The sequence below is a fragment of the Pseudomonas quasicaspiana genome, from assembly GCF_021147825.1.
GTDB lineage: Bacteria > Pseudomonadota > Gammaproteobacteria > Pseudomonadales > Pseudomonadaceae > Aquipseudomonas > Aquipseudomonas quasicaspiana.
The window spans coordinates 1-46014 of sequence record NZ_JAGTPI010000047.1 but is presented as its reverse complement, the minus strand read 5'-3'; the positions used below and the strand labels follow the sequence as shown (position 1 = coordinate 46014).

Here is a 46014-nt window from a genome sequence, read left to right as displayed (position 1 = left end):
TTCGGTCTGTCAGTCGATGAATATATTGCCTGTGCTGACGCGATCGCGGGCAAGCGCGCTCCTACAGATGAAAAAGTTCTCCAAATCAAATAGTTGTAGTTTGTTTGATAGGAGCGAGGCTTGCCCGCGATGTAGACGCCTCGGATTTCAGGTCTAACGCGTCCAGCCTTATTGCGGGCTAGTTGGAGCGCCACTCCGGTCGCTCCAACAGGATCCGGCGTTTGCTCGGGATTGGGCTCAAACATCAGATTCATCTTTTTTCCTTCCCGCAACCTCATCCACCGCCGCCTGATGCTTCGGGTCCTGCTCATCAAAAAGAATGCTATGGGCGGGGCCTTCCATGTCGTCGTACTGGCCGCTGTCCACTGCCCAGAAAAAGATGTAAATCGCCACGCCGACCAGCAGCAAGGCCGCCGGGATCATGATGTAGAGCGCTGGCATAAAGCCTCCGGGGAACACTGCCGATTATCGTCTGTGACGGACGGCGCGCGAGTCAGGCGCAGGGCGTTGAGTACCACCGTCAACGAACTGATGGACATGCCTACCGCAGCCCATATCGGTGTAATCCAGCCCAGCGCCGCGAACGGCAGCATGAGGCCATTGTAAAGCCCGGCCCAGAGCAGGTTTTCGATGATTACCCGGCGAGTCCGGCGCGCCAGAGCAAAGGCCTGAACCAGCGCCTGCAAGCGATTGGATAGCAACACCGCATCGGCGCTGGTTTTCGCCAGGTCCGTGGCCGAGCCCATGGCGACACTGATATCGGCAGCCGCCAGCACCGGCACGTCATTCACGCCGTCGCCGAGCATCAAAACCTTGCGACCCTGACGATGCAACGCTTGCAGCACCGCCAGCTTGTCGTCAGGGCGCAGGCCGCCACGGGCCTCGTCGATGCCCAGTTCGGCGGCGACCTGGGCAACCATTGGCGAACTGTCACCGGACAGCAGCAGGGTTTTCCAGCCGCGCGCCTTGCAGGCTTGCAGCAGTTCGTGGGCGTCTTCACGCAGGCGATCATCAAGAATGAACCAGGCCAGCGGCCCATTGCGGTCGCCCAGTAACAGATGTTGCCCAGTCTGATCGGGCGCTGCCGGGATATCGCTGGCGCTCAGGGCGCTGACAAAAGCTGGTTGCCCGATCCGTAACGTCTGACCGTTGACGATGCCCTCAAGGCCCAGCCCGGTTCGGTTGAAGACTTCCCCGGCTGCAATGGGGGCGCGGCCGAACGCTTTTGCGATGGGATGCTCCGAACGGTTTTCCAGCGCGGCGGCCAGGCTCAGGCAAGCGTCGGCGTCCAGCTCACCCAGCGGCTGGATGCTGCGCAGCGCCAGTTTTCCTTCGGTCAGGGTGCCGGTCTTGTCGAAAATCACCGTGTCGATCTGGTTGAGTCCCTCAAGGACATGGCCGCGGGTTAGCAACAGACCGAATTTGTGCAGCGTGCCGGTGGCGGCGGTGAGCGCTGTCGGGGTCGCGAGAGATAGGGCGCACGGGCAGGTGGCGACCAGCATCGCGAGGACGATCCAGAATGCTCGCGACGAATCGATCTGCCACCAGATGACGCCTATAACCGCTGCTGCAACCAGTGAAAGCAACAGGAACCACTGCGCCGCCCGATCGGCAATTTCCGCCAGTCGGGGTTTTTCTGTCTGTGCCCGGTCGAGCAGGCGAACAATGGCTGACAAGCGCGTCTCGTGGCCCAGCGCCAGGACTTCCACTGTGAGCACGCTTTCAACGTTCAAGGTGCCCGCCGTGACTGCATCGCCGGAACTTCGCGGCTGGGGCAGGTATTCGCCTGTCAGCAGCGATTCATCAATACTTGAGCGGCCTTCGATGATTTTGCCGTCGGCAGGCAGCACGGTGCCGGGCTGCACCAGCACCTGATCACCCAGGCGCAGTTCGCTGAGCAGAATCCGCTCTGTCTGACCCTGGTCATCGAGACGCAGGCAGGACGCGGGTAGCAGATTGACCAGTTGGGCGGTGGCCGCCGCAGTGCGTTCCCGGGCGCGGCGTTCCAGATAGCGCCCGGCCAGCAGGAACAGGGCGAACATGCCCACGGCGTCGAAATACAGCTCGCCGTTGCCGGTGATGGCGGTCCAGATGCCCGCGACGTAAGCCCCGCCAATCGCCAGGGATACGGAAACGTCCATGGTCAGGTGGCGGGTGCGCAGGTCGCGCACAGCACCACGAAAGAATGGCGCGCAACTGTAGAAGACGATGGGCGTCGTCAGAAACATCGCGACCCAGCGCAGGATGGTGTGCATGTCCGGGCTGAGGTCGATGTTGAATTCCGGCCATGTGGCCATGGTTGCCATCATCGCCTGGAACCACAGCAAACCGGCCACGCCAAGCTGTCGCAACGCCAGGCGGTTTTCTTCAGCGAGTTTTACTGTGGCCCGGTCGGCCTCATAAGGGTGGGCAACATAGCCGATGCTGCGTAATTGACCGAGCAGCTCACTCAAGGGCATCTGGCTGTCTGACCAACTGACATGCAATCGGTGGCTGGACAGGTTCAGGCGTGCTTCAGCCACCGCAGGCAGAGCACGCAAGTGACGCTCGATGAGCCAGCCACAGGCCGCGCAACTGATGCCTTCCATCAGCAGCGTCGTTTCTGCGAGTTCGCCCTGATGCCGAACAAACGGAGCCTGCACATCGGCGCGGTCGTACAGTGCCAGTTCATCCGGCAATTGCAGGGGCAAGGTGTCAGGGTTGGCCGATGCCTTGTCGCGATGGCTGTAATAACTTTCCAGCCCGCCAGCGACGATAGACTCAGCCACGGCCTGACACCCCGGGCAGCACATCGCCCGGGTTTCTCCGAGCACGACGGCGGTAAAGCGACTGCCCGTCGGGACGGGCAGGGCGCAGTGGTAGCAGGGGGTGGGTGTGGTCATGGTCTTTGGGTCGCAGCAGAACAACGGTAGGAGCCAACTTGTTGGCGAGAGGGCATGACGCGGTTATTCAGGCACACCGCCTCGCGAACAAGTTCGCCCTCATCAAACAACAGCAAAATACTGGATTGAAATGCATTTTCTGTAGGAGTTGCCGAAGGCTGCGATGCATTTCTCCTGATACACCGCGATCGCAGCCTTCGGCAGCTCCTACGGGTCCTGTGTTTGCTGCGCGACAGCGCGGTGCCATGGACGCCGGGGCAGTTCCCGCCGCAATTGTGCGGTGCGCTCACTTACTCAAATCTTCCGCACCCTGAATCGCTTCATCGCCCAGTGCAAGGTCTTTGTCGTGGCTGATCTGTTCTTCCTCGAACAGGCGCCAGGTCTGACCGTTTTCAACTCCCAGTAATTCGACAAACCGACGGCCCTCGACTTTATCGGTCAATTGCCCGATGTAGCGGTCAGGTTCGGAGCTGCTCTGCATCAAAACCATTTTCCGGTCTTTTTGCGGCTGGGTCGGGGAAATCAGGTTCAGTTCCAGGGTCTTCGGCCTGCTTTTGCCTGTCAGGCGCACGTCTGCTTCGCCTGTCAGTTCATCCAGATGAACACTGGCACGCAGCATGAGCGTCTGGGCCAGCAGTTCGCGGTCCAGTGAACGGTTGATGCCTTTGCCCGCTTCGTAATAATTGTCGTTGACCAGATTGTCAGGATTATTCACCGCGATAGTCACCATGGTCAGAGACAGCGTCACCGAGCAGGTCAGAATGCTAATCAGGATCCAGGGCCAGATGTGCTTGTACCAAGGGCTTTGCGCAGTTGCGACGGACATGGGCAGCTCTCTTTAACGAACTTGCGGGCCGATAAAACGGCTCCTGGTTTCTGCGTGAGCATCGCCGTCGGCATCCTTGAGGATGAAAATCACCTCGTTGGTGCTGGATGGCAGTTTTTCGGGCGCGATGGACAGCTCAACCGGCATGCTGAAAATATCCCCGGCAACCACTTTGAATTCACGCCGCCCCTGCAATTTCAGGTCTGGCAGACCAGTGACGTCAAGCACATACGTGTGATCCACCTGGTCCTTGTTCATGACCTTCAGGCTGTAGACATTCTCGATCCGGCCTTCGGCGTTTTCTCGATACAGCACGCGGTCCTTGCTGACGTCGAAGCCGACCAGCGAGCGCATCAAGAACGCCGAGACCAGCAGGCCGATCATTAACAGCAACACTGCCGCATAGCCGATCAGACGCGGCCGTAGCGTGTGAGTGACCTGACCGGAAAGATTATGCTCGGTGGTGTAGCTGATCAGCCCGCGCGGGTAGTTCATCTTGTCCATGATGCTGTCGCAGGCATCGATGCAGGCAGCGCAGCCTATGCACTCCACTTGCAGGCCGTCACGGATGTCGATGCCGGTAGGGCAGACCTGCACGCACATTGTGCAATCGATGCAGTCGCCCAGACCTTGCGTCTTGTAGTCCTGATCCTTTTTACGCGGGCCACGTAGCTCGCCACGGCGTGGGTCATAGGACACGATCAGGGTGTCCTTGTCGAACATCACACTCTGAAACCGCGCATAGGGGCACATGTAAATACACACTTGCTCACGCAGCCAGCCCGCATTGCCGTAAGTCGCGAGGGTGAAGAAGCCAACCCAGAAATACGCCCAGCTGTCCGCCTGACCGGTGAAAAACTCGGTGATCAGGTCGCGAATGGGCGAGAAGTAGCCGACAAAGGTGAGCCCGGTGAGGAAACCAATCAACAGCCAGAGGCTGTGTTTAGCAAATTTACGCACGAACTTGTTGGCGCTCATGGGCGCTTTATCGAGCTTGATGCGTTGGTTGCGGTCGCCTTCGGTGACCTTTTCGCACCACATGAAAATCCAGGTCCAGACACTTTGCGGGCAGGTGTAGCCGCACCAGACCCGACCGGCGTACACAGTGATGAAAAACAGGCCAAACGCGCTGACGATGAGAATGCCGGAGAGCAGGATGAAATCCTGTGGCCAGAAAGTCGCGCCAAAGATGTAGAACTTGCGCTCCGGCAGGTTCCACCACACGGCCTGATGCCCATCCCGGTTCAACCAGACCGTACCGAAGTAAATCAGGAACAGCAGAGCGCCGCCGAGCATGCGCAGATTACGGAACAGGCCGGTGAACGCGCGGGTGTAGATTTTTTCCCGCGAGGCGTAGAGGTCGACCGTCTGGTTACCGCTTTCAGGCGGTGGCGTGACGTTGACGACCGGAATGTTATTGCTCATCGGTGTGTCCCACGGCGGTGGAAAAATGCCTCTGTGGTCAGGAGCGTGCTTTGATGAAGGCCATGATACGCCTGCAGTCTTCGTGAGTGGCTCGCGGCGAATCCTGGTGCAAACAGGTGTAGAGCGTGCTGATTCGGGTCAATTGATTTGCAGTTTTTTTGCCGTATGTGATTTCCCTGTGGGAGCCGAGCTTGGTCGCGATAAACGATAACGCGGTGTGTCGTCTGGCTGCGTCTCATGTATCGCGGGCAAGCCCAGCTCCCACAGGAGATTGCATTTCAATTCGGGATCATGTTTGCAAATAAACTGACCTTATTCAGCCTTTTCCCCCCGCGACAAGCTATACACATACGCCGCCAGAATATGCACCCGGTCATTGCCCTGAATCGCTGCCTGTGCAGGCATGTGACCCTGACGGCCGTAGCGGATGGTCTGTTGCAATTGCGCGTAACTGGATCCGTAGATGTACGACCCTGGATGGGTCAGGTCTGGAGCACCCAGCACTTGCATGCCTTTGCCTTGCGGGCCGTGGCAGGCGACGCAAGTGGTGGCGAATATCTTCTGCCCGGCCACCGGGTCAGCCTTGGCGTCTTCCGGTAATTTGCGGCCGCTGAGCGCGGTCAGCACGTACGCCGATACATCGCGCACGCCTTGTTCCTGGAGGGCATCCCCCCATGCGGGCATCACCGCGTGGCGGCCGCCCATGATCGTGGCTTTGATGGTTTCCGGTTCGCCGCCCCAGCGCCAGTCGGCATCGGTCAGGTTCGGAAAGCCATAAGCGCCTTTGGCGTCGGAGCCATGGCACACCGAGCAGTTGGACGCGAACAGGCGGCCGCCCATCTTCAGGGCCTGCGGATCCTTGGCGACTTCCTCGATGGGCATCGACGCAAATTTAGCGTAGATCGGACCGAAACGCGCCTCGGCCCGCGCCATTTCCTTTTCCCATTCATGCACGGCCGTCCAGCCGGTCTGACCGTCGGAGAACTCGATTTTCTTGTCGGTATTCATGTAACCGTAGCCCGGCCAGAGGCCTTTCCAGTTACCCAGGCCGGGATACAGCACCAGATAGCCCAGCGCAAAAATAATCGTGCCGATAAACAGCATGAACCACCACTTGGGCAGCGGGTTGTCGTACTCCTCGATGCCGTCAAAGGCGTGGCCGACGGTTTCTTCGGTGGTGTCATCACGCTGGCCCTTGCGGGTGGAAAGCAGTAGCCACGTCAGAGCGAAAACAGTGCCCAACGTCAGAACGGTGACGTACAGACTCCAGAAAGTGCTCATTGCTTGCTCCTGAATGCTTTTTCCTGCTCGACCTTTTTGATCGCTTCGGGATCGTCCGCGAAGGGCAACAGGGTTGCATCATCAAACTCTGTCTTGCGCCGGGGGCTGAACACCCAGAGCGCCAGACCGATGAAGGCCACCATCACCACCAGGGTGCCAAGACCCCGAATCATCCCGATATCCATCCAGATCACCGCTTGCTTTTAATGACGGTGCCGAGGCCTTGCAGATAGGCCACCAGTGCATCCATTTCGGTTTTGCCTTTCACTGCGGCCTGAGCTCCAGCGATGTCTGCGTCGGTATAAGGCGTACCCAACGTGCGCAGGACTTCCATTTTCTTCGCGGTGTCCTCGCCATCCAGGTGCTTCTCGACCAGCCACGGATAGGCCGGCATTTTCGATTCCGGGACCACGTTGCGCGGGTTGTACAAATGCGCCCGATGCCAGTCGTCCGAGTAGCGGCCGCCGACTCGCGCCAGGTCCGGCCCGGTGCGTTTGGAGCCCCACAGAAACGGATGATCCCAGACGCTTTCGCCCGCCACCGAGTAGTGACCATAGCGTTCGGTTTCGGCGCGGAACGGGCGAATCATCTGCGAGTGACAACCGACACAGCCGTTGGCGATGTACACGTCGCGGCCTTCGACTTCCAGCGCAGTACGCGGCTTCATGCCTTCCACCGGCTTGTTGGTCACGTCCTGAAAAAACAGCGGGACGATTTGCGTCAGGCCGCCGATGCTGACGGCGATGACCATGCAGAGGGCCAGAAGGCCAATGTTCTTTTCGAGGAGTTCGTGCTTCATCGGTGAGCCCCCACCACGGCGATTTGTGCTGCGGCTTCTGCTTCTTCGGGGTTGGAAGCACGCACGGTGCGCCAGACGTTATAAGCCATGAGCAGCATGCCGCTGGCGAAGGTTGCGCCGCCAACCATTCGCACGATGTAACCCGGGTGGCTGGCTTGCAGTGCCTCGACGAAGGAGTAAGTCAGCGTGCCGTCGTCGTTGATCGCTCGCCACATCAGGCCCTGGGTGATGCCGTTGACCCACATCGACGCGATGTACAGCACGGTGCCAATGGTCGCCAGCCAGAAGTGCACGTTGATCAGGCCGATGCTGTGCATCTGCGGTCGACCAAACACTTTGGGGATCATGTGATACGTCGCGCCTATAGTGATCATCGCTACCCAGCCCAATGCGCCTGCATGCACATGGCCGATGGTCCAGTCGGTGTAGTGGGAAAGGGCGTTGACCGTCTTGATCGCCATCATCGGACCTTCGAAAGTCGACATGCCGTAGAACGCCAGGGACACCACCAGAAACCGCAGGATCGGGTCCGTGCGCAATTTATGCCACGCGCCCGAGAGGGTCATCATGCCGTTGATCATCCCGCCCCAGCTTGGCGCGAGGAGAATGATCGACATCACCATGCCCAACGACTGCGCCCAGTCGGGCAGGGCTGTGTAATGCAGGTGGTGCGGACCGGCCCAGATGTACAGGGTGATCAGCGCCCAGAAGTGCACGATGGACAGGCGATACGAATAGATTGGCCGCTCAGCCTGCTTGGGCACGAAGTAATACATCATGCCGAGGAAGCCGGTGGTCAGGAAGAAACCCACTGCGTTGTGGCCGTACCACCATTGAATCATCGCGTCGGTGGCGCCCGCGTAGGCTGAGTAGGATTTGAACAGGCTGACTGGCAACGAGATGTGGTTAACGATGTGCAGCATGGCGGTGACAACAATAAATGCACCGTAGAACCAGTTGGCGACATAGATGTGTCGGGTCTTGCGCTTGACGATGGTGCCGAAAAACACCGCGCCATACACCACCCAGACAATGGTCAGCAGAATCGCTATCGGCCATTCCAGTTCAGCGTATTCCTTGGTGGTGGTGTAGCCCATCGGCAGGGTGATGATGGCGCTGACGATCACCGCTTGCCAGCCCCAGAACGAGAACGCCGCCATGCCATCGGAAATCAACCGGGTCTGACACGTGCGTTGCACCACGTAATAAGAGGTGCCGAAGAGCGCGCAGCCGCCGAACGCGAAGATCACCAGATTGGTATGCAAAGGTCGCAGGCGTCCGAAACTGGTCCACTCCAGCCCCAGGTTCAGTTCCGGCCAGACCAGCTGTGCGGCGATGAAAACGCCAAGCCCCATGCCCAGGATGCCCCAGACCACCGTCATGACGGCGAACTGGCGGACCACCTTATAGTTATAAGCAGTCGGACTGTTTGCTGTGCTCATTATCAGGTTCCACGGTTCGACTATTTATCAGAGTGTGAACGTTATTAACCCATGAAACCCGGCGCAGGCATGCTCAGCGGCCGTTTCAGGCATATTCCGACGCGGAGCGTAAAGGAAAAACCTGTCCCGGTGGACAGAAATTTTCTGGAGGGTGTAGCACGGGTAAAATCCGGGGTGGGAGTAACGGACATTAGCAGCATGCCAAGAGTAAGCGAACAGCCCTGGTTCGTCAGGCCGTTGAGCGTTTGCATGGCACGAATGTCGTGCACGTTTCTTTCACTTGACCTTTGGGTCCCGAAACGCTGGGCTCCCGGTTCTGTAGGAGTGAGCTTGCTCGCGATAGCGCCAGTTCAGTCGATAAATTCCTGGACCAGGAAATCGAATCGCGAGCAAGCTCACTCCTACAGTTCCTATGTTTGATCCGCGACAGCGCGGTGCCAGGAACACTGGGAATCCATCTCAAATCAGATTTTCATTTTTTGTTTGCTGCGAGCTGCTCCAGTATCCATAACACCGCGCTGTCTGGCACCAAACGAGGGATCTGTAGGAGCGCACGAGCACCGCGAAGCCGCGATAGCGATGTACCACGCTGTCTCGCGGCAAACAAACATAGGACCTGTAGGAGCTGCCGAAGGCTGCGATCGCGGTGTATCGGGAGAAATGCATCGCAGCCTTCGGCAGCTCCTACAGAAAATGTATTTCAATCCAGTAGTTTGCATGTTGTTTGATGGGAGAACATCTGCGAATAAAAGGGACCACCGCACCCTGTTGCAGGGTGCGGTGTTGAAGGGGTCCACAGTGTTGCTCTTTTTGCTACCGCGCCGCTTTACCTTTGTCGATGAGTTGATCAGGACCCTTCGACAGGCTGTAAACATAAGCGGCCAGCAGCTGTACTTTGTCATTGCCCAATAAATCGGCCTGAGCAGGCATATGACCTTGGCGACCAAGACGAATGGTCTGCTGCAACTGCGCCAGGCTGGTGCCGTAGATGAAACCGCCCGGCTGTGTGAGGTTTGGGGCGCCCATGACTTCGGTGCCTTTGCCTGTTGCGCCATGACAGGCTACACACGTGGAGCTGAACACTTGCTGTCCGGCGGCCAGATCCGCCTTGTCATCAGCGGGCAGTGGCAGCCCTGCCAGTGAGTGGCGCACATACGCCGCAACGTTTTTCACACCGTCTTCGCCGATGATCGTGCCCCAGGCCGGCATGGCCGCGACCCGGCCCGCCATGATGGTGGTCTTGATCGTGTCAGCGGAGCCGCCCCAGCGCCAGTCGTTGTCGGTCAGGTTCGGGAAGCCGTAAGCGCCTCTGGCGTCAGAGCCATGGCAAACCGAGCAATTGGAAGCAAACAGGCGGCCACCCATTTTCAGCGCTTGAGGATCCTGGGCGACTTCCTCTACTGGCATGGCCGCAAATCTGGCGAAGATCGGCCCGAAACGGGCATCGGCCTTGTCCATTTCCTTCTGCCATTCGTTGACGCCGGTCCAGCCGTCTTCATAGCCGGGTGCGATGCCTTTCCAGTTGCCCAGCCCCGGATACACGATCAGATAACCGATCGCGAACACCAGCGTCCCGGCGAACAACATGAACCACCACTTGGGCAGCGGATTGTCATATTCCTCGATGCCATCGAAGCTGTGGCCCATGGTCTGATCGGTACTGCCCTTGGTTTCGCCCTTGCGGGTGCCGATCAACAACCAGGTCAGGCCGATCAGGCTGCCAATGGTCAGCACGCAGATATAGGTGCTCCAGAACGCGGTCATGGCTGGTTACTCCGTACAACAGGCTGCTCTTTTGAAAGTTGCTCGATTACCGGTGGCGGCAAAGGCTCGTCCGCAAACGGTGCCAGACGGGCTTCGGCGAAGTCAGCGTTGCGTCGGCTGCTGAACACCCACAGCGACATACCGATGAATGCAATGGCCACGATCAGCGTGCCAAGCCCGCGTAGATCCTGAATATCCATGGCTTACCTCTTGCTCTTGATGGCAGTGCCAAGCACTTGCAGGTAGGCAACCAGCGCGTCCATCTCGGTCTTGCCTTTGAGGGAGGCAACGGCGCCACTGATGTCCTCATCGGTATAAGGCACGCCCAGGGTGCGCATCGCCTTGATCTTGGCTTCGGTGTAGCGGCTTTCTACCTGCTGAGTCACCAGCCAGGGATACGCAGGCATTTTCGACTCAGGCACGACGTTGCGCGGGTTGTACAAATGCGCGCGGTGCCAGTCGTCCGAATAGCGTGCGCCGACGCGAGCGAGGTCTGGTCCGGTGCGCTTGGAACCCCACAAGAACGGGTGATCCCAGACACTTTCACCGGCTACCGAATAGTGCCCATAGCGTTCGGTCTCGGCGCGGAACGGACGGATCATCTGCGAGTGGCAGCCCACACAGCCTTCGCGAATATAGATATCGCGGCCTTCCAGTTGCAGCGCGTTATAAGGCTTCATGCCCTCAACGGGTTTGTTGGTCACGTCCTGAAAGAACAGCGGGACGATTTGCGTCAGGCCGCCAATGCTGACGGCCAGCACCATCAGGATCATCAGCAGGGCGACGTTTTTCTCGATCGTTTCATGTCTCATGGCGATCTCCTCAGGCCATCTGCGCAGCAGCGGCAGCTTCGACAGGGTTGGAGGCCCTTACGGTGCGCCAGGTGTTGTAGGCCATCAGCAACATACCCAGCAGGAAGATCGCGCCGCCTGCCAGGCGCACGATGAATCCGGGATGGCTGGCCACCAGTGTTTCGACGAAGGAGTAGGTCAACGTGCCGTCTTCGTTGACCGCGCGCCACATCAGGCCTTGAGTGATGCCGTTGACCCACATCGATGCGATGTAGAGCACGGTGCCAATAGTGGCCAGCCAGAAGTGCGCGTTGATCAGGCCAATGCTGTGCATCTGCGGGCGGCCGAAGACTTTCGGGATCATGTGGTACAGCGCGCCGATGGAGATCATGGCGACCCAGCCCAGGGCTCCGGCGTGAACGTGGCCGATAGTCCAGTCGGTGTAATGGGAGAGGGCGTTGACGGTCTTGATCGCCATCATTGGACCCTCGAAGGTCGACATGCCGTAGAACGCCAGGGATACCACCAGAAAGCGCAGAATCGGGTCGCTGCGCAACTTATGCCAGGCACCCGAAAGGGTCATCATGCCGTTGATCATTCCGCCCCAGCTCGGGGCCAACAGAATCAGCGACATCACCATACCCAGCGACTGCGCCCAGTCGGGCAGGGCGGTGTAGTGCAAATGGTGCGGACCGGCCCAGATGTACAGGGTGATCAGCGCCCAGAAATGCACGATGGACAGGCGATAGGAGTACACCGGACGTTCGGCCTGTTTCGGCACGAAGTAGTACATCATCCCCAGGAAGCCCGCGGTCAGGAAAAAGCCCACCGCGTTGTGCCCGTACCACCATTGCACCATGGCATCGGTGGCGCCGGAGTACAGCGAGTAGGACTTGGTCAGGCTGACCGGCAGTTCCAGATTATTGACGATGTGCAACACAGCAACCGTGAGGATGAACGCACCGAAGAACCAGTTACCGACATAAATATGTTTGGTCGTGCGTGTGGCGAGGGTGCCGAAGAACACGATGGCGTAAGCCACCCAGACAATCGTAATAAGAATGTCGATAGGCCATTCCAGCTCTGCGTATTCCTTGGAACTGGTGTAACCCAGCGGCAGGCTGATGGCCGCTAGCAGGATCACCAATTGCCAGCCCCAGAACGTGAACGCCGCCAGTTTCGGCAGGAACAATGTTGTCTGGCAGGTGCGCTGCACCGAGTAATAAGAGCTGGCAAACAGGGCGCAGCCGCCGAACGCAAAAATCACCGCACTGGTGTGCAGCGGGCGCAAGCGACCAAAGCTTGTCCAGGGAAGATCGAAGTTGAGTTCAGGCCAGACCAGTTGGGCGGCGAGAAAGACCCCAAGTCCCATCCCGACAATCCCCCAGATCACCGTCATAATGACGAACTGGCGGACCACCTGATAGTTGTAGGCGGTACTGTTAGTGGTGTTCATTTATTTATATTTCCCATCGAGGCCAGGTCGGGTGCGCTACGCACAGGTTTAGCTCCGGGTTATTGGCAGACTCATCAAAAGCGAGGCAAGCATGAGCATTGGGCAAAGTGCCGGTATTGACGAAGATCAATGTGCACAACTGGCAAAAGACCACGGCTGGTTATGGAATCAGGCGGTCACAGACCCACGAAGCAAGCCCTTGGCGACTCTTGTTCTGGCTCACGGCGCGGGTGCGCCGATGGACAGCGACTTCATGAACGACATGGCTGCGCGCCTTGCCGGACAAGGCGTCAACGTGTTGCGTTTCGAATTTCCCTACATGGCGCAGCGCCGGGTCGATGGACGCCGTCGGCCGCCGAATCCGCAAGCACAATTACTCGACTGCTGGCGTGAGGTGTATGCCAGTGTGCGACCCCATGTCACTGGGAGTCTGGCCATTGGCGGCAAGTCCATGGGCGGGCGTATGGCCAGCCTGATCGCAGATGAACTGCACGTGGATGCGTTGGTGTGTCTGGGTTATCCGTTCTATGCGGCAGGCAAACCGGAAAAACCTCGGGTGGCGCACCTCGCAGATCTGCAAGCGCGGACGTTGATCGTGCAGGGTGAGCGGGATGCCTTGGGCAACAAGGAAAGCGTCGAAGCCTACACGCTGTCCCCTGCGATTGAGGTGCTGTGGATTCCCGCCGCCAATCACGACCTCAAGCCCTTGAAGTCGGCAGGCATCAGCTATGAAGACTGCCTGGCGAACACCGCGAAGCGTATCGCGGACATGCTGGGTTAAGTCGGCAGGCAGTGCAGATCGAACTCACCTTCGGTCACTGCGAAGTCCAGGGCGGAAATACTGAAGCCGAACTCACCCCTCAGACGCTGCGCGGACAGGTCGGCCTCAAACAGCGTCAGTTGCCCGGCCTGAATATGCCCTGAGTGATAGATGATGTTCTGGCTGTTCGGCGTCTGGTGATAGACGACTTTGATGTACTCACTGGCCACCAGGTCGTGAGTGCCCAAAGGTAAATCCCGATCGAAGAAAAGGCCGATACTGGCGCGTTTACGGCCGACCTTGCCTTGAGCGATAACCTTCCAGATCCACTGCCGAGGCGTCGGTGACAACTCCGGTCGTAGGGTCAGACTCGCCGACAGCAACGACACTACCAAAGGGGATTGATTGACCACCGCCTGAAAACTGCCTTGGCAGGTCGGCGGGCTGACCCGCGATTTACGAGGCATTGCGGACGCGCTCATGTACGTGCTCCTTGCTGAGCAGTGTGTGATTTGGGGGATGCAGAGAAGGGCGTCGCACTTGACAGGTAGTGCGACGCCCGGAAGTCCGGTTTTCGGTCTGAACCCGCTGCATCAACCGTCAGCGAATACCTACGCCAAGGCTGATGCTGTGCTCCAGCACCTTGAAGTTAGCGCCGGTTACCAGATTTTTGATGAGGTACCACTTCATGCCCACCAGGTTCTGCGCTGCTACCGTGGACGACCAGTACAGCCCGTTACCCATTGGCCAGCGATTGCCATAAGCATTGAAGATCTGATTCAGTTCATCAATCGCCGGGATACGCGCGCCTTGACCTGCGGCGGCGGCAGTCATCTGCGCATACTTGCCAGAGCCCAGTCCTAAGCAGTGAATAACGCCACTGACCGTGACCGTATAGCTCTTGGTTTCACCCAGTGCATCCGTCACCGAAATCCTTGCTGTACCGTTGCCCCGAACCGAGGTCAGGCCATGCTCATCCACGTGAGCAATACGGGTGTCGCTGGACACATAGGCATAAGGCGCCTGCCCGCCACTGGCAATGCGCCGCACCGTCGTACCTTCTGGAAAGGACGGGAGGATATCCGGCCTGCCGGGAATCAGGTAAACCTTGCCGCCCAGGCTCACAGGCGACGTGTCGAAGTTCATACCCTGCTGAACCCGCAACCACAGCGGCGCAGAAACCAACGCCGTGCCCGCCCGCGTCACGGTATACGTCACACTCGCAGAGCTGCCGATGTTCTGGTTAATGAAGGCTTTCGGGATATTGAACAGCAACTGTGCATCGCCGCCGATCACCTGCGCAGGCGTGTCGTAACGGGCTGTGCCTTCCCAGGTCACGACCACACTGTCGCCAGTGCTCATGTCCGCATAACCCACCCGCACCGTGGCACCGGATTCTGGGATTTTTGAAGGGGTCAGCAGGCCGTCGGGGCCGACGGTGTCCATGGTTGGGGCGGGGAGGCGGGTAACCCCTGCCTGAATTTTCAGCTGCAACGTTCCGGAAGCCTGCGCGCTGCCATTGGCGCGAAGGACGTCATAAGTGATCGACACCGTCTGGCCCTTGTTCGCCTCTACCAGGGTCGCCGAGAACAGCATCTCCAGGTCCTTGCCTGCGTCGGCATCGGTAATCGTCTTTTCCTTGTTGTCGCTTGCGTTGGGTCCGCGCCACTGCACCTCTACACGATCACCACGCGCAAGTTGCGCCAAGGCACCTACGACCACTGTAGCGCCCCGCGTTGCGTTCACCGGATCAAGCGTATCGCCATTGGCTTCCTTCACCGCCGGCAACGGCAGTTCAGGCAATACCCGAAGCTGTAGATTGATCTGTACCGCCTGAGCATTCACCGAAAGATTGCCCGCCAGATCGGTAACGGTGTAGAAGACCGGTGCTTCGATATCACCAATGTTCTCCAGAAATTCCCGGGAGAAATCCACCATGACTCGCTGCAGGCCCATGTCATCCCGGCCGACGATTGCCACAGGCCCTTCGACAGAGCCCCAGTAAGTGCGGATCACATCGCCTTCTTTCATATCGCTATAACCTGCGATCTTGCCAGGCAATTTGTTCCCCAAGGCCTCCAGCTCCGCTGAAGTCAGGCCGTTCTGGATGGCGACCGGGAAGATGATTGGGGCGAGCAGGGGATTGCCGGGGGCGGTGCGGTCGATTTCGATTCGAGTGGTGAATGAATCGTCAGTGAGTTCGCTAAACGGATTTTTGGTTCTATAGCCGACGTAATGCAGGCCTTCATTCATGAGTGCAATAGGGATTTCAAGCGTCACGCGCTCTCCTGGCTGCTCATCATCGATTGTTTTTTCCGGGCCTATGAGCATGTCATCAAACAGAAGTTGATAAGTAAATTGAGGGCGCGCCGCGCTCCACACATCTAACTCTACCATTAGCGGTTTATTTAAATACTCGATAGGGATGATTCCATTATCAAGTGCGCTTGGCACGGAGGGTGCGTCAAGTTCTGGCGAGGGAATATTTTTTTGATTAAGCATGATTTTTCCTAGTTATACCTGCAGGATGCAGCGGGCCCTTTGGCCGGCTGTGTCTATGTTTATCGAAATGTACAAGTCAGCTCGGCTGAGTCCAGCATATGAACAGGTGCGCGCGTCACAGTAGAGTTCACGGCACTTTGGTTACTGCCTGGTGGTGGCTCAACTTTGATACTCACCTCTGCGAATCCGGTGCAGATCATTCTTAAATTTCGATATGGCACGGTGAATGTGTAGCCATCAACGATGTCAAACTCATCCAGCTCCCGTGCAGCCGTATAATTCGACGCTTCAATGGGGGTGTTGTCATCGTCAAAGCCTTTGAAAGTCAATGTTACTTTCTGATCTTTGGCAATGTTGATATAAGGTACTATCAGCAAGTCGGCGCCATTTGGATTCAGTACAGGAGCGATGTAGCCTCCGGAGTTAAGCTTGAATTGAGGCCCCTCCAGTCCGTCTGGACCTCCAGGTAACTCTTCTCTGGATCGAACAACTACTGACTGTATCGGAGCTTTCGCAGGGTTGGGGTTACCGTTTCGCACCAGAGTGAAATACACCGGAATTTCAGCGCCCGTGCCTTGAAGTTTCAGAATTCCGTTGTCAATCGGGATCATCAGATCCTTCTCCGCACTTACATCGGTAGCTTTAATCTGATACCACTGAAGTTTTTGTTGATCACCCCAATAAAGATTCAGATCATCGCTAACCTGGAAGTCCCGGTTCCAGGCCACGATGCCACGCCCATTCAGTTCGTAATCATCCTCGTCAATAAAGTTATCCGTGGTATTTGGATTCTCAATACTGGTTCCTTGTACCGTCAGGGCTGTCAGAGGACTCGTCACAGGAAGCGTCAGGAACACATCGACAGTGCTGATGAGCGAGGTGCCGACGACTTCATTTTGTCGGGATACCTCATAAGAGACCTTGACCTCTCCGGGAGGTAGCGCATTGATGGTTTCAAACGGCACGCGCAGAGAAAGAACAATATCTTCGTCTTCATTGCCCGGCGGTAAGGACACGGGGAGCATAGGGTTGCTCTCTCCCCAGAAAAGTCGAATCTGATCCAGTGCATTCGCATTGTCGTAGTGAGGAATGTCTACCGTTACACCAACCAGAGCCTCTGCATGGTCAATCAGGTTACCCAGATCCGGGTCAATGATTGGGGCGGGATAGTCCGATGGAATTTCCTGCAGCCTCAAGAAAACCGGTACCGGATTCGACTCAATTGAAAGGTTTCCAGCCCGGTCATTTACCTTGTAAGTGACCAGTTGCTCCTGCTCACCCAGACTCTCCAGAAAGCTCTTGGTGAATGTCACCGAAACCTGATTGAGCCCCATGTCATCTTCATCGACGTTTGCGCTCGGTCCTGGGGTGTTACCCCACATTGTCTGAATATGGTCGTGTTTAGCCATGCCGGTATAGCCGGCAATATGAGCTTCCAGTCTGCCCCCCAGTTGTGCGAGTTCGGCAGCCGTGAGGCCGTTCTGCACTTCAGGAGGAAATTGAATCTGGCTCAACTCCGGGGAGCCTGGTGGTGTTTTATCAATAACCACCATATAGGGGAACGAGCGATTTGCTACCTCACTCAACGGGTTGTAAGTTCGGTATTGCAGCATGTGGACACCTTCATCCAACAGGCTGACCGGGATCTGTAGCATGAGAGGGTCGCCCGGTTGCTCATCTTCGCTAATGAACTCTGCGTCGCCGTAAGGCACGTTGTTCCAGACTAGTTGATAGGTATACCCGGGGCGTGCACCCGGCCAGACTTTTAGTGTGACGGTTACGGGACGTTCCAGTGCAGAGATCGGCAGCAGGCCTGGTGTGTCGTCGTCATGGAAGGCGACCGGTACATCTGGCTTCTCGTGAACAACTGTTTCCTGTTTTTCTTTTCGATACTGCGGGACAATGAGAGGTTTTCTCGGTGTAGCTTTCATTGTTTAATTCCTTTTTTGATATTATTTACGATTCGTATAGAGGTCCGCTTATAGCGTGCACCTCTGAAGTAATAACCTGGAAAATTCACAGCGACCTTTGTGTCGTTGCTTGATTTCAAGTTAGGGCGGAAGTAATCGTTTTTTTCTCAGGACGTCAACCGAAGGTGGTAGATAAATCTTACCTTTCTGGGATTTTCAGAAGTTTCCTACAAGATCCCTGTGTATGTAGGAAATAAGCTCATTGTTCTAGGAGTTTTCCTACTATTCTCTGCTAGCGTCAGGTAGTAGTCCCGTGATTAAGTCGAGAAGAATGCGTCTTCTGTCAAATAGGGAGACGAATTTGTGTCGCACGAAATGCGTTATTTGCAAACTGGTGTGGGGCGTATCGCAGTCGCTTGTTTTATTGGAGCGGCGCCTGGTATGGATGCTTGGGCGAGCCACTCGAATTTGCCTCAAGAGCAACATATAACTGCTAATGAGCAGGGCTTTTTTATCGGGGGTGAATTGACACAAGTGGTTCCGGTAGAGGGTGTTGTAAAGACGGTTGACGCTTCTGCCCCGGTCGATTCGTATCATGTTACTAAGGGGGGGGTTCTCAATATAATTAATGGCGGCGTAGTCAATTCGGTATTGGTTATGGAGTCGGCTATCAATGTAAGTGATGGCGTAGTGAATGGAGGGATCAGGGTTGATCACGGTGAGGCGACTATTGAACGATCGGTCATTCGTAATGAGACAGGATATGCATTGCGCTTGGGTGGTAGTGGCTCCGAGGCAATCGTGCGCTCCAGTGATTTATCAGGGTTAGGCAAGGCGATAAATTTAGGTGTAAACCGCTCTTTAAAAATTGCTGACAGCCGCGTCTACGGTGCTGAGTCGGCGGAGAACAGAGGCCTTGGTATCAATGTTGTGGGGGCAACCTTGTCGGTGTCCGAAAACAGTCATGTACGCGGTCAGTACAACGGAATAAATGTGGCGCTTGCCTTGGATTCCTCAGCCATTCCACTTCAACATCTGAGTACGATAGTCATTGACAGCTCCGTTGTGGAGGGCGTCGAAGGCCCGGCCATCAGTGTTGGTCCGGGGGAGGCAGGCAGCGATGGCGCGATTGCCGATATCACCATTCAAAATAGATCCACGTTGCTGTCAGGTAATGGCAACTTGCTGGAAGCCGATAATCTGAGCACTGTAAATTTAATCGTCGACAACAGCACCCTCAACGGCAACCTCGTTGCCGACACCACCAGCACCCTGAACGTTACCCTGCAACGCAACGCCCAACTGACCGGCAACATAATCAACAGCGATAAGTTGGCGATCAACTCCGGTGCGAGCTGGACACTGGCGGATAGCAATCAGGTGAATTCGCTGGCGATGAGGGGCGGGCGAGTGAGTTTCGGCGAGGGAGCGCACAAGACGCTGACCTTGGGCGAACTCTCCGGTCGCGGAACCTTTGATATGCGGGTCAATCTGGATGAACGCCAGGGCGATTTACTGCGGGTCGAGGGCCAGGCGAGCGGTAATCACGATTTGCGCGTGAAAAATACAGGTGTTGAGGTGGTCGACCCCTACATGCAGCGGTTGCTGCTCGTGGACACCGACGGGGGCGATGCGCAGTTCAGTCTTTTGGGCGGGCGTGCGGATCTGGGCGTCTATTCCTACGAGCTGGAGCAGCAGGGCGATGACTGGTTTATCGTCGGCTCGGGCCGGGGCATCAGTCCTTCAACTCAAAGTGTGCTGGCGCTGTTCAACGCAGCCCCGAACATCTGGAACAGTGAGTTGAACACGTTACGTAGCCGCATAGGCGAGGTGCGTGGCCATGAAAAGGGTGGCGGCTGGATGCGGGCGTATGGCAGCCGATTCAATGCCAGCACCGGTGATGGGGTTGATTATCGAAATAATCAGAGCGGCCTTACATTAGGGGCCGATGCACCGCTGCCAGTGAGCGTCGGGCAGTTGTCATTGGGCTTGATGGCGGGTTACAGCAAAAACGATCTGGCAATCGGGCAAGGTACCAGCGGCAAGATCGGCAGTTACTATGTGGGCGGTTACGGTACCTGGCTGCTGGACGACGGCTATTACCTGGACGCGATTCTCAAGCTCAACCGGTTTCGCAATGAATCCAGAGTCGCCATGAGCGATGGTGCGAAAGCCAAGGGGAATTATGAGAGTACCGGTCTTGGTGGATCGCTGGAGTTCGGCAGAAACATCCGCTTTGCCGATGGCTACTTCCTCGAACCCTATGCGCAGTTTTCCAGCGTTTGGGTGAAAGGCGACAGCTATGCGCTGGATAACGGTATGCAGGCACGCAATAACCAGACTCAATCGGTATTGGCCAAGGTCGGAGCATCGGCAGGGCGCAGCATTGCCCTCAAGGATGGCGGCGTGGTGCGCCCCTATCTGCGACTGGCAGCGGCTCAGGAGTTCTCACGTGATAACGAGGTCAAGGTCAACTCCACCCGTTTCGACAATGATCTGTTCGGCTCTCGAGCTGAAGTGGGGGCCGGGGTTTCGGTGTCCTTGTCGGAGCGTCTGCAACTGCATGCCGATTTCGATTACATGAAAGGCAAGCAGGTCGAGCAGCCATGGGGCGCGAATGTGGGGTTGAAGTTCGCTTTTTGATCCACCTGAGGGCTGCCTAAACAGGGCTTGAGCCTGCAAAAAAAATCACAGAGGTGAATGACCCCCGGCGAGCAATCGTCGGGGGTTTTTACTTTTATGGACTGTCAGGCATTGACTGCCGGGCTACTCGTGCCATTACCCCGTTGAGGTCTTTGCCTGGCAGGCGCTGGATCACGATTGACCGTGACACGTATCGCAGGAGAAGTACCGATCAGATACTCGCCGCGATGCACCTCATAGTAAACATCCACCAGACCATACTGCGCCTGTGCGATCAGGTCGTAGCTGACACACAGAACTCGTACCGTACTGTCCTTGCTGATGTCGCGTAGGCGAATCAGGGTCGAGGACTTGTTCTGACCCCAATAAAATACCAGTGTATCGCCGAGGCGCATTTTCTCAGAGCCGGGAATATTGATGTGGACCCCGGCGTTGGCCTGTTCATAGCTGACGGTGTTGGGCTTGACGTTCGCCAGCCTGGGTGCCTTCAAATAGCGGGATATATTCAAGTCGGGGTGCTGTACTGACACAGTGGAGTCCGCGCCTTCTGGCAGTGGGTTAATAGTGACAAGCGTTAATTCCGGGGCATGCTCTTGGTTAAGCGGTGAGGGCTGTTCGCTGGCTTGGTCGACGATGGATTTTATATTGGTGGGTGCGTCGGGTGTGAACTCTTCGTTCATCTTTTCGTCCTGAATGACAGATAGATTTTAAATGTGTTGTTTAACTTGTCGCGTTGCGTCCATGGCTTGTGTTGGGTGTATTAGAAGATGTCGTGTTTGCGAGGTCAAGTCAGACGCTTCCGATAAATGGCTCATACCATTCGGTGTGGTGAAGAATAGTTTTATTTTGTGAAGTGCAAACATGTGCGCGGATTTTTCCCGCATGCATATAATAAAAATCCCGCACGCAAACGCGTACAGGATTTTTGTTTTGCTATTCAAATGAGTGGCTGCGATGTTAGCGCTGCATTGTGATCTCAACTGACTGCGCAAGAATCGAGCGGTTACCCGCACGGTCGGTTACGTGGTAAGTAATATTTACCCGGTCACTGAACAGGCCTTCAAGAAACTCCTGAGTGAAGGAAATTTCGATGGGGCTGGTTGTGAGGTTTTCCGGTTGAACGCGGTAGGTTGGACCTTGAATCCCGTTGCAGACCGTCTGGATCAAGTCGCCGGGTTCCATGCCTGCGTAGCTTGGGATTTTTGCATTCAGGAAGTCCCCAAAGCTGACGCTTGCGAACATGGCAGGCGCCAGCAGAGCAGCGCCTGGGGAGGTTCGATCAACGATCAGCGAGGTGGTTGCAGAATCACTACTCACGCCATTTTCATTGTTGGTGGCCCTAAGTCCCAACCTGTAAATACCGTCATTCAGCAAATGTTCGGGATCGAGAACCATCGAAATAATATCCCCTGAGGTGTCGCTATCGGACATGGTCCAGATTGCGCCGACCAACTCACCATTTAGCATCAGCTGTACGTAATAACCTGGGTGCATAAATTCCCAGAGGCGGAACTCAACATCAATAGGGTTGTTTAAAGTACTTACCCGTAGCAGTCCGTCAACGGGATCGGCGGCGGGTACGAACGGGACTGGAAGTCCGCTTTTGGTAATGTGTTTGCTCATTTCTTTTACTCTCCAGATAACGCCTCTAATTCAGCGTAACCATCAATTAATTAAAATACTCAGAACCCACCCCTAAAAAATATCCACTTAGGCAGTAGTTATCTATGTGAGGTGAACTCTGAAAATCAACTAATCGGAACCCGCTCTGCCTGTCAACGCCACGCACACCAAAAATCAACCAAACACACCCTATCTATTTACTTTCAGAAGTTGCCTACAATCTACTTCATTAATTGTGTAGTCCTGGGGGATCGCTTTACGCTTCAATAGCCAATAAAAAACCCCGACAGAACATGTCTGTCGGGGTTTTTTGATAACGCTCAATAATCAGCGGTTGAAGCGTTCCACCAGTGAGTACTGAGAGTTGGCGGTGTCAGTCAGTTCGCCGCTGAGGATGGCCGAGCGTTGCGCTTCGCCGGAGGTCTGGTCGGCAAGGTGCGCGATGGTGGCGATGTTGCGGCTGATCTCTTCGGCGACCGAGCTTTGCTCTTCGGTAGCCGCGGCGATCTGGGTGGTCATGTCGGTGATGTTGGCGACGGCTTCGCTGATGCCGACCAGCGCTTCATCGGCTTCCAGCACTTTGGCGACCCCTTCTTCCGCCTGACGATGGCCGGTGTTCATGGTCTGCACGGCGGCGTTTGCCGTGCTTTGCAGCTTGGCGATCAGACCGTGGATCTGCCCGGTGGACTCGGCAGTGCGCTGCGCCAGTTGGCGAACCTCGTCCGCGACGACGGCGAAGCCGCGACCCATTTCCCCGGCGCGTGCTGCTTCTATGGCCGCGTTGAGGGCCAGCAGGTTGGTCTGGTCGGCGATGCCTTTGATCACATCGACCACGCCGCCGATTTCATTGCTGTCCTGAGCCAGTTGGGTGACCGTCAGGCCGGTTTCGCCAACGGCCCGCGACAGCCGTTGAATGGCTTCGCGGGTTTCCCCGGCGATGTCGCGGCCGCGACTTGTGAGCTGGTTGGCTTGCTGAGTGGCATCGGCCGTGCGCTGCACGTGGCTGGCGACTTCCTGGGTGGTAGCGGCCATCTGATTGATAGCGGTGGCAACTTGCTCGGTCTCGACGCGCTGGCGTTCCAGACCACTGGAGCTGGAGTTGGCCAGGCTGTTGGACTGGCGCGCCTGACCGGTCAGTTGTTCGGCGGTGTCCTGCAGACGCGTCAGGCAGGTTTTCAAACGTGCTTCCTGACTGAGAATCGACATTTCCAGACGGGCCTGCGGGCCGCGGCTGTCGGTGTACATCTGCGCGATCAGCGGATCAGAAGTGGTCTGCTCGGCCAGGCGCAGCAGTCGCTTGATGCCACGTTGCTGCCAGGACAGGCCCAGTAGGCCCAGCGGCACCGACAAACCGGCAGCCAAGGCGAAGCCCCAGCTGGTGTTGAGCCATACGCCGATCAGGAAGCTGAGCTGACTGACGAGGATGAATGGCAGCCAGTCCTGTAATACCGGCAGCCATTTGTCACGACCTGGAATGGCTGATTTTCCATTGTTCAGGCGGCCGTAAAGGGCTTCGGCCCGCCTGATCTGCTCAGCAGTCGGTTTAACCCGTACTGATTCGAAACCCACGACTTTCTGGTTTTCGAACATTGGCGTGACATAGGCGTTAACCCAGTAATGATCGCCATTCTTGCTGCGGTTTTTGACGATGCCCATCCACGGCAGGCCTTGCTTGAGCGTGCTCCACATATGTTCGAAAACCGCTGACGGTACGTCTGGGTGGCGAACGGTGTTGTGGGGCGCGTTTAGCAGTTCTTCCCGAGAGAAACCACTGATTTCAACGAAGGCGTCGTTGCAGTAGGTGATCACGCCGCGGGCGTCTGTGGTTGAAATCAAACGCTGTTGTGCTGGGAATGTCCGTTCGCGTTGAGTGATGGGCTGGTTATTACGCATGAGCTGTCCGATCCGCTGGGGCTTTGTGACGTTATCGACAAAAATACTCATTTATTGAGCGTTTTTGCCAAATGACCCACAAGTCGCGGACGCCAATGACTGATTTAGCGGTTAAAAACCGGATATGTGAAGAGGCTGAAATGCAGCAGATTGAGCCCGAAATGTGTCGCCACTGCTGCCTGTAGTCCGCCAAAGCGATAGGCAAGGCCATAGCCTGTTCCGGCGATCCCTGCGAGAAGTGCCCACTGCCATCCGCTGCCCAGATGGGCCAGGCCGAACAGCGCGGATGCTGCAAAAAGCGCCAGCGTTGGCCCGTAAGGGAAGCGTTGCAGCAGGCGCTGAAAACCGCCCTGTAGATAGGCGCGAAAGAACAGCTCTTCAGTGAGGGTGACCAGTAACAGATTGTTCAACAGCCATAGCACGCCTTGCGCTGGCCATTTTGGCGACCAGCCGGTGACGCCCAGCATGACTGCCAGTGTCATGCAGACCGAGCTTGTACCTAGCAAGGTCAGCACTGCGGTTTTCAATGCTCGCCTTGCAGGTATCGCCGGTAGCAGCCACGGACAGGCCAGCACGATCCAGAAGCCGATCAGTGGTTTGTCCAGATAGAAGTACATCGAGAAGGGTGCTGCTTCGGGGGAAAGGCGTTGAGCCGCGATGACCCGCTCACTGAAGAAGCCGGGCAGCCAGTGAATCGCCAACCCGAAGGCGAGGGCGATGAACAACCCGTGACCGAAGGACACGATCGTCCGCTGGCTGAATTGCGTCACGCAGATGCCTGCCATTACCAGCAGCCCGAAAGTCACCGCTGCTGGCAGGCTGAGGTCGCCAAAGCTCAGGGCAATGCAATAGCCGAGGGTGAGTAAAGTCAGACTGGTCCAGCGTATCGCCGGCATGGTTGCTCCTGGAATCCGTTCGCGCGTGTCGCTTCGGGCCGCTTGCAGAGTGCTGGTGTTTAAGCGGGCGCCAAGCTTCACTGATCCTGCGTGATCATTTCCAGTTCTTTTGTCAGTTTTGTCTGAGAGAAAGTTTTGTCGGATGTTTCCGCAAGGCAAAAAAAGGCCGCTTACGAGGAAGCGGCCTGATGGATGCGCCGCCTGACTCAGTCCTTGAGCGTTTCCACCTTGCGTGGGGCCATGAAGTACATCCAGGTCAGGGCAATGAAGTACATCGCCGGGATCATGGTGAACAAAACGCTGTAATTGTTGTTGGTCGCGGTCAGAACAGCGCCCACGATCTGGGTCATGAACATCCCGCCAATGGCCGCGCACATGCCGCCAAAGCCGAACACGGTACTCATCAGATGTTTAGGCGTGTAGTCCATCACCAGACTCCAGATATTGGCAGTCCAGGCCTGATGCGCACCCACGGCGAGGGAGATCGCTAATACTGCGACCCAGAGTCCACTGGCGTTGGCGGCAAAGATCACGCTGCAGATGGTGATGGCAAATATCAGCATCGACAGCAAACGGGCGGTTGTGGCGCGCATGCCTCGGCCGATCAGCCAGGACGAGAGAATGCCGCCGCCTATGCTGCCGAAGTCAGCGGTCAGCCAGATCAGGATCAACGGGATGCCCATCTGGGTCACGCTGATACCCAGGTTGTATTGCTGATTGAGAAACGGCGGCAGCCAGTACAGGTAGAACCAGAACACAGGTGCCGTCAGCGAGTAGGCAATGGCGAAGGCCCAGGTGCCGCGCATTTTCAGGATGTGCGAGAAGGGCACTTTGACCGGTTCGGGTTCAGGGTTCTGATTGATGTAATCCAGTTCGGTCTGGCTGACGCTCGGGTGGTTTTCGGGGTTGTAGTACTTGAGGCGCCAGGTCACGACCCAGAACAGGCCGAGCAAGCCCATGCTGACAAACGCGGCTTGCCAGCCCCAGATGGTCAGAATGAACGGCAGCAGCGCAGGGGTGAGCATCGCACCAACGTTGGTCCCGGCATTGAAAATGCCGGTGGCAATGGCCCGTTCACCTGCGGGGAACCACAGCCGGGTGGTCTTGACGCACGCCGGGTAGTTGGCCGCTTCTGTCAGGCCAAGAATGAACCGGCAGATCATGAAGCCTGTGGCCGAAGTGGCCAGACCATGGGCGCCGGTGGCGAAACTCCACAACAGTACGGCGAGGAAGAAGGCGCGTTTCACGCCGACCCTGTCGATGAAGCGACCTTGCAGGAGGAAGCCTGCGGCGTAACCCACCTGGAACCAGAAGTTGATGTTGGCGTAATCCATCGCCGTCCAGCCCATTTCCTTAGCCAGGATGGGCTGCATGACACCCAGGGCGGCGCGGTCGATGTAGTTCAGGGTGGTCGCAAAAAATACCAGCGCGAGCATACCCCAGCGAACTTTACCGACGGCCATGGCACCGCGGATTTTCTCGCCCATACCGGCATGCGGATGAGCGACGTTAGCCGTCTTGGCGGCAGAGTGTGTGTGAATCATGGTTAAGCCGTCCGTTCCAGGATTCAGGCAAGTGGCCCTGAATCAGGCTATAAAAGCCAATCTGTGAAAGCGTCTCGAATCGTGGCCGAAGAGGGCCGCAGTGCTCTACAACGACGGTTACGCCGCAGGAGCTAATTTCGTGGGCGCTGGATTTTAATCAGGCTGAAGCCGATCCGATACGCGTTTCTATCAATGCGGGCGATAGAGAGGTATTTATCGGCTTGCGAGCCAGGGCTGAGTAGCCAACAGGACCGGGACGGAAGCGGGGGGAATCAATATATGAAGGCATGTGCGTGACCCTGTTTTTGAAATTGTTATGGTGTGCTTGCAAGGGTGTTATCAACTTCAGGCGGTTGGCCTTGTTCGACAATGTGCTGCTGATGTTGAGCACGGCCGACAAAAGCGTCAATCAGACAAATCTGCTTTTGGGCGATTATCGAACATTAAACTAACTGTCTGGTACATTATGAATTGCGATGGCCGTTGGCCGGGAGAATAATTCAGTTACCCCCCGTCCGTACTTTTGCCGTCCCTGCGTTCGGGGGGCATTTGAAATGCGATCCGCAGAGGTCGCGATCTCACAGGAGTCAAACATGCAACGTTCGATTGCCACCGTTTCCTTGAGCGGAACCCTGCCGGAAAAACTCGAAGCCATCGCCGCTGCCGGCTTTGACGGTGTCGAGATTTTCGAAAATGACCTCCTTTACTACGATGGCAGTCCCCGCCATGTGCGGCAGATCTGCGCCGATCTGGGCATTGCCATTACCTTGTTTCAGCCTTTCCGGGACTTCGAGGGCTGCCGCCGCGACCGTTTGCCCCGCAACCTGGATCGCGCCGAGCGCAAATTCGATTTGATGCAGGAACTGGGCACCGATCTGGTGCTGGTCTGCAGCAACAGCGCCGCCGACTCTCTGGGGGACGAACATATCCTGCGTGATGACCTGGCGATGCTGGCCGAGCGTGCGGGTGCCCGTCAGTTGCGAGTGGGCTACGAAGCGCTGGCCTGGGGCCGGCACGTCAACACCTGGCAACAAGTCTGGAATCTGGTGAAACAGGTCGATCATCCCGCCTTGGGCGTGTTGCTCGACAGTTTCCACACCTTGTCCCTCAAGGGCGATCCGAGCGCGATTGCGCAGATCCCCGGCGACAAGATCTTCTTTGTGCAAATGGCAGACGCGCCGATTCTGGCCATGGACGTCATGGAGTGGAGCCGTCACTTCCGCTGCTTCCCCGGCCAGGGAGAGTTCGATCTGCCGGGCTTCCTCGCACCGATTCTGAAAACGGGTTACACCGGGCCGCTGTCGCTGGAAATCTTCAATGACGGCTTCCGTGCCGCGCCGCCGCGTTCCAATGCTGCCGATGGCTTGCGTTCGTTGCTTTATCTGGAAGAGAAAACCCGGCTGTTGCTTGAGCAGCAGAATGAACCCGTTGCCAAGGACCTGTTGTTCAGCCCGCCACCTGCCAGCACTTACAACGGCGTCGAGTTTCTTGAGTTTGCGGTGGACGACGCTCAGGGCGCTCGCCTTGCCGGTTGGCTGAGTAATCTCGGTTTCGCCAGGCTCGGCCAGCACCGGTCCAAAGCGGTCAGCCTGATGGGGCAGGGCGATATCAAGATCGTGCTCAACGCCGAACCTTATTCATTTGCGCACAGTTTTTTTGAGGCCCACGGTCCTTCGCTTTGCGCCACTGCCTTGCGTGTCGAGAACGGTTCGGCAGCGCTGGAGCGTGCCCAGGCGTTCAAAGGTCAGCCGTATCGCGGGCTGGTCGGGCCTAACGAGCGGGAAGTGCCATCGGTACGCGCGCCGGATGGCAGCCTGATTTACCTGGTCGAGCCTGCTGTGCCGGGTGAATCGATCTACGACATCGACTTCATGGTTAACCCGAACGCCCAGGCCGGTGGCGGCCTGCAGCGCATCGATCACATGGCCATGGCGCTGCCCGCCGACAGCCTGGACAGTTGGGTGCTGTTCTATAAAAGTCTGCTGGATTTCGAAGCCGACGACGAAGTCGTTCTGCCCGACCCTTATGGTCTGGTGAAAAGCCGGGCGTTGCGCAGCCGTTGCAGCACAGTGCGTTTGCCGCTGAATATTTCGGAAAATCGCAACACGGCAATCTCTCACGCACTGTCCAGTTATCGAGGCTCAGGCGTGCACCACATCGCTTTTGCCTGCGAGGATATATTTGCCGAAGTCAGCCGCGCCAAAGAGGCTGGCTTGAAGCTGCTGGACATCCCGCTCAATTACTACGACGATCTGGCCGCGCGCTTTGATTTCGATGACGAATTCCTCAGCGAACTGGCTTATTACAACGTGCTTTATGACCGCGATGCCCAGGGCGGCGAGCTGTTTCACGTGTACACCGAGCCGTTCGACGATCGCTTTTTCTTCGAGATTCTGCAGCGCAAGAATGGCTATGTGGGTTACGGCGCCGCCAACGTTGCAGTACGTCTGGCAGCCATGGCCAAGACACGCAGCGGAGCCGCTCGTCAGGCCCGGCTCTGATCCATGTAGCGCAGTCATTTTGAGCCTCGAGGGCGGCACCAGGACTATGAGAAACATAGCACCGCCCCGATCCGACCGTGGTATGCCGCTGAAATGACAACTATTGATGAAAGTGCCGTGATCGCCCCGGTTAGAACAACGGCGACAGGGCGCAAGAATAATCCGGAAAAAACCCGGGATGACATCCTTCAGGCAGCCATTGCCGAGTTCGTCGCCCAGGGTTTGTCCGGCGCGCGTGTCGACGCTATCGCCGAGCGTACAAAAACCTCCAAGCGGATGATTTATTACTACTTCAACAGCAAGGAGCAGTTGTACGCCGAGGTGCTGGAAAGGCTTTATGGCGACATTCGCCGCACGGAAAGCGGACTCAATCTGGATGCGCTGGAGCCCATGCAGGCCATTGAGCGGCTGGTGGAGTTCACCTTCGATCACCACGACCGTAACGTCGACTTCGTGCGGATCGTGTGTATCGAGAACATCCACAACGGCGAGAACGTCAAACAGTCACCGACCATCCGCCAGTTGAGCCAGAACATTGTCAGCATTCTCGACAATATTTTGCGTCGCGGCGAAGCGCTAGGAGTGTTTCGCCAAGGCGTGAACGCTATTGATCTGCATCTGATGATCAGCTCGTTCTGTTTCTACCGGATCTCGAACCGCCACACCTTTTCCGAGATCTTCCAGATCGAATTGGTCAACGATGAGATCAAACAGCGGCACAAGGCGATGCTGTGTGATTCGGTGAGTCGATACTTGCGGCCTTGATCGCGGTCCCACTGAATCGCGCCAATATTGGGGTTGGTGCAGAACCTGTGGGAGCAGAGCTTGCTCGCGATTCAGGCGCCTCGGTTTCCGATCGAACACCGAGCTGACTGAATCGTTGGAATGCCGCCCAAACTAAGCTCTGCTCCTATCAAACAAAATATAACTATCTGATTTGGAATGCTTTTTACTGTAGGAGTGAGCTTGCTCGCGATAGCTCCAGTACAGGCGATATATTCATCGACTGACAGGCCGAATCGCGAGCAATGTGGATCGCCACCCCGGTCACTCCTACAGGGTCCGTGTTTGCTGCGCGACAGCTTGGTGTCAGGGACACCGGGGCGACTCCCACAGGGGAATGTGGCATCTGGAGATATCAGGTCAACCCAGTTATCAATCACCCATGCTCGCAAAGTGATCCTGCATGCGCCCCGCATCGGCCGTCTGGCCGCTGAACAATTCAAAAGCCTTCACCGCCTGAAACACCGCCATGGTGCCTCCGTCCAGCGTGCGGCAACCCAGGGCGCGGGCGTGTTTGAGCAGTTCGGTTTCAAGCGGGAAATAGATAATTTCTGCGACCCACAGGGCCTTATGCAACAGCTCGGGAGGTAGCGGTGTACCAGGCAGTTTGGTCATGCCGACCGGGGTGGTGTTGACCAGGCCATTGGCAGCGGCCATGGCTTCACGCAAATCCCGACCGACCAACGCCCGGTTCGCGCCGAAGTGGCTGTTCAGGTTATCCACCAGGCCTTGGGCTCTTGCCGGGTCCACTTCGAAAATACTCAATTGTTCGACGCCTTCGGCCAGCAAGGCATGGGCCACTGCGGCGCCCGCGCCACCTGCACCCATCTGCACCACGCGCTGGCGGGGCACGTCATTGAGTCCGCGACGGAAACCTTCGGCGAAACCCAGGCAGTCGGTGTTGTGGCCGATCCGCTGACCATCCTTGAACAGCACCGTGTTCACCGCGCCGATACCCCGGGCCTCAGGCGAGAGGTCATCCAGTAGCGGGATAACCGCCTGTTTGCAGGGAAAGGTAATGTTCAGCCCGGTATAACCCATGCGCTGAGCGCTGGTGATCAAGTCGGGCAGGGCGGTGATGTCGAGTTTGAACGCATCGAGGTCGAGCAGTCGATACAGATAGCGGATGCCTTGGGCATCGCCTTCGTGCTCATGCAGCGCCGGGGTGCGCGAGGCCTGGATACCCGAACCGATGAGGCCGGCGAGAATGGACGGTTTACGAATGAAAGTCATGGCGATCGGCTCTTGTTAGATGCCGCATTCAGGGATCGAAGGATGCGGTTTCAGCAAAATGTACCAGATGGTTAATTTTGCGGAAGAGCCAGGATGAAGGCAAGGCGATAAATCTGTTCGTTTATCGCCCTGGTTGATGATCTGAACCTGAATTGGAATTGGAATTGGAATGAGATTCTGTGGGAGCCGAGCTTGCTCGCGATGCAGGAGACACCGCTAGAAGACATACCGCGCTATCGTTTATCGTCGGAATACCGACCAGACCAAGCTCAGCCCCCACAGAATTGGGTCCTCTCAGTTAGGTTTCTGAGCCACTCAAGAAGCAATCAACTGCCGCAACACATAATGCAGAATCCCGCCCGCCTTGAAGTATTCCACCTCATTCAGCGTATCGATGCGGCACAGCACATCGACGATTTCCTGAGTGCCGTCTTCGCGGGTGATCGTCAGCTTGAGGCTCATGCCGGGTCGAAGCTCTGCATGGGTGAGGCCGCTGATATCCAGCGTCTCCTTACCGGTAAGGTTCAACGTCTTGCGACTCTGGCCATTCTTGAACTGCAGCGGTAATACACCCATGCCTACCAGATTGGAGCGATGGATACGTTCGAAGCTCTCGGCAATCACCGCTTTGACGCCCAGCAGGTTAGTGCCTTTTGCGGCCCAGTCGCGGCTTGAACCGGTGCCGTATTCCTGACCGGCAATGATCACCAGTGGCGTTTTTTCAGCCTGATAGCGCATGGCTGCATCGTAAATCGGCATCTTCTCGTCAGTGGGGGCGTGCAGTGTAAAACCGCCTTCTTCGCCGCCGAGCATCTCGTTGCGGATACGGATGTTGGCGAAGGTCCCGCGCATCATGACTTCATGATTGCCACGACGTGAACCGTAAGAGTTGAAGTCTCGTGGCTCAACGCCCTGTTGACGCAGATAGCGGCCTGCCGGGCTGTCCGCCTTGATGTTACCGGCCGGGGAAATGTGGTCGGTGGTCACCGAGTCACCCAGCAAGGCCAGCACACGTGCACTGTGGATGTCTTCGATGACCGGCAGCGGCCCGGCGATGTCTTCGAAGAAGGGTGGATGCTGGATGTAGGTCGAATCGTCCTGCCACACGTAAGTTGCAGCTTGCGGCACTTCGATGGCTTGCCACTGTTCGTCGCCGGCGAACACCTCGGCGTATTCCTTGTGGAACATGCCGGTATTGACCTGTTCAACCGCTTCGGCGATTTCCTTCTGGCTCGGCCAGATATCGCGCAGATAAACCGGTTGACCGTCTTTGCCTTCACCCAGGGATTCACTGCTGATATCGACTCGCACGCTACCTGCCAGCGCATAGGCGACCACCAGCGGCGGGGAGGCCAGCCAGTTGGTTTTGACCAGCGGATGCACGCGGCCTTCGAAGTTACGGTTCCCGGACAGCACTGACGCTACAGTCAGATCCGATTGTTGAATGGCTTTCTCGATAGGATCAGGCAACGGCCCGGAGTTGCCGATGCACGTGGTACAGCCATAGCCCACCAGATCGAAACCCAGTGCGTCGAGGTACTGGGTCAGCCCGGCGGCTTTGTAGTAGTCGGTCACCACTTTGGAGCCAGGGGCCAGCGACGTCTTCACCCAAGGCTTGGTTTTCAGGCCTTTCTCCACGGCTTTTTTCGCCACCAGTCCGGCGGCCATCATTACGCTAGGGTTAGAGGTGTTGGTACAGGAGGTAATTGCCGCGATGACCACAGCGCCGTTTTTCAGGCGATAGGTACGGCCTTCATGCTCATATTCGGCCTCACCGGTCACTTGATCGGCATTGCCCACCGCGACACCGCCGCCGCCTTCACTTTCCAGACGACCTTCGTCTTTCTGGGCAGGTTTGAATTGCAGGCCAAGGAAGTCAGTGAAAGCTTGGGCTACATCCGGCAACGCGACGCGATCCTGAGGACGCTTCGGACCGGCCAGGCTGGCTACGACCGTGTTCATATCCAGTTCAAGACTGTCGGTAAACACCGGATCCTGGCCGGGCAGGCGCCAGAGGCCTTGGGCCTTGCAGTAGGCCTCAACCAGTTTCACAGTTTCATCAGGACGACCGGACAGGCGTAGATAGTCCAGGGTCACATCGTCGACCGGGAAGAAACCGCACGTCGCACCATATTCAGGGGCCATATTGGCGATGGTGGCACGGTCAGCCAATGGCAGTTCCGCCAGACCGTCACCGTAGAATTCGACAAATTTGCCGACCACGCCTTTCTTGCGCAGCATTTGCGTGACGGTCAGCACGAGGTCGGTAGCGGTGATGCCTTCTCTGAGCTTGCCATTGAGTTTGAAACCGATCACTTCCGGGATCAGCATCGACACCGGCTGACCCAGCATCGCTGCTTCCGCTTCGATGCCGCCCACACCCCAGCCCAGGACGCCGAGGCCGTTAATCATAGTGGTGTGAGAATCGGTGCCCACCAGCGTGTCGGGGAAGGCATAGGTGCGGCCATCCTCGTCTTTGGTCCAGACCGTGCGCCCCAGGTATTCCAGATTGACCTGATGGCAGATCCCGGTACCCGGCGGTACTACGCTGAAATTATCGAAAGCGCTCTGGCCCCAGCGGAGAAAGGCGTAACGCTCCCCGTTGCGCTCCATTTCGATATCGACGTTTTGCGCAAATGAATCTGCATCGCCGAATTTGTCGACCATCACCGAGTGGTCGATGACCAGATCCACGGGTGACAACGGGTTGATACGCTGCGGATCGCCGCCAGCCTTGGCCACGGCGGCGCGCATGGCAGCCAGATCGACCACGGCCGGTACGCCGGTGAAGTCTTGCATCAGGACGCGGGCAGGGCGGTACTGAATTTCCCGGTCGGAGCGACGCTCGCCCAGCCAGGCAGCCAGCGATTTCAGGTCTGTTCCGGTGACGGTCTTGTTGTCCTCCCAGCGCAGCAGGTTTTCCAGCAGCACCTTGAGGGACATTGGCAATTTGCTCAGATCGCCCAGGCTCTTTGCGGCTTCTGGCAGACTGAAGTAGTGGTAGGTCTTGTTGTCGATTTCGAGTGTTTTAAGGGTGTTCAGGCTATCGAGGGAGGGCATGAAATAACTCCTTTGATGCGTCCGCACGGTACGGACTGGACGATTTAAATCCTTTTGCAAGCTTAGATCTTGGTATCGCTCGCGATTGAATGCTTATGTGCTAATGACCAGCCGGTTCCACCAGTGGTTCCTGATTCAGCTATCATGCTCGCCTTTTGCGTCGCTGAGGTTAATTCTCTCGTATAGGTCGACGTGTTCAGGAGCACCCCATGAACACCCTGTTTATGCACTGTCGTCCGGGCTTTGAAGGTGAGGTCTGTTCGGAAATCGCCGAGCATGCGGCACGCCTCAATGTGTCCGGCTACGCCAAAGCCAAGCCAAATACCGCCTGCGCCGAATTTGTCTGCACCGAGGGCGACGGTGCCGAGCGGCTTATGAATGGCCAGCGCTTCTCGAAACTGATCTTCCCTCGCCAATGGGCTCGGGGTGTGTTTCTGGAGTTGCCGGAAACAGACCGCATCAGTGTCATTCTTGCGCACATGGCGAGCTTTGCCACCTGCGGCAGCCTGTGGCTGGAAGTGGTCGACACCAACGATGGCAAGGAGCTTTCGACGTTCTGTCGCAAGTTCGAAGCCCCGTTGCGCAAGGCGCTGACTCAGGCTGGCAAGCTGGTCGACGATCCGCGTAAGCCACGCTTGTTGCTGACCTTCAAGAGTGGTCGTGAGGTGTTTCTCGGACTGGCTGATGCCGACAATTCGGCGATGTGGCCCATGGGCATCCCTCGTCTGAAATTTCCCCGTGAAGCGCCAAGTCGTTCAACGCTGAAACTGGAAGAGGCCTGGCATCACTTCATCCCGCGTGATCAGTGGGATGAGCGTCTTTCCGGTGACATGACCGGTGTTGACCTCGGCGCTGCGCCGGGTGGCTGGACTTACCAACTGGTGCGTCGCGGCATGCTAGTGACGGCCATCGACAACGGGCCAATGGCCGAAAGCCTGATGGACACCGGGCTGGTTCAGCATTTGATGGCCGATGGGTTTACTTACAAACCGCGCCAACCGGTGGACTGGATGGTGTGTGACATCGTCGAGAAACCCGCGCGCAATGCCGCTTTGCTGGAAACCTGGCTGGGCGAGGGCTTGTGTCGCGAAGCCGTGGTCAACCTCAAATTGCCGATGAAACAGCGCTATGCCGAAGTCAGTCGCCTGTTACTGCGCATTGAGGAAGGCTTCGAAGCGCGAGGTATTCGGGTCGAGATCGGCTGCAAGCAGCTGTACCACGACCGCGAAGAAGTGACCTGCCATTTGCGTCGGCTGGACGGGAAGCGCAAGGGGTGAGTTGCACTATCGCCTGAACCTGATTTGAAATGCGACCTTGTGGGAGCCGGGCGTGCCCGCGATGCATGAGACGTGGTCAGAGGGCATTCCGCGTTATCGTTTATCGTCGGAATGCCGCCCAGACCAAGCTCGGCTCCCACAGGGCCGCATTCCTGATGGCTAATCACCTAATCGCTGGGCAATACGCTGGTTCAGGCGTGACAACTTCAGCTCATTTCTATCGCCGTACACCCATCGCGCTCGTATAATGCCCGGCCTTGTCGTCCGGCCTTTTGTGAGCCTATGTACCCGATTCCCGAAATTGAAGCCTTCCTCCTTTGCCGCACCCCCGATAGCTGGGTTCAGGCTGCATTACGCAATCTGGATATCCTGCTGATCGACCACGCGAACAACGAAAAGAAGGCGGCCGGGGCGGCGTTTCAGTTCATGTTCCAGTACAACGACAAGTTTGACCTGCTGAGCAAGATGTCGCGCCTGGCTCGGGAAGAGCTGCGCCACTTCGAGCAAGTGCTGAGCATCATCCGCAAGCGCGAAATCCCCATGGCCAACGTCAGTTCTGCACGGTATGCCGGGGCTCTGCGCAAGCTGGTGCGCAATCACAATCCGTATCGTCTGACGGATGCGTTGATCGTCGGGGCGATTGTCGAAGCCCGTTCCTGCGAGCGCTTCGCCTGTCTGGTGCCACACCTGGATGAAGAGCTGGGTAAGTTCTACGCCGGGCTGTTGAAGTCCGAAGCACGCCATTTTCAGGACTATCTGAAGCTGGCCTACACCTATGGCGACAAGGCTGATGTTGACGCCAAGATCGAAGAAGTCCGCCTCGCCGAACGCGAACTGATCGAAAGCCCGGACGAAGAGTTCCGGTTTCACAGCGGTGTGCCGGCGTTCGGTTGAGCCTGATCTCGCAACCTGCTTTCTGACCTGTGGCGACACGCCTGCCCCGCTAAACCGGTAGGAGCGAACTTGTTCGCGAGGCGGTGTATCAGCGACCGATGTTTTTCAGTCATGCCCCTTCGCGAACAAGTTCGCTCCTACCGGTTTAGCACTCGTCTCGCTTCCTAAAAATAGTAAGCAAGCTAATAAAAGCTTTGCCATTTGCTGCCTAAGCAGTAATATCGCCACATTCTCTGCCTAGGCAGCTAATTTGGTGGATTCATGAAACATTTCAGTCCTGACAATCAGCAGTCGACGATCATGGGCATGCTGATCGGCCGCACCAATTCGCTGAAGGATCGCATTCTCGACAAGCAATTAGTGCCCTACGGCATCACTTTCTCGCAGTTCAAGGTGTTGATCATCGTTGCCCAGTTCCGCGCGGACACTCCCGCAGAATTGTGTCGGCACCTGTCCCTGGACAGCGGTTCCATGACCCGCATGCTTGATCGCCTTGAGCAGAAACAATTGCTGGAGCGCACCCGATCGGCCACTGATCGGCGTCAGGTCCAGTTGGTTCTGACGGAGCAGGGGCGAATCATCACCGACCAATTGCCGCAAATTGGCGCTGAAGCCATGAATGAATTGCTTGGCGTGCTGGATGCGGAAGAGGTGGCAAGTCTGGAGAGAATTCTCAGCAAGGTGCTGATCGATGCCAACGATCACATCGCCATTACCCGTCTGAGTTTCAAAGACAGAGGTGCAGAATGAGCCTTTCTGTATCGCGGGCGCGCTATAGCCTGTTGCTGATCGCCCTGAGTGTCGCCGGTTGCGCCAACTACAGCGGCCTGACCACCCAAGGCAAAAGCCTTGACGCTAATACCTTGCAAGCCGAACACAGCCTGCAAGGTATTAGCCTGTCGCCTGCGGCCTGGCCTAAACGTGACTGGTGGACAAACCTCGGCGATCCTCAACTGAACGCCCTGATCGACGAAGCCCTGCGCGACAGCCCCGACATGCAGGTCGCCAATGCGCGCACTCATCAAGCCATGGCTTCGGCCTACGCTGCCGATGCGGCACGTATGCCGACAGTCGACGCCGACGCCAGTGTCAGTCGCTCGCGCCTGGCCCGGGATCAGGACCCGAGCGGCATGGGCGGGCGCTACAGCACCTTGCGCAGCCTCGCGGTGAACTTCAATTACAACTTCGATTTATGGGGCGGCCAGCGGGCAGCCTGGGAAGCGGCTTTGGGTCAGGCTCGCGCTGCTGAAGTCGATGAACAAGCTGCGCGCCTGACGTTGGCTGCCGATGTGGCGCGTGCCTACAGCGATGTAGGTCAGGCTTACATCGTCCATGATCTGGCGACCGAGGATCTCAAGCGCACGCAGCAATTGCTCAATCTGGGCAATCAGCGTCTGCAGTCCGGGATCGACAGCCAGTATCAATATCAGCAGACCGAAAGTCTGGAGGCCAACTCTCAAGAGGCGCTGATCGCCGCGGAGAAAAACCTGCGCAGCGCAAAAATCGCTTTGGCGGTGTTGCTTGGTAAAGGCCCGGATCGCGGTCAGGAAATCGCCAGACCCAACTTGCTCAAGCCGGCCGTTGTTACCTTGCCGACTTCATTGCCCGCCGAGTTGCTGGGACGTCGGCCGGACATCGTCGCGGCCCGCTGGCGCGTTGAAGCCGCGAGCAAGAGCATCGTGGCGGGCAAGACCAATTTCTATCCGAACCTGAACCTCAGTGCCGCTGCCGGGGCTGAGTCGTTGCTGGGTGACGCTATGTTTGGTTCGGCCAGCCGCTTCTTCAATGTTGCTCCGACCATCTCCCTCCCGTTGTTCGACGGCGGCCGTTTGCGTGCTGATCTGGACGCTCGCGATGCCGATTACGACCTCGCCGTTGCGCAGTACAACAAGAGCCTGGTGCGGGCCTTGGGCGATGTCAGCGATAACATCGGTCAGTTGCGTGCCATTGATGGCCAGATTCAGGCCCGTCAGCACGCCACGGATGTGGTCCAGCAATCATTCAATACCGTGACCCAGCGCTATGGCTCGGGGATCGGCAACTACCTGGACGTGCTGACCACCGAGCAGCAATTACTCCAGTCACAACGCCAACTGGCTGATCTCAACGCCGAACGAATCGATTTGTCGATCCAGTTGATGCAAGCCCTGGGCGGTGGTTTCGAGGGCGAGAGTCCCTCCGACGCCACTTCATCAACTGCTTCGCTGACTAACTCAAGGTAATCGTCATGGCCACTGCCGCTAGCGAAAACACTTCTGGCAACGCTCCGGAAAACAGTAAAAAAGACACTAACCCACGTAAGCGCAAACTGCTCCTGATCGGCTTGGCGCTCGTGGTCATTCTCGGCGGGTTGGGCGTCTGGGCCTGGCATGAACTGTATGGCCGCTGGAATGAAAACACCGACGATGCTTATGTGAACGGTAATGTGGTGGAAATCACTCCGCTGGTCACCGGCACTGTGACCAGCATTGGCGCGGATGATGGTGATCTGGTCCGCGCCGGGCAGGTGTTGCTGCAATTTGACCCTTCGGATGCCGAAGTCGGTCTGCAAAGTGCCGAAGCCAATCTGGGCAAAACCGTGCGGCAGGTTCGCGGTCTGTACAGCAATGTCGACGGCATGAAAGCGCAACTGGCAGCCCAGCGCGCTGAAGTGAAAAAGGCTCAGGACAACTACACCCGGCGCAAAAGTCTTGCCGCAGGCGGGGCAATTTCTCAGGAAGAGCTGTCCCACGCCCATGACGATTTGATCAGTGCGCAAAGCGCCTTGAGCAATGTTCAGCAGCAACTGGCGAGTAGTGTCGCGTTGGTGGATGACACCGAAGTGTCGTCGCACCCGGACGTGAAGGCCGCTGCGGCTCAGTTGCGTCAGGCTTACCTGGCCAATGCTCGCAGCACCTTGATCGCGCCGGTCACCGGTTACGTCGCCAAACGAACGGTACAACTGGGCCAGCGCGTTCAGCCGGGCACCGCATTGATGGCGGTGATTCCGCTGGATCAGTTGTGGATCGATGCCAACTTCAAGGAAACCCAACTGGGCAAAATGCGCATTGGTCAGCCAGTGGAAATCGAGTCGGACCTTTACGGCAGTGACGTGAAGTACAGCGGCACCATCGACAGTCTGGGTGCCGGTACCGGCAGTGCATTCGCTCTGCTGCCTGCACAGAACGCCACCGGCAACTGGATCAAGATCGTTCAGCGCGTTCCCGTTCGTGTCCACATCAACGCAGAAGAACTGGCGAAGCATCCGCTGCGCATCGGCCTGTCCACGACAGTTAACGTCGATCTGCATGATCAGAGCGGACCGGTATTGGCGCAACAGCCGCCGAAGCAGGCTTCGTTCAGCACCAACGTCTATGAGCAGCAACTGGCCGAGGCAGATGCCTTGATCAATCGTCTGATTCATGAAAACAGCGCACTGACCGGCAAGACTGCTCAGCGCTGATCCGCCAATCCGCGTGCCCTGGCCTTTGAACGGCCGGGGCAGCGTCAAGTTTTCAGGGATTCGCGATGAGCGCCAACGCCCCCGCATCATTTACGCCGCCCAGCCTGCTGCTGTGTACCATCGGCCTTTCGCTGGCGACCTTCATGCAGGTTCTCGATACGACGATTGCCAACGTCGCCTTGCCGACCATTTCCGGCAATCTGGGCGTCAGCTCGGAGCAGGGCACTTGGGTTATTACCTCGTTCGCCGTGAGTAACGCCATCGCCTTGCCGCTGACAGGCTGGCTGAGCCGCCGTTTTGGCGAGGTGAAGCTTTTTCTGTGGGCGACGATTCTGTTCGTGCTGGCGTCGTTCCTGTGCGGGATTTCCCAGTCAATGCCGGAGCTGGTGGGCTTTCGCGTGCTGCAAGGCGTAGTGGCGGGGCCGTTGTACCCGATGACGCAAACCCTGTTGATTGCGGTGTACCCCCCGGCGAAAAGGGGGATGGCACTGGCATTGCTGGCGATGGTCACGGTGGTCGCACCGATTGCCGGGCCGATTCTCGGCGGCTGGATCACTGACAGTTACAGTTGGCCGTGGATCTTCTTCATCAATATACCGATTGGCCTGTTCGCAGTGCTGGTCGTACGCATGCAAATGGCCAAACGGCCAGTGGTGACCAGTTACCAGCCCATGGACTATATCGGGCTGATCACTTTGATCATTGGCGTCGGTGCCTTGCAGATCGTGCTCGACAAGGGCAACGACCTGGACTGGTTCGAGTCAAATTTCATCGTCATCGGCGCGCTGATTTCAGCCGTAGCATTGTCGGTTTTCGTGATCTGGGAAATGACCGACAAGCACCCGATAGTCAATCTTCGTCTGTTTGCCTTTCGTAACTTCCGCATCGGCACCATGGTTCTGGTCGGCGGCTATTCCGGGTTCTTTGGTATCAACCTGTTGCTGCCCCAGTGGCTGCAGACCCAGATGGGCTACACGGCAACCTGGGCGGGGCTGGCTGTAGCACCCATCGGTATCTTGCCGGTGTTGATGTCGCCTTTTGTCGGCAAGTACGCACACAAGTTCGACCTGCGCGTGCTGGCCGGATTGGCGTTTCTGGCGATTGGCACCAGTTGTTTCATGCGGGCGGGCTTCACCAACGAGGTGGACTTTGAACACATCGCGCTGGTCCAGTTGTTCATGGGGGCGGGCGTGGCGTTGTTCTTCATGCCGACGTTGAGCATTCTGCTTTCAGACTTGCCGCCTAATCAGATTGCCGATGGCTCAGGGCTGGCGACGTTTTTGCGGACGCTGGGCGGTAGCTTCGCGGCATCGCTGACCACGTGGATCTGGATCCGTCGTGCCGATCAGCATCATGCGTATCTGAGTGAAAACATCAGCACTTATGATCCTGCGACCCGGGATGCGCTGAACTCACTGGGTGGTGCGAGCCCTTCGGCTTATGCGCAACTTGAGCAGACCCTCAATAGCCAGGCGTACATGATGTCCACGGTGGATTATTTCTATCTAATGGGCTGGATATTCATGGGCCTGATTCTGCTGGTCTGGCTGGCCAAACCACCGTTTACCGCCAAAGCCGGGCCTGCGGCAGGCGGGGGACATTGATGTAGCAACTTCTCCTGTAGGGGCTGCCGAAGGCTGCGAAGCGGTGTGTCAGGGAAACCGCTTTCGCAGCCTTCGGCAGCTCCTACAAAGGATGAGGCAGGGCGGCCATCTGCTCCGGCACAAAATCAAACGCCCCCAGCTGAAACCCTTGTTCATCCACCTGCACAGCCCAGCCTTGCTTGTCCCAGTCACCCAGCACGATGCGCCGCGCCGCCTGATCGCCGATCTGTAGCTTATGGATGGCGGGGCGGTGGGTGTGGCCGTGGATCAGAGTACGTACGTCAAATTGCTGCATCACGTTGGGCACTTCTTCTGGCGTGACGTCGACGATGTCGTTGGCTTTCATGCGGGTTTGCGAGCGGCTTTCATTGCGCAGTTTGCGCGCCAGCTTGTATCGGGTGCTCTTGGGCAGATTACGCAGCACGAACAACGTCAGTGGGTTGCGCAGGTAACGGCGCATGCGAATGTAGCCTTCATCCCGCGTACACAGGCTGTCGCCGTGCATCAGCAGAACAGGCTCGCCGTTCAACTGAACGACGCTCGGGTCTGGCAGCAGTGTGCATCCAGCCGCTTTACAGAAGGCACGGCCAATCATGAAGTCACGATTGCCATGCATCAGAAATATTTGGGTGCCGCTATCGCTCAGCTCTCGCAAGGCCTGGCAAATCGAGCGCTGAAAGGGCGACATTGCATCATCGCCAATCCAGACCTCGAAAAAATCACCGAGGATATACAGGGCCTGAGCATCGCGGGCACGGCCCGCGATCAGATCCAGAAACGCCCGGGTTATGTCCGGGCGCTCTTCCTGCAAATGCAGATCGGAGATCAGCAATATCACTCAACGATCTCGGCTTTCTCGATGATCACGTCTTCAGTCGGTACGTCCTGGTGACCGGATTTGCTGCCGGTGGACACGCCTTTGATCTTGTCGACAACGTCAGTGCCTTCGATCACTTCAGCGAATACAGCGTAACCCCAGCCTTGAGTGGTCTTGGCGCTGTGGTTGAGGAAGCTGTTGTCGGCAACGTTGATGAAGAACTGCGCGGAGGCCGAATGCGGCTCCATGGTACGGGCCATGGCAACGCTGTACTTCTTGTTCGGCAGACCGTTGTCAGCTTCGTTCTGGATGCTTGGGCGCTTGTCTTTCTTTTCTTTCATGCCAGGCTCGAAACCGCCGCCCTGGATCATGAAGTTACCGATGACACGGTGGAAAACGGTGTTTTCGTAGTGGCCGGCGTTGACGTATTCGATGAAGTTGGCGACGGTCAGCGGCGCTTTTTCAGCGTTCAGTTCCAGGACGATGTCGCCGTGGTTGGTGGTCAATTTTACTTTGGACATATCAAAAGTCGCTCTTTTGGCATTCGTGAATGGACGCGTTATAACCCAGACGCGCAGTTTACAGAGGTCGTTACATAATTCTTTCGAGATTTTAACTCGATGGTTTTCTTACAGGGCGCTGTTAGCCTATTGACAGCTTCGGCTATCATAAGCGCTTTGATTTAGTCGGCCTACCCTGGCCGCGCACTTGTATTGTCCAAGGATCCTATGAGCAAGCCCACTCAAGACCCCGCTGCGAATTCAAAGGCAGGCCCTGCAATTCCTACCAATTTCCTGCGCCCGATTGTCCAGGCTGACCTCGATTCGGGTAAGCACACGAAGATCGTGACGCGCTTTCCGCCTGAGCCAAACGGCTATCTGCACATCGGCCACGCCAAGTCGATCTGCGTGAATTTCGGTCTGGCTCAGGAATTCGGTGGCGTCACGCACCTGCGTTTTGACGACACCAACCCGGCCAAGGAAGACCAGGAATACATCGACGCCATTGAAAGCGACGTCAAGTGGCTGGGCTTCGAGTGGGATGGCGAAGTGCGCTATGCCTCGCAGTATTTCGATCAATTGCACGACTGGGCTGTCGAGCTGATCAAGGCTGGCAAGGCTTACGTGGACGATCTGACCCCGGAACAGGCGCGCGAATATCGCGGCACTCTGACCGAGCCGGGCAAGAACAGCCCGTTCCGTGAGCGCAGCGTTGAGGAAAACCTTGACCTGTTCGCCCGCATGAAAGCCGGTGAGTTCGAAGACGGTGCCCGCGTACTGCGCGCCAAAATCGACATGGCTTCGCCGAACATGAACCTGCGCGACCCGATCCTGTATCGCATTCGTCATGCTCACCACCACCAGACCGGCGACAAGTGGTGCATCTACCCGATCTACGACTTCACCCACGGTCAGTCGGATGCCATCGAAGGCATCACGCACTCGATCTGCACCCTGGAGTTCGAAAGCCATCGTCCGCTGTATGACTGGTTCCTCGATAACCTGCCGGTGCCAAGCAAGCCGCGCCAGTACGAGTTCTCGCGCCTGAACCTGAACTACACCATCACCAGCAAGCGCAAGCTCAAGCAATTGGTCGATGAAAAGCACGTTCACGGCTGGGACGACCCGCGCATGTCGACGCTGTCGGGTTTCCGCCGTCGTGGCTACACGCCGAAGTCGATCCGTAACTTCTGCGAAATGATCGGCACCAACCGTTCCGACGGGGTAGTCGATTTCGGCATGCTGGAATTCAGTATCCGCGACGATCTGGACCACAGCGCTCCGCGTGCCATGTGCGTGCTGCGTCCGTTGAAAGTCGTGATCACTAATTATCCGGAAGGTCAGGTCGAGAAGCTCGAGCTGCCGCGTCACCCGAAAGAAGACCTCGGCGTACGCGAGCTGCCGTTCTCCCGCGAGATCTACATCGATCGCGACGACTACATGGAAGAGCCGCCAAAGGGCTACAAGCGTCTGGAGCCGAATGGCGAAGTGCGCCTGCGTGGCAGCTACGTGATCCGTGCCGACGAAGCGATCAAGGATGCCGACGGCAACATCGTCGAGCTGCGTTGCTCTTACGACCCCGACACCCTGGGCAAGAACCCTGAAGGCCGTAAGGTCAAAGGCGTTGTGCACTGGGTCCCGGCGGCTGAAAGCGTTGAATGCGAAGTCCGTCTTTACGACCGTCTGTTCCGTTCGCCAAATCCTGAAAAGACCGAAGACGGTGCGACCTTCCTGGACAACATCAATCCGGATTCCCTGCAAGTGCTGACCGGTTGTCGTGCTGAACCTTCATTGGGGCAAGCGCAACCGGAAGACCGTTTCCAGTTCGAACGCGAAGGTTATTTCTGCGCGGATATCAAGGACTCGAAACCTGGTCAACCCGTCTTCAACCGCACGGTGACGTTGCGGGACTCCTGGACCTGAGGCAAGCAAGTGCTTTCTATCTACAACACGCTCACCAAGAGCAAAGAAGTCTTCAAACCGCTGGATGGTAACAAGGTGCGTATGTATGTCTGCGGGATGACCGTGTACGACTACTGCCACCTGGGCCACGGCCGCAGCATGGTGGCGTTCGACCTCGTGACCCGCTGGCTGCGCTTCAGCGGTTACGACCTGACGTATGTGCGCAACATCACCGACATTGACGACAAGATCATCAATCGTGCCCGTGAAAACGGCGAGTCGTTCGATGCGCTGACGGCGCGAATGATTGATGCGATGCATGAGGACGAAGCACGGCTGAATATCCTCAAGCCGGATATGGAGCCGCGTGCCACCGATTACATCGACGGCATGCACGCCATGATCCAGACCTTGATCGACAAGGGCTACGCCTATGCGCCGGGTAATGGCGACGTGTATTACCGCGTCGGCAAATTCCTCGGTTACGGCAAGCTGTCGCGCAAGAAGATCGAAGACCTGCGCATTGGCGCACGTATCGAAGTGGACGAGTCCAAGGACGATCCGCTGGACTTCGTGCTCTGGAAAGGCGTCAAACCGGGCGAACCCAGCTGGGAATCGCCATGGGGTGCAGGGCGTCCAGGCTGGCACATCGAGTGCTCGGTGATGTCCACCTGCTGCCTGGGTGAGACGTTCGATATTCATGGCGGTGGCAGCGACCTTGAGTTTCCGCACCATGAAAACGAAATCGCCCAGAGTGAGGCGGCCACTGGCAAGACCTACGCCAATGCGTGGTTGCACTGCGGCATGATCCGCATCAATGGCGAGAAGATGTCCAAGTCATTGAACAACTTCTTCACCATCCGCGACGTGCTGGAAAAATACTCGCCGGAAGTGGTGCGGTATCTGCTGGTTTCCAGTCACTACCGCAGCGCGATTAACTATTCCGAAGACAGTCTCAGGGAATCCAAGAGCGCGCTGGAGCGTTTCTACCACGCCCTTCGTGGCTTGCCGGTTTCCGAGCCGGTGGGTGGTGAGGCATTCGTGGAGCGTTTCTCTGCGGCCATGAACGACGACTTCGGTACGCCTGAAGCGTGCGCGGTGTTGTTCGAGATGGTTCGTGAAATCAACCGTTTGCGCGAAACAGACTTGGCGGCCGCCGCCGGTTTGGCGGCGCGCTTGAAGCAGCTGGCCAGTGTGTTGGGCGTCTTGCAGCTTGAAGCCGATGACTTTTTGCGCGCAGGTGCGGAAGGGCGGGTTGATGCGGCAGAAGTTGAAGCACTGATCCAGGCGCGTCTCGCTGCCCGCGCAGCCAAGGATTGGGCCGAGTCCGACCGCATCCGCGACCAGATCACCGCCATGGGCGTGGTGCTGGAAGATGGGAAGGGCGGTACGACCTGGCGGTTGGCGGATTGATTAGCTGACGGCTGGCTGTAATTCCCTGTGGGAGTCGCCCAAGTGTCCCAGGCACCACGCTGTCGCGCAGCAAACACGGACCCTGTAGGAGTGAGCTTGCTCGCGATTCGGCCTGTCAGTCGATGAATATATTGCCTGTACTGGAGCTATC

General features: G+C 57.2%; 36 protein-coding genes. 12 read left to right on the top strand and 24 right to left on the bottom strand.

Going from position 1 to position 46014, the window contains the following annotated elements; all coding sequences use genetic code 11:
* Nucleotides 1-237 precede the first annotated feature (237 nt).
* The 12 genes from ccoS to ccoN (KDX30_RS22080) all read right to left on the bottom strand — a co-directional run bounded on the left by ccoS (nt 238) and on the right by ccoN (KDX30_RS22080) (nt 12666).
* Nucleotides 238-441, bottom strand: a complete 204-nt coding sequence (gene ccoS, locus KDX30_RS22135; protein ID WP_027902726.1) for a cbb3-type cytochrome oxidase assembly protein CcoS — start codon at nt 439-441, stop codon at nt 238-240.
* A complete protein-coding gene (locus KDX30_RS22130; RefSeq protein ID WP_231677501.1) occupies nt 420-2882 on the bottom strand; it encodes a heavy metal translocating P-type ATPase in 2463 nt (820 codons plus the stop codon). The genes ccoS and KDX30_RS22130 overlap by 22 nt, the downstream gene beginning before the upstream one ends.
* Nucleotides 2883-3168: 286 nt before the next feature.
* Complete coding sequence (locus KDX30_RS22125) at nt 3169-3708, bottom strand: FixH family protein (RefSeq protein ID WP_231677500.1); 540 nt, start codon at nt 3706-3708, stop codon at nt 3169-3171.
* 12 nt (nt 3709-3720) lie between these two features.
* Entirely contained in the window at nt 3721-5133 is a 1413-nt protein-coding gene (gene ccoG / locus KDX30_RS22120) for a cytochrome c oxidase accessory protein CcoG (RefSeq protein WP_231677499.1), read from the bottom strand.
* 312 nt (nt 5134-5445) lie between these two features.
* Nucleotides 5446-6414 (bottom strand): cytochrome-c oxidase, cbb3-type subunit III, encoded by a 969-nt coding sequence (gene ccoP / locus KDX30_RS22115; protein WP_231677498.1) that lies wholly within the window; start codon nt 6412-6414, stop codon nt 5446-5448.
* Nucleotides 6411-6599 carry a cbb3-type cytochrome oxidase subunit 3 gene (locus KDX30_RS22110; RefSeq protein WP_099269804.1) on the bottom strand — a complete coding sequence of 63 codons (189 nt, stop codon included), beginning with the start codon at nt 6597-6599 and terminating at the stop codon, nt 6411-6413. Before KDX30_RS22110 ends, ccoP (KDX30_RS22115) begins: the two co-directional genes overlap by 4 nt.
* Before the next feature lie 5 nt (nt 6600-6604).
* Nucleotides 6605-7213 (bottom strand): cytochrome-c oxidase, cbb3-type subunit II, encoded by a 609-nt coding sequence (gene ccoO / locus KDX30_RS22105; protein ID WP_231677497.1) that lies wholly within the window; start codon nt 7211-7213, stop codon nt 6605-6607.
* Nucleotides 7210-8655, bottom strand: coding sequence for a cytochrome-c oxidase, cbb3-type subunit I (ccoN, locus tag KDX30_RS22100; protein WP_231677496.1), 1446 nt, complete (start codon nt 8653-8655; stop codon nt 7210-7212). The genes ccoO (KDX30_RS22105) and ccoN (KDX30_RS22100) overlap by 4 nt, the downstream gene beginning before the upstream one ends.
* 813 nt (nt 8656-9468) lie before the next feature.
* Entirely contained in the window at nt 9469-10419 is a 951-nt protein-coding gene (gene ccoP / locus KDX30_RS22095) for a cytochrome-c oxidase, cbb3-type subunit III (RefSeq protein WP_231677495.1), read from the bottom strand.
* On the bottom strand, nt 10416-10619 hold the full coding sequence (locus KDX30_RS22090) for a cbb3-type cytochrome oxidase subunit 3 (protein WP_122397983.1): 204 nt from the start codon (nt 10617-10619) through the stop codon (nt 10416-10418). The genes ccoP (KDX30_RS22095) and KDX30_RS22090 overlap by 4 nt, the downstream gene beginning before the upstream one ends.
* A 3-nt stretch (nt 10620-10622) precedes the next feature.
* Nucleotides 10623-11231: a cytochrome-c oxidase, cbb3-type subunit II gene (gene ccoO / locus KDX30_RS22085; RefSeq protein ID WP_231677494.1), complete on the bottom strand. Its 609-nt coding sequence runs from the start codon at nt 11229-11231 to the stop codon at nt 10623-10625.
* Between the two features lie 10 nt (nt 11232-11241).
* Nucleotides 11242-12666, bottom strand: coding sequence for a cytochrome-c oxidase, cbb3-type subunit I (gene ccoN / locus KDX30_RS22080; protein ID WP_231677493.1), 1425 nt, complete (start codon nt 12664-12666; stop codon nt 11242-11244).
* 91 nt (nt 12667-12757) lie between these two features.
* On the opposite strand from ccoN (KDX30_RS22080), the gene KDX30_RS22075 reads away from it, so the two are divergent.
* On the top strand, nt 12758-13447 hold the full coding sequence (locus tag KDX30_RS22075) for an alpha/beta family hydrolase (RefSeq protein ID WP_231677492.1): 690 nt from the start codon (nt 12758-12760) through the stop codon (nt 13445-13447).
* Here KDX30_RS22075 and KDX30_RS22070 read toward each other — a convergent pair.
* The 3 genes from KDX30_RS22070 to KDX30_RS22060 all read right to left on the bottom strand — a co-directional run bounded on the left by KDX30_RS22070 (nt 13444) and on the right by KDX30_RS22060 (nt 17859).
* On the bottom strand, nt 13444-13908 hold the full coding sequence (locus tag KDX30_RS22070; RefSeq protein ID WP_027902122.1) for a hypothetical protein: 465 nt from the start codon (nt 13906-13908) through the stop codon (nt 13444-13446). The two genes, KDX30_RS22075 and KDX30_RS22070, sit on opposite strands and share 4 nt — an antisense overlap.
* Nucleotides 13909-14026: 118 nt before the next feature.
* Complete coding sequence (locus KDX30_RS22065; protein ID WP_231677491.1) at nt 14027-15928, bottom strand: hypothetical protein; 1902 nt, start codon at nt 15926-15928, stop codon at nt 14027-14029.
* Nucleotides 15929-15987: 59 nt separating this feature from the next.
* A complete protein-coding gene (locus KDX30_RS22060) occupies nt 15988-17859 on the bottom strand; it encodes a hypothetical protein (RefSeq protein ID WP_231677490.1) in 1872 nt (623 codons plus the stop codon).
* A 354-nt stretch (nt 17860-18213) separates the two neighbouring features.
* On the opposite strand from KDX30_RS22060, the gene KDX30_RS22055 reads away from it, so the two are divergent.
* Nucleotides 18214-20481, top strand: a complete 2268-nt coding sequence (locus KDX30_RS22055) for an autotransporter outer membrane beta-barrel domain-containing protein (protein WP_231677503.1) — start codon at nt 18214-18216, stop codon at nt 20479-20481.
* Between the two features lie 104 nt (nt 20482-20585).
* Here KDX30_RS22055 and KDX30_RS22050 read toward each other — a convergent pair whose 3' ends face one another.
* The 5 genes from KDX30_RS22050 to KDX30_RS22030 all read right to left on the bottom strand — a co-directional run bounded on the left by KDX30_RS22050 (nt 20586) and on the right by KDX30_RS22030 (nt 26437).
* Complete coding sequence (locus KDX30_RS22050) at nt 20586-21161, bottom strand: hypothetical protein (protein ID WP_231677489.1); 576 nt, start codon at nt 21159-21161, stop codon at nt 20586-20588.
* A gap of 277 nt (nt 21162-21438) precedes the next feature.
* Nucleotides 21439-22104, bottom strand: a complete 666-nt coding sequence (locus KDX30_RS22045) for a hypothetical protein (protein WP_231677488.1) — start codon at nt 22102-22104, stop codon at nt 21439-21441.
* A 327-nt stretch (nt 22105-22431) separates the two neighbouring features.
* Nucleotides 22432-23997 carry a methyl-accepting chemotaxis protein gene (locus KDX30_RS22040; protein WP_099269880.1) on the bottom strand — a complete coding sequence of 522 codons (1566 nt, stop codon included), beginning with the start codon at nt 23995-23997 and terminating at the stop codon, nt 22432-22434.
* A 104-nt stretch (nt 23998-24101) separates the two neighbouring features.
* Nucleotides 24102-24893 (bottom strand): CPBP family intramembrane glutamic endopeptidase, encoded by a 792-nt coding sequence (locus KDX30_RS22035; RefSeq protein WP_231677487.1) that lies wholly within the window; start codon nt 24891-24893, stop codon nt 24102-24104.
* Between the two features lie 206 nt (nt 24894-25099).
* Nucleotides 25100-26437 carry an MFS transporter gene (locus KDX30_RS22030; RefSeq protein ID WP_231677486.1) on the bottom strand — a complete coding sequence of 446 codons (1338 nt, stop codon included), beginning with the start codon at nt 26435-26437 and terminating at the stop codon, nt 25100-25102.
* A gap of 593 nt (nt 26438-27030) precedes the next feature.
* On the opposite strand from KDX30_RS22030, the gene quiC reads away from it, so the two are divergent.
* Nucleotides 27031-28938, top strand: a complete 1908-nt coding sequence (gene quiC / locus KDX30_RS22025; protein ID WP_027902112.1) for a 3-dehydroshikimate dehydratase QuiC — start codon at nt 27031-27033, stop codon at nt 28936-28938.
* Nucleotides 28939-29031: 93 nt separating this feature from the next.
* Nucleotides 29032-29703, top strand: a complete 672-nt coding sequence (locus KDX30_RS22020) for a TetR/AcrR family transcriptional regulator (protein ID WP_099269816.1) — start codon at nt 29032-29034, stop codon at nt 29701-29703.
* Between the two features lie 390 nt (nt 29704-30093).
* On the opposite strand, the gene KDX30_RS22015 is transcribed toward KDX30_RS22020, so the two are convergent.
* Both KDX30_RS22015 and acnA read right to left on the bottom strand, forming a co-directional pair.
* Nucleotides 30094-30954: a shikimate dehydrogenase gene (locus KDX30_RS22015; protein ID WP_264760354.1), complete on the bottom strand. Its 861-nt coding sequence runs from the start codon at nt 30952-30954 to the stop codon at nt 30094-30096.
* 315 nt (nt 30955-31269) lie between these two features.
* Nucleotides 31270-34014, bottom strand: a complete 2745-nt coding sequence (gene acnA / locus KDX30_RS22010; protein WP_231677485.1) for an aconitate hydratase AcnA — start codon at nt 34012-34014, stop codon at nt 31270-31272.
* Between the two features lie 209 nt (nt 34015-34223).
* Here acnA and rlmM point away from each other — a divergent pair, with 209 nt between their 5' ends.
* From rlmM to KDX30_RS21980, 6 genes are all read left to right on the top strand, one after another.
* A complete protein-coding gene (gene rlmM, locus KDX30_RS22005; protein WP_231677484.1) occupies nt 34224-35291 on the top strand; it encodes a 23S rRNA (cytidine(2498)-2'-O)-methyltransferase RlmM in 1068 nt (355 codons plus the stop codon).
* A 282-nt stretch (nt 35292-35573) separates the two neighbouring features.
* A complete protein-coding gene (gene miaE, locus KDX30_RS22000) occupies nt 35574-36185 on the top strand; it encodes a tRNA-(ms[2]io[6]A)-hydroxylase (protein ID WP_027902107.1) in 612 nt (203 codons plus the stop codon).
* A 261-nt stretch (nt 36186-36446) separates the two neighbouring features.
* Nucleotides 36447-36935 carry a MarR family winged helix-turn-helix transcriptional regulator gene (locus KDX30_RS21995; RefSeq protein WP_027902106.1) on the top strand — a complete coding sequence of 163 codons (489 nt, stop codon included), beginning with the start codon at nt 36447-36449 and terminating at the stop codon, nt 36933-36935.
* Nucleotides 36932-38407, top strand: a complete 1476-nt coding sequence (locus KDX30_RS21990) for an efflux transporter outer membrane subunit (RefSeq protein ID WP_231673864.1) — start codon at nt 36932-36934, stop codon at nt 38405-38407. The genes KDX30_RS21995 and KDX30_RS21990 overlap by 4 nt, the downstream gene beginning before the upstream one ends.
* Before the next feature lie 5 nt (nt 38408-38412).
* Nucleotides 38413-39627 carry an HlyD family efflux transporter periplasmic adaptor subunit gene (locus KDX30_RS21985; protein ID WP_122397505.1) on the top strand — a complete coding sequence of 405 codons (1215 nt, stop codon included), beginning with the start codon at nt 38413-38415 and terminating at the stop codon, nt 39625-39627.
* 65 nt (nt 39628-39692) lie between these two features.
* Nucleotides 39693-41231 (top strand): DHA2 family efflux MFS transporter permease subunit, encoded by a 1539-nt coding sequence (locus KDX30_RS21980; protein WP_099269822.1) that lies wholly within the window; start codon nt 39693-39695, stop codon nt 41229-41231.
* An 82-nt stretch (nt 41232-41313) separates the two neighbouring features.
* Here the strand turns inward: KDX30_RS21980 and lpxH are convergent, their stop codons facing one another.
* Nucleotides 41314-42069, bottom strand: coding sequence for a UDP-2,3-diacylglucosamine diphosphatase (lpxH, locus tag KDX30_RS21975; RefSeq protein WP_231677483.1), 756 nt, complete (start codon nt 42067-42069; stop codon nt 41314-41316).
* A complete protein-coding gene (locus KDX30_RS21970; RefSeq protein WP_027902101.1) occupies nt 42066-42569 on the bottom strand; it encodes a peptidylprolyl isomerase in 504 nt (167 codons plus the stop codon). The genes lpxH and KDX30_RS21970 overlap by 4 nt, the downstream gene beginning before the upstream one ends.
* A 207-nt stretch (nt 42570-42776) precedes the next feature.
* On the opposite strand from KDX30_RS21970, the gene KDX30_RS21965 reads away from it, so the two are divergent.
* Entirely contained in the window at nt 42777-44471 is a 1695-nt protein-coding gene (locus tag KDX30_RS21965) for a glutamine--tRNA ligase/YqeY domain fusion protein (protein WP_027902100.1), read from the top strand.
* A gap of 9 nt (nt 44472-44480) precedes the next feature.
* Nucleotides 44481-45863 (top strand): cysteine--tRNA ligase, encoded by a 1383-nt coding sequence (cysS, locus tag KDX30_RS21960; RefSeq protein WP_231673861.1) that lies wholly within the window; start codon nt 44481-44483, stop codon nt 45861-45863.
* Nucleotides 45864-46014 lie beyond the last annotated feature (151 nt).

Coding starts and splice junctions, on each gene's coding strand:
- KDX30_RS21970 (WP_027902101.1), bottom strand. CDS start 42,569: ATGTCCAAAGTAAAATTGACCACCAACCACGGCGACATCGTCCTGGAA.
- KDX30_RS22075 (WP_231677492.1), top strand. CDS start 12,758: ATGAGCATTGGGCAAAGTGCCGGTATTGACGAAGATCAATGTGCACAA.
- KDX30_RS22030 (WP_231677486.1), bottom strand. CDS start 26,437: ATGATTCACACACACTCTGCCGCCAAGACGGCTAACGTCGCTCATCCG.
- KDX30_RS22040 (WP_099269880.1), bottom strand. CDS start 23,997: ATGCGTAATAACCAGCCCATCACTCAACGCGAACGGACATTCCCAGCA.
- ccoS (WP_027902726.1), bottom strand. CDS start 441: ATGCCAGCGCTCTACATCATGATCCCGGCGGCCTTGCTGCTGGTCGGC.
- KDX30_RS22055 (WP_231677503.1), top strand. CDS start 18,214: ATGCGTTATTTGCAAACTGGTGTGGGGCGTATCGCAGTCGCTTGTTTT.
- miaE (WP_027902107.1), top strand. CDS start 35,574: ATGTACCCGATTCCCGAAATTGAAGCCTTCCTCCTTTGCCGCACCCCC.
- acnA (WP_231677485.1), bottom strand. CDS start 34,014: ATGCCCTCCCTCGATAGCCTGAACACCCTTAAAACACTCGAAATCGAC.
- KDX30_RS22125 (WP_231677500.1), bottom strand. CDS start 3,708: ATGTCCGTCGCAACTGCGCAAAGCCCTTGGTACAAGCACATCTGGCCC.
- KDX30_RS22070 (WP_027902122.1), bottom strand. CDS start 13,908: ATGAGCGCGTCCGCAATGCCTCGTAAATCGCGGGTCAGCCCGCCGACC.
- ccoO (WP_231677497.1), bottom strand. CDS start 7,213: ATGAAGCACGAACTCCTCGAAAAGAACATTGGCCTTCTGGCCCTCTGC.
- KDX30_RS22035 (WP_231677487.1), bottom strand. CDS start 24,893: ATGCCGGCGATACGCTGGACCAGTCTGACTTTACTCACCCTCGGCTAT.
- KDX30_RS21990 (WP_231673864.1), top strand. CDS start 36,932: ATGAGCCTTTCTGTATCGCGGGCGCGCTATAGCCTGTTGCTGATCGCC.
- ccoN (WP_231677493.1), bottom strand. CDS start 12,666: ATGAACACCACTAACAGTACCGCCTACAACTATCAGGTGGTCCGCCAG.
- KDX30_RS22050 (WP_231677489.1), bottom strand. CDS start 21,161: ATGAACGAAGAGTTCACACCCGACGCACCCACCAATATAAAATCCATC.
- KDX30_RS22020 (WP_099269816.1), top strand. CDS start 29,032: ATGACAACTATTGATGAAAGTGCCGTGATCGCCCCGGTTAGAACAACG.
- ccoO (WP_231677494.1), bottom strand. CDS start 11,231: ATGAGACATGAAACGATCGAGAAAAACGTCGCCCTGCTGATGATCCTG.
- ccoP (WP_231677495.1), bottom strand. CDS start 10,419: ATGACCGCGTTCTGGAGCACCTATATCTGCGTGCTGACCATTGGCAGC.
- KDX30_RS22015 (WP_264760354.1), bottom strand. CDS start 30,954: ATGACTTTCATTCGTAAACCGTCCATTCTCGCCGGCCTCATCGGTTCG.
- rlmM (WP_231677484.1), top strand. CDS start 34,224: ATGAACACCCTGTTTATGCACTGTCGTCCGGGCTTTGAAGGTGAGGTC.
- KDX30_RS22130 (WP_231677501.1), bottom strand. CDS start 2,882: ATGACCACACCCACCCCCTGCTACCACTGCGCCCTGCCCGTCCCGACG.
- KDX30_RS21995 (WP_027902106.1), top strand. CDS start 36,447: ATGAAACATTTCAGTCCTGACAATCAGCAGTCGACGATCATGGGCATG.
- KDX30_RS21980 (WP_099269822.1), top strand. CDS start 39,693: ATGAGCGCCAACGCCCCCGCATCATTTACGCCGCCCAGCCTGCTGCTG.
- ccoG (WP_231677499.1), bottom strand. CDS start 5,133: ATGAGCAATAACATTCCGGTCGTCAACGTCACGCCACCGCCTGAAAGC.
- KDX30_RS22065 (WP_231677491.1), bottom strand. CDS start 15,928: ATGCTTAATCAAAAAAATATTCCCTCGCCAGAACTTGACGCACCCTCC.
- ccoN (WP_231677496.1), bottom strand. CDS start 8,655: ATGAGCACAGCAAACAGTCCGACTGCTTATAACTATAAGGTGGTCCGC.
- KDX30_RS22090 (WP_122397983.1), bottom strand. CDS start 10,619: ATGGATATTCAGGATCTACGCGGGCTTGGCACGCTGATCGTGGCCATT.
- KDX30_RS22045 (WP_231677488.1), bottom strand. CDS start 22,104: ATGAGCAAACACATTACCAAAAGCGGACTTCCAGTCCCGTTCGTACCC.
- quiC (WP_027902112.1), top strand. CDS start 27,031: ATGCAACGTTCGATTGCCACCGTTTCCTTGAGCGGAACCCTGCCGGAA.
- ccoP (WP_231677498.1), bottom strand. CDS start 6,414: ATGAGCACTTTCTGGAGTCTGTACGTCACCGTTCTGACGTTGGGCACT.
- KDX30_RS21985 (WP_122397505.1), top strand. CDS start 38,413: ATGGCCACTGCCGCTAGCGAAAACACTTCTGGCAACGCTCCGGAAAAC.
- KDX30_RS21965 (WP_027902100.1), top strand. CDS start 42,777: ATGAGCAAGCCCACTCAAGACCCCGCTGCGAATTCAAAGGCAGGCCCT.
- KDX30_RS22110 (WP_099269804.1), bottom strand. CDS start 6,599: ATGGATATCGGGATGATTCGGGGTCTTGGCACCCTGGTGGTGATGGTG.
- KDX30_RS22060 (WP_231677490.1), bottom strand. CDS start 17,859: ATGAAAGCTACACCGAGAAAACCTCTCATTGTCCCGCAGTATCGAAAA.